The 57,671-nt window shown below is 72.2% G+C and carries 44 protein-coding genes, 1 tRNA gene and 1 pseudogene (2 of these 46 only partly in view); 23 read left to right on the top strand and 23 right to left on the bottom strand.

Going from position 1 to position 57,671, the window contains the following annotated elements:
• The 6 genes from ACIP89_RS01720 to ACIP89_RS01695 form a co-directional block, all read left to right on the top strand.
• Nucleotides 1-65, top strand: the end of a protein-coding gene (locus ACIP89_RS01720) for an FHA domain-containing protein (protein ID WP_402112392.1). Its footprint begins 1,285 nt before the window's first position; the window shows 65 of its 1,350 coding nt (coding positions 1,286-1,350); its start codon lies off the left edge, out of view; it ends in the stop codon at nt 63-65.
• A 109-nt stretch (nt 66-174) separates the two neighbouring features.
• Complete coding sequence (locus tag ACIP89_RS01715) at nt 175-579, top strand: globin (protein ID WP_024494326.1); 405 nt, start codon at nt 175-177, stop codon at nt 577-579.
• Nucleotides 580-747: 168 nt separating this feature from the next.
• The gene (locus tag ACIP89_RS01710) at nt 748-4,074 is read left to right on the top strand and encodes an FtsX-like permease family protein (RefSeq protein ID WP_402112390.1); all 3,327 of its coding nucleotides are present in this window, start codon (nt 748-750) and stop codon (nt 4,072-4,074) included.
• Nucleotides 4,075-4,090: 16 nt separating this feature from the next.
• Nucleotides 4,091-6,889 (top strand): ABC transporter permease, encoded by a 2,799-nt coding sequence (locus ACIP89_RS01705; protein ID WP_402112388.1) that lies wholly within the window; start codon nt 4,091-4,093, stop codon nt 6,887-6,889.
• The gene (locus tag ACIP89_RS01700; RefSeq protein WP_401921561.1) at nt 6,886-7,848 is read left to right on the top strand and encodes an ABC transporter ATP-binding protein; all 963 of its coding nucleotides are present in this window, start codon (nt 6,886-6,888) and stop codon (nt 7,846-7,848) included. The genes ACIP89_RS01705 and ACIP89_RS01700 overlap by 4 nt, the downstream gene beginning before the upstream one ends.
• 89 nt (nt 7,849-7,937) lie before the next feature.
• Nucleotides 7,938-8,987, top strand: a complete 1,050-nt coding sequence (locus ACIP89_RS01695) for a DUF2804 domain-containing protein (RefSeq protein WP_402112385.1) — start codon at nt 7,938-7,940, stop codon at nt 8,985-8,987.
• Nucleotides 8,988-9,082: 95 nt separating this feature from the next.
• Here the strand turns inward: ACIP89_RS01695 and ACIP89_RS01690 are convergent, their stop codons facing one another.
• The 7 genes and pseudogenes from ACIP89_RS01690 to ACIP89_RS01660 form a co-directional block, all read right to left on the bottom strand.
• A complete protein-coding gene (locus ACIP89_RS01690; RefSeq protein WP_401921564.1) occupies nt 9,083-9,772 on the bottom strand; it encodes a hypothetical protein in 690 nt (229 codons plus the stop codon).
• Nucleotides 9,769-10,191 carry an acyl-CoA thioesterase gene (locus ACIP89_RS01685; RefSeq protein WP_401922081.1) on the bottom strand — a complete coding sequence of 141 codons (423 nt, stop codon included), beginning with the start codon at nt 10,189-10,191 and terminating at the stop codon, nt 9,769-9,771. The genes ACIP89_RS01690 and ACIP89_RS01685 overlap by 4 nt, the downstream gene beginning before the upstream one ends.
• 5 nt (nt 10,192-10,196) lie before the next feature.
• Nucleotides 10,197-11,861 carry an energy-dependent translational throttle protein EttA gene (gene ettA / locus ACIP89_RS01680; RefSeq protein ID WP_401921565.1) on the bottom strand — a complete coding sequence of 555 codons (1,665 nt, stop codon included), beginning with the start codon at nt 11,859-11,861 and terminating at the stop codon, nt 10,197-10,199.
• A gap of 206 nt (nt 11,862-12,067) precedes the next feature.
• A complete protein-coding gene (locus ACIP89_RS01675; RefSeq protein WP_402112383.1) occupies nt 12,068-13,525 on the bottom strand; it encodes an LAETG motif-containing sortase-dependent surface protein in 1,458 nt (485 codons plus the stop codon).
• Nucleotides 13,526-14,029: 504 nt separating this feature from the next.
• A pseudogene (locus ACIP89_RS01670) lies at nt 14,030-14,434 on the bottom strand (single-stranded DNA-binding protein); the annotation flags it as partial.
• 103 nt (nt 14,435-14,537) lie between these two features.
• On the bottom strand, nt 14,538-16,697 hold the full coding sequence (locus ACIP89_RS01665) for a GTPase (RefSeq protein ID WP_402112380.1): 2,160 nt from the start codon (nt 16,695-16,697) through the stop codon (nt 14,538-14,540).
• On the bottom strand, nt 16,685-18,337 hold the full coding sequence (locus tag ACIP89_RS01660; RefSeq protein ID WP_401922346.1) for a dynamin family protein: 1,653 nt from the start codon (nt 18,335-18,337) through the stop codon (nt 16,685-16,687). Before ACIP89_RS01660 ends, ACIP89_RS01665 begins: the two co-directional genes overlap by 13 nt.
• A 316-nt stretch (nt 18,338-18,653) precedes the next feature.
• Between ACIP89_RS01660 and ACIP89_RS01655 the strand changes: the two genes are divergently transcribed.
• The 4 genes from ACIP89_RS01655 (at nt 18,654) to ACIP89_RS01640 (ending at nt 21,058) form a co-directional block, all read left to right on the top strand.
• Nucleotides 18,654-18,726 (top strand) — tRNA-Arg (locus ACIP89_RS01655).
• Nucleotides 18,727-18,931: 205 nt separating this feature from the next.
• A complete protein-coding gene (locus ACIP89_RS01650) occupies nt 18,932-19,387 on the top strand; it encodes a MarR family winged helix-turn-helix transcriptional regulator (protein ID WP_401921569.1) in 456 nt (151 codons plus the stop codon).
• On the top strand, nt 19,384-20,244 hold the full coding sequence (locus ACIP89_RS01645) for an ABC transporter ATP-binding protein (protein WP_401921571.1): 861 nt from the start codon (nt 19,384-19,386) through the stop codon (nt 20,242-20,244). Before ACIP89_RS01650 ends, ACIP89_RS01645 begins: the two co-directional genes overlap by 4 nt.
• Nucleotides 20,204-21,058, top strand: coding sequence for an ABC transporter permease (locus ACIP89_RS01640; RefSeq protein WP_401921572.1), 855 nt, complete (start codon nt 20,204-20,206; stop codon nt 21,056-21,058). The genes ACIP89_RS01645 and ACIP89_RS01640 overlap by 41 nt, the downstream gene beginning before the upstream one ends.
• Nucleotides 21,059-21,436: 378 nt before the next feature.
• On the opposite strand, the gene ACIP89_RS01635 is transcribed toward ACIP89_RS01640, so the two are convergent.
• Nucleotides 21,437-21,892 (bottom strand): hypothetical protein, encoded by a 456-nt coding sequence (locus ACIP89_RS01635; RefSeq protein WP_401921573.1) that lies wholly within the window; start codon nt 21,890-21,892, stop codon nt 21,437-21,439.
• Between the two features lie 279 nt (nt 21,893-22,171).
• Here ACIP89_RS01635 and ACIP89_RS01630 point away from each other — a divergent pair, with 279 nt between their 5' ends.
• The 7 genes from ACIP89_RS01630 (at nt 22,172) to ACIP89_RS01600 (ending at nt 32,895) form a co-directional block, all read left to right on the top strand.
• A complete protein-coding gene (locus tag ACIP89_RS01630) occupies nt 22,172-25,993 on the top strand; it encodes a DNA-binding protein (protein ID WP_402112377.1) in 3,822 nt (1,273 codons plus the stop codon).
• A gap of 435 nt (nt 25,994-26,428) precedes the next feature.
• Nucleotides 26,429-27,970 carry a sugar ABC transporter ATP-binding protein gene (locus ACIP89_RS01625; protein WP_402112375.1) on the top strand — a complete coding sequence of 514 codons (1,542 nt, stop codon included), beginning with the start codon at nt 26,429-26,431 and terminating at the stop codon, nt 27,968-27,970.
• The gene (locus tag ACIP89_RS01620; RefSeq protein ID WP_402112373.1) at nt 27,967-29,022 is read left to right on the top strand and encodes an ABC transporter permease; all 1,056 of its coding nucleotides are present in this window, start codon (nt 27,967-27,969) and stop codon (nt 29,020-29,022) included. Before ACIP89_RS01625 ends, ACIP89_RS01620 begins: the two co-directional genes overlap by 4 nt.
• Nucleotides 29,006-30,058 carry an ABC transporter permease gene (locus tag ACIP89_RS01615; protein WP_402112370.1) on the top strand — a complete coding sequence of 351 codons (1,053 nt, stop codon included), beginning with the start codon at nt 29,006-29,008 and terminating at the stop codon, nt 30,056-30,058. The genes ACIP89_RS01620 and ACIP89_RS01615 overlap by 17 nt, the downstream gene beginning before the upstream one ends.
• Before the next feature lie 40 nt (nt 30,059-30,098).
• The gene (gene rhaS, locus ACIP89_RS01610; RefSeq protein ID WP_402112367.1) at nt 30,099-31,184 is read left to right on the top strand and encodes a rhamnose ABC transporter substrate-binding protein; all 1,086 of its coding nucleotides are present in this window, start codon (nt 30,099-30,101) and stop codon (nt 31,182-31,184) included.
• A gap of 33 nt (nt 31,185-31,217) precedes the next feature.
• Entirely contained in the window at nt 31,218-31,532 is a 315-nt protein-coding gene (locus ACIP89_RS01605) for an L-rhamnose mutarotase (RefSeq protein ID WP_402112365.1), read from the top strand.
• 208 nt (nt 31,533-31,740) lie between these two features.
• Nucleotides 31,741-32,895, top strand: a complete 1,155-nt coding sequence (locus ACIP89_RS01600) for a hypothetical protein (RefSeq protein WP_402112363.1) — start codon at nt 31,741-31,743, stop codon at nt 32,893-32,895.
• Between the two features lie 74 nt (nt 32,896-32,969).
• On the opposite strand, the gene ACIP89_RS01595 is transcribed toward ACIP89_RS01600, so the two are convergent.
• The 5 genes from ACIP89_RS01595 to ACIP89_RS01575 form a co-directional block, all read right to left on the bottom strand.
• Entirely contained in the window at nt 32,970-33,524 is a 555-nt protein-coding gene (locus tag ACIP89_RS01595; RefSeq protein WP_402112360.1) for a DUF1772 domain-containing protein, read from the bottom strand.
• A 230-nt stretch (nt 33,525-33,754) separates the two neighbouring features.
• Entirely contained in the window at nt 33,755-34,633 is an 879-nt protein-coding gene (locus ACIP89_RS01590; RefSeq protein WP_401921583.1) for an ABC transporter permease, read from the bottom strand.
• Complete coding sequence (locus ACIP89_RS01585) at nt 34,630-37,290, bottom strand: alpha/beta fold hydrolase (RefSeq protein WP_401922068.1); 2,661 nt, start codon at nt 37,288-37,290, stop codon at nt 34,630-34,632. Before ACIP89_RS01585 ends, ACIP89_RS01590 begins: the two co-directional genes overlap by 4 nt.
• A gap of 131 nt (nt 37,291-37,421) precedes the next feature.
• Nucleotides 37,422-38,198: an alpha/beta fold hydrolase gene (locus ACIP89_RS01580; protein ID WP_402112357.1), complete on the bottom strand. Its 777-nt coding sequence runs from the start codon at nt 38,196-38,198 to the stop codon at nt 37,422-37,424.
• 50 nt (nt 38,199-38,248) lie between these two features.
• A complete protein-coding gene (locus ACIP89_RS01575; protein WP_402112355.1) occupies nt 38,249-38,854 on the bottom strand; it encodes a DUF4291 domain-containing protein in 606 nt (201 codons plus the stop codon).
• A gap of 219 nt (nt 38,855-39,073) precedes the next feature.
• On the opposite strand from ACIP89_RS01575, the gene ACIP89_RS01570 reads away from it, so the two are divergent.
• Complete coding sequence (locus ACIP89_RS01570; RefSeq protein WP_402112353.1) at nt 39,074-39,805, top strand: VC0807 family protein; 732 nt, start codon at nt 39,074-39,076, stop codon at nt 39,803-39,805.
• Between the two features lie 84 nt (nt 39,806-39,889).
• Here the strand turns inward: ACIP89_RS01570 and mmsA are convergent, their stop codons facing one another.
• The 5 genes from mmsA to iolC are packed head-to-tail and all read right to left on the bottom strand — an operon-like array spanning nt 39,890 to nt 46,327.
• Nucleotides 39,890-41,389, bottom strand: a complete 1,500-nt coding sequence (mmsA, locus tag ACIP89_RS01565) for a CoA-acylating methylmalonate-semialdehyde dehydrogenase (RefSeq protein WP_401921590.1) — start codon at nt 41,387-41,389, stop codon at nt 39,890-39,892.
• Nucleotides 41,390-41,401: 12 nt separating this feature from the next.
• Complete coding sequence (gene iolD / locus ACIP89_RS01560) at nt 41,402-43,285, bottom strand: 3D-(3,5/4)-trihydroxycyclohexane-1,2-dione acylhydrolase (decyclizing) (RefSeq protein ID WP_402112351.1); 1,884 nt, start codon at nt 43,283-43,285, stop codon at nt 41,402-41,404.
• The gene (gene iolB, locus ACIP89_RS01555) at nt 43,282-44,235 is read right to left on the bottom strand and encodes a 5-deoxy-glucuronate isomerase (RefSeq protein ID WP_402112348.1); all 954 of its coding nucleotides are present in this window, start codon (nt 44,233-44,235) and stop codon (nt 43,282-43,284) included. The genes iolD and iolB overlap by 4 nt, the downstream gene beginning before the upstream one ends.
• Nucleotides 44,232-45,149: a deoxyribose-phosphate aldolase gene (locus ACIP89_RS01550; protein WP_402112346.1), complete on the bottom strand. Its 918-nt coding sequence runs from the start codon at nt 45,147-45,149 to the stop codon at nt 44,232-44,234. The genes iolB and ACIP89_RS01550 overlap by 4 nt, the downstream gene beginning before the upstream one ends.
• Nucleotides 45,146-46,327 (bottom strand): 5-dehydro-2-deoxygluconokinase, encoded by a 1,182-nt coding sequence (gene iolC, locus ACIP89_RS01545; RefSeq protein WP_402112343.1) that lies wholly within the window; start codon nt 46,325-46,327, stop codon nt 45,146-45,148. Before iolC ends, ACIP89_RS01550 begins: the two co-directional genes overlap by 4 nt.
• 147 nt (nt 46,328-46,474) lie before the next feature.
• Here iolC and ACIP89_RS01540 point away from each other — a divergent pair, with 147 nt between their 5' ends.
• The gene (locus tag ACIP89_RS01540; RefSeq protein ID WP_401922060.1) at nt 46,475-47,410 is read left to right on the top strand and encodes a sugar phosphate isomerase/epimerase family protein; all 936 of its coding nucleotides are present in this window, start codon (nt 46,475-46,477) and stop codon (nt 47,408-47,410) included.
• Nucleotides 47,411-47,427: 17 nt separating this feature from the next.
• On the opposite strand, the gene ACIP89_RS01535 is transcribed toward ACIP89_RS01540, so the two are convergent.
• A complete protein-coding gene (locus tag ACIP89_RS01535; protein WP_402112341.1) occupies nt 47,428-48,246 on the bottom strand; it encodes a DUF3626 domain-containing protein in 819 nt (272 codons plus the stop codon).
• A 177-nt stretch (nt 48,247-48,423) separates the two neighbouring features.
• Nucleotides 48,424-48,786, bottom strand: coding sequence for a hypothetical protein (locus ACIP89_RS01530; protein WP_401921602.1), 363 nt, complete (start codon nt 48,784-48,786; stop codon nt 48,424-48,426).
• A 321-nt stretch (nt 48,787-49,107) separates the two neighbouring features.
• Here ACIP89_RS01530 and ACIP89_RS01525 point away from each other — a divergent pair, with 321 nt between their 5' ends.
• The gene (locus tag ACIP89_RS01525) at nt 49,108-49,305 is read left to right on the top strand and encodes a helix-turn-helix transcriptional regulator (RefSeq protein ID WP_402112340.1); all 198 of its coding nucleotides are present in this window, start codon (nt 49,108-49,110) and stop codon (nt 49,303-49,305) included.
• 118 nt (nt 49,306-49,423) lie between these two features.
• Here ACIP89_RS01525 and ACIP89_RS01520 read toward each other — a convergent pair whose 3' ends face one another.
• Nucleotides 49,424-51,652, bottom strand: coding sequence for an MMPL family transporter (locus ACIP89_RS01520; RefSeq protein WP_402112338.1), 2,229 nt, complete (start codon nt 51,650-51,652; stop codon nt 49,424-49,426).
• Nucleotides 51,653-51,835: 183 nt separating this feature from the next.
• Between ACIP89_RS01520 and ACIP89_RS01515 the strand changes: the two genes are divergently transcribed.
• The 3 genes from ACIP89_RS01515 (at nt 51,836) to ACIP89_RS01505 (ending at nt 55,519) form a co-directional block, all read left to right on the top strand.
• The gene (locus ACIP89_RS01515) at nt 51,836-52,459 is read left to right on the top strand and encodes a TetR family transcriptional regulator (RefSeq protein WP_401922055.1); all 624 of its coding nucleotides are present in this window, start codon (nt 51,836-51,838) and stop codon (nt 52,457-52,459) included.
• Between the two features lie 189 nt (nt 52,460-52,648).
• On the top strand, nt 52,649-52,957 hold the full coding sequence (locus ACIP89_RS01510; RefSeq protein WP_402112335.1) for a heavy-metal-associated domain-containing protein: 309 nt from the start codon (nt 52,649-52,651) through the stop codon (nt 52,955-52,957).
• Between the two features lie 111 nt (nt 52,958-53,068).
• Entirely contained in the window at nt 53,069-55,519 is a 2,451-nt protein-coding gene (locus ACIP89_RS01505; RefSeq protein WP_402112333.1) for a heavy metal translocating P-type ATPase, read from the top strand.
• A gap of 574 nt (nt 55,520-56,093) precedes the next feature.
• Here ACIP89_RS01505 and ACIP89_RS01500 read toward each other — a convergent pair.
• Together ACIP89_RS01500 and ACIP89_RS01495 are read right to left on the bottom strand one after the other, a co-directional pair.
• Nucleotides 56,094-57,392 carry a citrate synthase gene (locus tag ACIP89_RS01500; protein ID WP_024492119.1) on the bottom strand — a complete coding sequence of 433 codons (1,299 nt, stop codon included), beginning with the start codon at nt 57,390-57,392 and terminating at the stop codon, nt 56,094-56,096.
• Nucleotides 57,393-57,521: 129 nt separating this feature from the next.
• On the bottom strand, nt 57,522-57,671 hold the final stretch of the coding sequence (locus ACIP89_RS01495) for an ATP-dependent RecD-like DNA helicase (protein WP_402112331.1). Its footprint extends 2,172 nt past the window's final position; the window shows 150 of its 2,322 coding nt (coding positions 2,173-2,322); its start codon lies off the right edge, out of view; its stop codon occupies nt 57,522-57,524.

Raw genomic sequence — 57,671 nt, 5'->3', positions numbered from 1 at the left:
CGCTCCAGGACGGCGACCAGGTGCACGTCGGGGCGTGGACGACGATCACGATCCGCCGGGGCTGACGTCCCGGGCACGGCGCACGGCCGGTGAGGGGCACCCTCGCCGGCCGCTGTGATCATCAGGATCCACCGGGCCCCTGTCCCCCGCCGCGGCGTCTGCGACGATGGACAGGTGACTGAGAACCCGCGCGACACAGTGCAGGAGCTGACCTTCTACGAGCTGGTCGGCGGCGAGGAGACCTTCCGGCGCCTGGTCCACCGCTTCTACCAGGGCGTGGCCGGGGACCCGCTGCTGCGGCCGATGTACCCGGAGGAGGATCTGGGCCCGGCCGAGGAGCGGTTCACGCTGTTCCTGATCCAGTACTGGGGCGGCCCGCGCACCTACAGTGACCAGCGCGGACACCCCCGGCTGCGGATGCGGCACGTACCGTTCCGGGTGGACCGGGCCGCGCACGACGCCTGGCTGAGCCACATGCGGGTGGCGCTCGACGAGCTCGGACTGGCCCCGGAGCACGAGCGGCAGCTCTGGGACTACCTCACCTACGCGGCCGCCTCGATGGTGAACACCGAGGGCTGAGTCCCGGCCGGGACGCACCGGAACGTGTACGGAATCCGGTACTCCGCCGCCGGATAACGGTCACGATCCCATCAAGGTGTGGCCAAGGGCGGTATACCGCGGCAGCTCCACTCTGAAAGCATCCATGCAACGCCGGGGGGCGTGTTCATGCGATGAGAGTGGGGCAGGGTGACGGGGTTCGTTCTACTGCGGGTGAGGGCGCACCGGCTCCTCCTCGCCGCGGCCGTGCTGGCCGTGCTGCTCACCACCTCCGTCCTGGCCGCGCTCACCGCCTTCTCCGGCTCCATCGGCGACGCCGCGCTGCGCCACACCCTCACCCACCGGTCCGCCGCCGACGCGTCCCTCCTCATATCGGCGCAGGTCGCGCCCGATCAGCGGGACGCCCTCGACGCCTCGGCGCGCAAGGCCGCCCGCACCACGTTCGACGGCCTTCCGGTGACCGTGCGGAAGCTGGAGGCGTCGGGCCCGTACGCGCTGCCGCGCGGTCTCCAGACCCCGGCCGCCCGCCGCGGCGACCCCGACCTCACCCACTTCGCCTCGCTCGACCTCAGCCGTGTCCGGCTCACCGGGGGCCGGATGCCCGCGGCCGGGGCGGGGAAGCCCGGAGAGCCGGTCCAGGTCGCGCTGCCGGGCACCGCCGCGGAGGCCCTCGGGCTGAAGCCGGGCGCCCGGCTGACGCTCACCGACCGGATCGGCGGCAAGCTGCAGCAGATCCTCGTCACCGGTCTCTACGAGGCCTCGGACCAGGCCGATCCGTACTGGCAGCTGGACGCGGCCGGCGGGCGCGGCGTCCGCCGGGTCGTCTTCACGACGTACGGACCGCTGCTCACCGACCCCGCGGTGCTCGGCTCGGGCCGAACCAGTTCCGGCGAGGTCTCCTATCTGGCGTCGGCCGACTTCCGTACCCTCACCACGGACCGGATGGCCGCGCTGCGCGACGCGGCGACCGAGGGTCCCAGGCAGCTGCTCGCCGCACCCGAGCTCAAGAACGGGGCGAGCGCCCGGACCCAGCTGCCCACCGTTCTCGACCAGATCGACCGGGGGCTGCTCGTCTCCCGCTCGACGCTGATGATCGTGGCCGTGCAGCTGGTGCTGCTGGCCGGTTACACGCTGCTGCTGGTGGCCCGGCTGCTGAGCAGCGAGCGCGGCGGCGAGACGGAACTGCTGCGGGCGCGCGGCGGATCGCGCGCCCGGATCACCTCGTTCGCCGCGATCGAGGCGCTGCTGCTCGCGCTGCCCGCCGCCGTCGTCGCCCCGCTGCTCGCCGGACCGCTGACCCGGCTCCTGGCGGACCGCAGCGAGCTGTCCCGGATCGGGCTGCGGCTCGGCGGGACCGCCACCGGCACGGTGTGGCTGGTGGCCGCCGTCACCGCACTGGCCTGCGCGCTCGCCGTGGTGGCGCCGGCGCTCGCCGCGAGCGCCGGCGGACGCCGCTCCACCCGCGCCGCCGCCCTGCCCGCGCCGGTGCGCGCGGGGGCGGACATCGGGCTGCTGGCGGTCGCCGGGGTGGCGTACTGGCAGCTCGACCGGCAGACCGGGGGCGCGGGCAGCGGTGCGCTCAGCGGCGACCGGGCGGGCGGCCTCGGCATCGATCCGCTGCTGGTCGTCGCGCCCGCCCTGGCCCTGCTCGCGGGCACCGTGGTGACGCTGCGGCTACTGCCGCCCGCGGCCAGGCTCGCGGAGCGGTGGGCGGCCGGCGGCCGGGGGCTCGTCACGGCGCTGGCCGGCTGGCAGTTCAGCCGTCGGCCGCTGCGCGGCGCGGGTCCGGTGCTGCTGCTGGTGCTGTCGGTCGCGATGGGCATGCTGGCGATCGGCCAGAGCGCCTCGTGGGACCGTTCGCAGCGGGACCAGGCCGACTTCAGGTCCGGCGCCCCGGTCCGGGTGCTGGGCGGCGTCAACGCGGACCCGGCGCGCTCGGGCGCGTACGCGCGGCTGCCGGGGGTACGGCAGGCGGCGCCCGCGTTCCGGACGTCGGTGGAGCTCTCCGGCGGCCGCACGGCCGAGGTGCTGGCCCTGGACACCGCGCACGCCGACGAGCGGATGCTGATGCGCGACGACCTCGCCGACGGGGCCACGGGCCGTCTGTTCGGCTCCCTCGCACCGCCCCGCACCACACGGCCGGGACTGCTGCTGCCGCCCGGCAGCACCCGGCTCCGCCTCGATCTGCGCATAGCGTCCGGGCCGAAGACCGGGAACACCGCGCGTTCCGGCACGAGTCCGGTGGTCACCGTGCTGCTGGAGGACCGTTACGGCATCCCGTACCGGGTGGTCGCCGGTTCCGTACCGGTGGACGGGAAGGGGCATCCGCTCTCGCTGAAGGTGGACCCGGCCGGTGAGCTGTCGGTGACCGGGTTCGAGCTGGACAGCGCGCAGCCGGTCGGGCGGGGCGAATCGCACCGGCTCACCGTCAGCGGGCTGCGGACCGTGACCGGGGGCGGCGCCGAACGGCCGGTCCCGGTCCCCGGCGGATTCCGCTGGCGGGCGGCCCTGAGCACCGACGCGTTCGGGGAGGTCCAGCCGGGCCCCGCGCTGCATCCGGCCGGTTCAGCCGCGCAGCCGCTCACCCTCGACTACCCGACCGGCTCCGTCACGGCCGAGGAAGCGGTGCCGGCCCTCAATGTGCGGATCACCGCAGCGCGCCCCCGGGCGGCCACGCTGAACGGTGTGGCCACGGACGCCTATTTGAAGGCCTCCGGTGCCAGGACCGGGCAGAGCGTGGACGTGACGCTGGCCGGTGAGACGGTCCGGGTGAAGATCGTGCGGACCGTCCACGCGCTCCCGACGACCGGTCCGGGCTCCACCGCCTCCCTGTCCTCCACCTCCTTGTCCTCCGGACAGACACGGGCGGCCCGGGACGGCGGCGCGCTGCTCCTCGACCTCAGGGCCGTCAGCCAGGTCTTCGCGGAGCGGGGCGGCGCCGTGCTCACCGCCACCGAGTGGTGGCTCAGCACCGCTCCCGGCCGCAGTGCCGAGGTGGCGGCCGCGCTCCGGGCACGGGCCGACACCGATCCGGCGCAGGTCCAGGTACGGGACGAGGCCGCGGACGAGCTGGTGAGCGATCCGCTGGGGGCGGGCCCGCAGTCCGCGCTGCTGGCCGTGGCGGTCGTGGCGGCGGCGCTGGCCGGGGTCGGCTTCGCGGTGACGGCGGTCGGCTCGCGGCGTGAACGGTCCGCGGAGTTCGCGGTCCTGCGGGCGCTGGGGGCGCCACGGCGGCGGCTGGCCCGCATGATCGCCGCCGAACAGGGCGTACTGATCGCCATCGGGCTGCTGGTGGGGGCGGTCCTCGGGGCCCTGCTGACCCGGGCGGTGGTGCCGCTCGTCGTGCTGACCGGACAGGCCGCCCGGCCCGTACCTGACGTCTCTGTGCAACTGCCCGCCGGACAGGTCGCGGTGCTGCTCGCCGCCTTCGCCGCCCTGCCGTTGCTGATCGTCGCGGTCCTCGCGCTCCGGCGCACGGACCCGGCGGTCTCGCTGCGCCACCAGGGGGACAACTGAGATGAGCCCGCGTCCGATGTTCTCCCGCACGACCGCCGCCTGCGCGCCATGGGTACGGACCCGGCTGCGCACCGCCCCGGGGGCGGCCTGCGCGCTCGGGCTGCTGGTGCTGCTGACGGCGTTCCTGGCCGCCGCGTTCCCACGGGCCGTCGACCGGTACGAGGGCGAGGGACTGCGCCACGACCTCGACGCCGCCTCCCCCAGGCGCAGCGTCCTGGAGGTCAGCAGTCCGCCGCCGGGCCTCCAGCTGCCGGAGGCGGCGCGCGAGAAGGCGGTGCGGGACGAGTCGCTGGGCTCCGTGCACCGGGCGCTGCTGGCCGGGCTGCCAGGTCCGCTGCGGGCCGACGCCAGCCAGTCCGCGTACGGGCTCCGGACGACGGACCCGATCCCCGCAACCGAGCCCTGGCTCCCCCGCCCCTACGGCATCGACCCGGAGCTGACGTACACGACGCAGTCGGGACTGCCCGAGCACGCCACCCTGCGCGCGGGCACGTGGCCGACCGTCCGAGGCAAGGTCACCTCCGGCACCGCGGAGGTGGAGGCGGCGGTCACCGAGGAGACCGCGAAGGCACTGCGGATCAAGGTCGGCTCGGCCGTCTCCGTACCGGTCGCCAGGGGCGGGCGGTTCACGGTACGGATCACCGGCATCGTCACCCCGCTGCGCCCGAAGGCCGCCTACTGGTCGGCCGAGCAGTTGCTGCGCACCCCCTCGCTGGTGGCCAAGCCGTCGAAGACCGAGCCGCGCTACTACTGGACGGCGGCGCTGCTGCTGCCCCCGGACGCCGCGCCGGCGCTGCTCACGACCACCGGGCAGCCGGAGGCGTACTGGCGGATCATGCCGGACGTCGCGCGGCTGACCACCCTCGACACGGACCGGCTCCGCTCCTCCGTTGCCTCCCTGGAGGGCGGCCCCGGGCTGCTGAAGGTGCGCGCGTCCGCCGGTGCGACCGCGACGGTGACGACCGACCTGGACGAGATCGTCAGCACGTACGAGGGGACGCGGCAGGCGATCCGCCCCGTCGTCACTGTCGCCGCCGTCGGCATCGGGGCCGTCGCCGCCATCGTGCTGCTGATGACGGGCGGCCTGATCGCCGGCCGCCGCCACGACGAACTCGCGCTGCTCCGGGCCCGGGGCGGCTCCCTGCGGTCCATCGGGGGCCGGCTGCTCGCCGAGACCGCGGTGACGGCCGTGCCCGCCGCCGCGCTGGGCCTGCTGCTCGCGGTGCTGGTGACCGGCGGGGGCCGGCTGTGGCCCTCGGCCGCCGGGGCGGCGGCGGTAGGCGTACTGGTCTGCGCCGCGCTTCCGCTCCGTACCGTGCTGACGCACCGCAAACCACGACCGCACGGCGGCCGCGACGACCTGGTGAGCGTGCGGCCGTCCCGGCGGCGCACCGTCGCCGAGCTGACCCTGCTGGTGCTGGCCGTCGGCGCGGTCGTCGCCCTGCGCCGGCGCGGCACGGGCGGCGAGGGGGGCACCGACCTCCTGGCCAGCGCCGCCCCCGTGCTGGTCGCGCTGATCGCGGCGCTGGTGCTCGTCCGGCTCTACCCGCTGCCGCTGCGGCTCGCACTGCGCTCCGTGGCGCGGCTGCGCGGCGCCATCGGCTTCCTGGCGCTGGCCCGCGCCGGACGCTCCTCGGCCGCCGGCACGCTGCCGCTGCTGGCGCTGCTGGTCGCGCTGACGACGGCGGCGTTCGGCGGCTCGGTCCTCGCGGGGGTCGCGGCCGCCCGGGACACCGCGGCGGTCCTCGCGACCGGCGCGGACGCCCGGATCAGCGGCGAGGCCGACTCCGCGCCGCTGCCGGACAGCCTGGTCCGTACGGTGTCCGGGGCGGACGGCGTACGGGAGGTGGCGCCCGTGCAGATCGAGTACGGCGTCTCGCTGCCGCCGCCCGAGCGCGGCTTCGAGGACGCGCAGGGCACCACCCTGATCGGCGTCGACCCGGCCAGCTACGCCCGGCTGGCCCGGTCCACCGGCGTCGGCGGCTTCACCGCGGACCGGCTGAAGTACACCGGACCGCCGCCCCCGAAGGGCACGATGCCCTCCAAGGACCGGGTACTGCCGGTCCTCGCCTCGCCGGCCGTCGCCCAGCGGCTCGGGAACCGGCCGCGCGATCTCCAGTCGATGGCCGGGGACTTCAGGGTCCGGGTGGCGGGCACGGTCGCGCACACCCCCGCCGTCACCGACACCTCCTTCATGGTCGTCGACGCCTCGGCCCTCACCCACCGGCAGACCACCGCCCTGCTGCTCACCGGCGACCGGCTCGACGCCGAGACACTGCGCGCGACGGCCCACAAAGCGGGCAAGGGCCTCACCGTGCGGCTGCGCTCCGAGGCGCGCGCGGCCTACGTGGACACCCCCATGCAGGTCGGCGCAGAGCGGATCTACGCGGCGGCGATCGCGGCCGGCGCGGGCTACGCCCTGCTCGCCGTGCTCCTCTCCCTGCTCCGCACCGCCCCGGAGCGCACCACACTGCTGGCCCGGCTGCGCACCATGGGCATCGGCACCCGGCAGGGCGGACGCCTGCTGGGCTACGAGGCCATGCCCCAGGCGCTGCTCGCGGCCGTGGGCGGCCTGCTCGTCGGCCGGGCCACCATCGCGCTGCTGGCACCGGGCGTCGATCTGGTGCACCTCGCGCTCGCGACCGGGCCGGGCTCCGGTCTGCTCTACGACGCACCGCTGCGGGCGGATGCGTGGTCCATGGTCCTGCCGGCACTCGGCGTGGTCGTCCTCACCGCCGCGGTGGCCGGTGTACAGGCCTGGTGGACCGGCCGCCGCGGCTCGATCACCGAACTCAGGGCAGGAGACTCCCGATGACGACTCCGTCGACCGATGCCACGCTGGCGGAACTCGAACAGCGGGCCGCCGCACGCCGCGACCGGCCCTCGTACGGGCACGACGCGCTGATCTCCTGCGACCGGCTGGTGCGCATCTTCACCACGGACGGGGTGGAGGTGCAGGCCCTCCAGGGTCTGGATCTGCTGGTCGCCGAGGGCGAGTTGCTGGCGCTGGTCGGCGCGTCCGGCAGCGGCAAGTCGACGCTGATGAACATCCTGGCGGGTCTCGACGTGCCCACGGCGGGCGCGGCGAAGGTGGCGGGCTGCGATCTGCTGTCGATGGGGCAGAAGGAGCGGCTCCGCTACCGCCGGGACGTCGTCGGGTTCGTCTGGCAGCAGACCGCCCGCAATCTCCTGCCTTATCTGACGGCGATCCAGAACGTCACGCTGCCGATGCAGCTGCGCGGCGGCGGGCGCAACCGTGAACGGGCCGCGCGCGCCGAGTCGTTGCTGGCGATGCTGGAGGTGGCGGACTGCCGTGACCGGCGCCCGAGGCAGATGTCGGGCGGTCAGCAGCAGCGGGTGGCGATCGCGGTCTCGCTGGCCAACTCCCCCAAGGTGCTGCTCGCGGACGAGCCGACCGGGGAGCTGGACTCGGCCACCGGCGAACAGGTCTTCGCCGCCTTCCGCCGCGCCAACGAGGAGCTGGGCACGACGATCGTGATCGTCACGCACGACCAGGCGGTCGCGAACGAGGTCCGCCGCACGGTCGCCATCCGGGACGGCCGGACCTCCTTCGAGGTGCTGCGCCGCACCGAGGTCGACGCGGCGACGGGCCAGGAGTCCCAGGTGGCCCGCGAGTACGCGATGCTCGACCGGGCGGGCAGGCTGCAACTGCCCTCGGACTACACGGAGTCGCTGGGCATGGAGCACCGGGTGCTGCTGGAGCTGGAGCAGGACCACATCGGGGTGTGGCCGGACGCCCGCGAGCCGGAGTGAGCGGGCCTGCCCGGAGGCGTACCGCGGCCCGGAGACGTACCGCGGAGTGCGGACCGGGCGCGTCCCCCGGCCCGCTGTAGGCTCCCCGCATGGCGACGCACGAGCACGAGATCACCGAGCCCGTCGATCTCTGTCTGCCCGACGGCCGTCTCGATCCGGCGGCGGTCGGCTGGTCCCGGGTGCCGCTGCACCGCGCCAATCTGCGCGGCTGGGGCCGGACGAAGCGCTGGGAGTACTGGTGCGTGACGACGCCCACCCATCTGGTGGCGCTGACCGTCAGTGACCTCGACTTCCTCGCCCTGAACACGGTCTACCTGCTCGAATACGCCCCGGGCGGGCTGGAGTCGGAGCGCACCGCGATCGTCCCCGGCGGCTTCGGCACCGCGCTCCCCGAGACCGTGGCGGGCGCCTCCGGCTCGGAGGACGTGGTGGTCGGACCCGCGCGGCCGTCCGGTGGCAAGGTGCGGATCGAGATCCGCGACGAGGGCGCCGGGACCCGGCTGAGGGCCCGTTGTCTGACCGCGGACCGGGTGCCGCTGGAGGTGGACCTGCTGGTCGCCCGGGAGCCGGGACACGAATCGCTCTCCGTCGTGGTGCCGTGGAGCGACCGGCGCTTCCAGTACACCTCCAAGCACACCGCGCTCCCCGCGTCCGGCCGGGTCAGGATCGGCACGGAGTTCCTGGAGTTCGACGGGGACGACACCTGGGCCGTCCTGGACCACGGCCGGGGCCGCTGGCCGCGTACGGTCGACTGGAACTGGGGCGCCGCCTCCGGACGCACCGGCGGACACACGGTGGGCCTCCAGTTCGGCGGACGCTGGACGGCGGGCACCGGCTCCACCGAGAACGGGCTCTGCGTGGACGGCAGGCTCACCAAGATCGGCGAGGAGCTGGACTGGCGGTGGTCGACGGCCGACCCCCTCGCCCCGTGGACCATCCGTACGCCCTCGTCGGGCCAGGTCGACCTGACGTTCACCCCGTTCCACAACCGGTCGGCACGCACGGAGGCCGGTCTGATCGCCAACCGCACCGATCAGTGCTTCGGCCATTACGACGGCCGCATCCGCACCGACGACGGCGAAGAGATCGTGGTGGAACGGCTGCTGGGCTGGGCCGAGGACGTTCACATGCGCTGGTGAACCGGCTGTCCGATCCGCTCCTGGTCAGGGCCGAAGGGCCCTGGGTCCTGTCCGGTGGATCAGGCGCGCCCCGGCCGTGATCCGCCGGACCGGCCCTAGCCGCCCACGGAGACGCCGAGCGGGCCCAGTCCGGCACCGGCGCGGCGCAGGGCGATCGCGCCGAACGGGGTGCGCAGCCGCAGCCACGCCCCCGCCGCGAGCAGCGCGACGGGGAAGTCGGGCGCGGACCGGAGGAAGCCGAGGGCCTGTGCCGCGTGCACGGCGCGCAGCGGGAGCTCCGTGCCGCCGACGGTCCGGGACCAGATGTCGCGTCCGATGAGCTCACGCTCGGTCCGCGTACGCCGGTCCTCCGGCAGTGCCTCGTCGCGCGCCCGGAACTCCTTCACGGCGGCGCTCAGCGCCGTACCCAGGGCGACGGGGCCGGGCAGTGCCGGGCGGCACTCCTGCCAGCCGCCGCGCGGAGGCAGCACGCCCGTCCAGGGCGGTCCGGTCACCGGCTGGGGCAGCGCCCCGGCACCGGCGTCCGGTCCCTCGACGTCCAGGGATTCGAGGAGTTCGCCGGCCGACACCGTGACGTCGAAGTCATGCGTGTCCGCGAGGCGCACCGCCCGGATCGCCAGGACCTCGAACGACGGCGGCCGGCCGAACACGGCGAGCGCCCCGCCGCCCGCCTGGAGGCGTACGGCGGCGGCCCGGTCGTAGTGGAGCAGCCGGCCGAGGAAGGCCGCGAGATCCGCGGCCTCCCTCGCGTCGGCGAACAGCAGCGACTGCACGGGCACGGTCATGCCGCAGCGGGCTCCTCGGCCAGGTACTTCTGGAGGAAGAGCTTCTCCTCCGCGGAGATCCGCCGCGGGCGCTCCTCGGCCAGGTCGTACGGCACGACGATGGTCGACGCCCGTACGTACACCTGGTCGGGGTCCTTGACCTCGTAGGCGATCGTCAGCGACGCGGCACCGATCTTCGTGACCCAGGACTCGACGGTGACCGGCGTGTGCCGGTGGACCAGCGGCCGGACGTAGTCGATCTCGTGCCGGGCCACGACGGAGCCGCCCGCGAACGACGGCGAGCCGTCGCCCGGCGCCAGCCGGAACATGAAGTCGATGCGCGCCTCCTCCAGGTAGCGGAGGAAGACCACGTTGTTGACGTGGCCGAAGGCATCCATGTCCGACCAGCGCAGCGGGCAGCTGTAGATGTGACGTGCCAAGACGATCAGCCTCGCGTGAGCTTCTTGTACGTGGCGCGGTGCGGACGGGCCGCGTCCGCACCGAGGCGCTCGACCTTGTTCTTCTCGTACGACTCGAAGTTGCCCTCGAACCAGTACCACTTGGAGTCGCCCTCGTACGCCAGGATGTGCGTGGCGACGCGGTCCAGGAACCAGCGGTCGTGGGAGATGACCACGGCCGCGCCCGGGAACTCCAGGAGTGCGTTCTCCAGCGAGGACAGGGTCTCGACGTCGAGGTCGTTGGTGGGCTCGTCGAGGAGCAGCAGGTTGCCGCCCTCCTTGAGCGTCAGCGCCAGGTTGAGGCGGTTGCGCTCACCACCGGAGAGGACCCCGGCCGGCTTCTGCTGGTCCGGGCCCTTGAAGCCGAACGCGGAGACGTAGGCCCGCGAGGGCATCTCGACCTGGCCGACGTTGATGTAGTCCAGCTCGTCCGACACGACGGCCCAGAGGGTCTTCTTCGGATCGATGTTGGCGCGGGACTGGTCGACGTAGGAGATCTTGACCGTGTCGCCGACCTTGATGGCGCCGGAGTCCGGCGTCTCCAGGCCCTGGATCATCTTGAACAGCGTGGTCTTGCCCGCGCCGTTCGGGCCGATGATGCCGACGATGCCGTTGCGCGGCAGCGTGAACGACAGGTCGTCGATGAGGACCTTGTCACCGAAGGCCTTGGAGAGGTTCTCGACCTCGACGACGATGGAACCGAGCCGCGGGCCCGGCGGGATCTGGATCTCCTCGAAGTCCAGCTTCCGCATCTTGTCCGCCTCGGCCGCCATCTCCTCGTACCGGGCGAGACGTGCCTTGGACTTGGTCTGCCGGCCCTTGGCGTTGGAGCGGACCCACTCCAGCTCTTCCTTGAGCCGCTTCTGACGCTTCTCGTCCTTGCGGCCCTCGACCTTGAGGCGGGTGGCCTTCTTCTCCAGGTAGGTGGAGTAGTTGCCCTCGTAGGGGATGGCGCGGCCGCGGTCGAGCTCAAGGATCCACTCGGCGACGTTGTTCAGGAAGTACCGGTCGTGGGTCACGGCCACCACCGCGCCCGCGTACTTCGAGAGGTGCTGCTCCAGCCAGTTCACCGACTCGGCGTCGAGGTGGTTGGTGGGCTCGTCGAGCAGCAGCAGGTCCGGGGCCTCGATGAGCAGCTTGCAGAGCGCCACGCGGCGCTTCTCGCCACCGGAGAGCGTGGTGACCGGCCAGTCGCCGGGCGGGCAGCCCAGGGCGTCCATGGCCTGCTCCAGCTGAGCGTCCAGGTCCCACGCGTTGGCGTGGTCCAGGTCCTCCTGGAGCTTGCCCATCTCGTCCATGAGCGCGTCGGTGTAGTCGGTCGCCATTTCCTCGGCGACCTCGTTGAACCGCTTCAGCTTGCCCATGATCTCGGCGGCGCCGTCCTGGACGTTCTCCAGCACGGACTTCGACTCGTCGAGGTGGGGCTCCTGCATGAGGATGCCGACGCTGAACCCGGGCGACAGGAAGGCGTCGCCGTTGGACGGCTGCTCCAGGCCCGCCATGATCTTCAGCACCGTGGACTTACCGGCACCGTTGGGGCCCACCACACCGATCTTCGCGCCGGGCAGGAAGCTCAGCGTGACGTCGTCAAGGATGACCTTGTCGCCGTGCGCCTTGCGTGTCTTGCGCATCGTGTAGATGTACTCAGCCAAGAGAAACCGTCCGGCAATCGATGAGTGGGCAGATACACCCATCTTGCCTGACGTCCGTGCCCGGATGGAAACCAGTACTGCCCGCGGTACCCGCCTTCTTGCTCCCCGGAACGCCCCGGCCCTGGCCCGGGGTACGCGACAGCCCCGGTACGCGGTCGCGTACCGGGGCTGTCATCAGCACATCGTCACCGTGTGCCTACGGTTCATCACTGACCGGCGGTCTGGCCCTTGCGCCGGCGGAGGAAGAAGACCGCGCCGCCGCCGATGACGACGAGGGCGACCGCGATCCCCGCGATGATCGGGGTGGCGTTGGAGCTTCCGGTCTCGGCGAGGTCACCCTCGGCGCCCGTGGAGCCGCCGCCCGCGGTTGCGGTGGTCGTGCTGGGCTGGTCGGCGGTCTGGGTGTCGAGGCCGCCGGTGGTGCTGGAGGCGGGGCTGCTGGTCTTGCAGTCCAGCACGCCGCTGAACGTCTTCGTGAACCCGCCAGGACCGGTGACGGTGAAGTCGTACGCCTGGTCCTCAGCGACCGGCACGGTCACCGTCGCGGACTTGCCCGCCGCGACGGTGTGCTCCGTCCCGGCCAGCTCGAAGGTGAACGCCTCGTCGCCCTGGTTGCTCGCGGTGACGTCCACACCGCCCTTGGCGCAGTTCTTCTTGGCGGAGACCGCGGGCATCGCGCCCTTCTTGGCCCAGGTCGCGGTGGCGCTCGCGGAGACCGTGGACTCGCTGGAGCCGGCCAGGATCTGGGTCTGGCTCTTGGTCACACCGGCGAAGGCCCGGCCGACCGGTACCGAGGTGGTGGCCTGGACGGTCAGCGAGGCCGAGCCGTCGGCGGCGGCGGCCGGAACGTCGAAGTACAGCTCGGTGCCGTCGGCCGCCGCGGTGACGGCCGTGCCCTTCTTGTCGGTGACCTTGACGCCGCTGGCGGAGTCGGCGGGCGGGGCCACCGAGACCTGACCGGCGTTGGTGCGGACGGTGACCGGTCCCAGCCGCTCACCGGACCGGCCGGACACGGCGGGGGTTTCCAGCGAGAGGGACGCCTTGGGCTCCGCCGTGTCGGTGGCGGACTTCTGCAGCCAGTCGGCGAGCTTCTCCGCCTGGCTGTCCGACGCGTCGACGTCGGCGTTGTCCGAGAAGCGCCAGATGGCCACCTGGGTGCCCGCGGCCGCGGTCTTCTCGGTGAGCGGCCCGGTGCCCGCCGCCTCCGCGAGTGCCGAGAGGTCGTCCACCTGCGGGTAGGAGTGCTCAAGGATCCAGCGGATCCGTCCGGCGTCCTTGTTGCCGCCCAGCGAGGTCTGGGACCAGGGGGTCTCCAGGTACTTCGCCTGGTCCTGGGTGGGGTTGTGGATGTCGATGCAGTACGTCTTGAGCTTGCCGCCGCCGTCCACGGTCATCTCGAAGAGCCCGGCCGGCAGCTCCTGGTCCTTGCCGTCCGCGTGCAGTACCGCGACATCGTACGTCTTCAACCCGTCGAGTACCGCGCTCGCGCCGCCCTGGTGCTGCGGCGCCTCGTCGGCAGCCGCGCCGCCCGCGCCTGCGAGCGTGCCCGCGATGACCAGACCGGATGCCGCCACCGACGCCGCCAGGCGCGATATGCCCCGGATCCGTCGGGAATTGACCGTCGCCCTGGATGACGAAGCGGTCGCTGAAGAAGCAAAAAACACAGAATTCCCCTCCGGGCGAGACCCTCGCGCCTGGTGCGCGTGTGGGGATTGTCCCGCCTGCCGACTCAAGTGCCCTGTGAGTACTGGGGAATCCTAAGTACGAAGCGAAGCACAGTCCCCCGTCATACCTTCGGATAACCATTCCGACTCGGAATCGTTATCCCCGCCAGCGCCTGGAACGGCGGTGGTTGGTGCCGCCGGTCAGGGCGCGGACACGAGCTCGGGCCCGTTTTTCCGGCGAACCACCCGGCGCCTGGCCGCCGGACGCTCCACCCGGTCCGGCCGACCGGCCTGCCCTCCCCGCCGATCTTGCCGCTCCGCCTGGTCCGCCTGGTCCGCCTGGTCCAGCCGCTCCCCCTGATCCGGCTGATCCGGCTGATCCAGTTGTTCCAGTTGTTCCCCGGGGCTCAGCCGCTCCCGCTGCTCGGGCTGTTCGCCCCGCTCCCGCGGTGTCGTCGCCGGCCGGTCCCGCCCGGACACCTCGCGCACCGCCCACTCGTCCGGCTCGCCCGCGACCGCACCACCGGTCCGCGACACCAGCCCCGGGTCCGCCCTGACCACCCGTCGGAACGCTGACGTCCCCCTGGTCAGATCGTGGCCCACCGCCGTCGCCTCGATGTCCACGAACGTCCTTCGCTGCCCCTCCCGTTCCTCCTCACGCACCTTCAGCCTGCCGTGCACCACCAGGGGTTCACCGACTGAGACGGAACCCGTCAGATTGGACGCCAGGGTGCGCCATGCCCACACGGTGTAGAAGCTGGTGTGCCCGTCCGACCAGAGCTGTTTCTCCCGGTCCCACCGCCGCGGCGTCACCGCGAACCGGAATCGCGCCATTCCCCCGCTCCGGGTCTCCCGGAACTCCACACCGGTGGCCGCATTGCCCACCAGCGTCACCAAGGTCTCGTTCATGACTCCGCCTCCCCCTCGCACTGGATACAGTGACCCGCGCCCCTGCGGCCGGTCGCTGATCCCATGCTGAGGGGGAGGCGGAATTCCTGCTGGCGCCTGTGGACTAACGGCCCGTTGTGGAAAACTCCGTCACCGCCACAAAGCGCTCCCGCACCTCGCGATAGCGCACCAGTTCCGCGGAGACCGGATCGAGCACCCGGGCCCGCCCGCAGGCGGCCGCAGCCTCGCGCAGCCTGCGTTCGGCCTCCTGGCCGTACCGCCGTGCGGGCCCCCGGGCCGCCGCCGCGCACGACCACTCCACCAGCGGGCCGCCGACGATCCCCGCCAGCATCACCAGAGCGGGCGTCAGCAGCCCCGGTTCGAGCACACCGATGATCTGGCCGATCAGCCACAGGCCGCCGAAGATCTGCAGCAGCGTCATCGCCACCTGCGCCAGTACGGCCGCGGGCCACCAGGCCGGGCGCGGGGGCCTGGTGGAGGCCCGCCCCCGGTGCGCCCCGGTCCGCGCCCCGGTCCGCGCGCCGGGTTCCGCCGGCTCACCGGCGTCGTTCTCCGCGCCCCGCCCCGGCGCCGCAGCGGCGCGCCCGGCCAGTTCGTCGAGCGCCTCCGGCAGCCCCCGCGCGCCGTGCACCGCGGCCTCGCGCACCGCTTGCGCCCACGGCCCGGGCAGCCCGTCGACGGCGTCGTCCGCGACCGTGCGTACCGCCTGCTCAACCCGCTGACGTGCGGTGAGCTGCTCCTCCGGCGGGGCGGTGAACGCCGTCCGGTCCAGCAGCCGGGGATGCCGGGTGGACTCGTACCAGCGCCACAGCCGCAGCCACGGCGTCCCGCACGCCCGGCCCGCGTTGCGGCGCCATTCGCGCTCCGCCGCCTGACCGGCCGCGGCGGCGCCGACGGCCTCCGCGAGCCGGTCGGCGAACTCCTCCCTGGCCCGCTCCCCCAGCCCGGTCCGTCCCTCGGCCACGTACACCGGGCGGAGCCTGGCGGCGGCGGCGTCCACATCGGCGGAGAGCCGGCGCGTCGCGGCCGTGCGCTCCTGGACGAACCGGCCCAGGAGTTCGCGCAGTTCGCCCACCCCCTCGCCGGTGAGCGCGGACAGCGACAGCACGGTGGCGCCCGGGTCGCCGTGCTCGCCGAGGGCCATTCCGTCCTCGTCGAGCAGCCGGCGCAGGTCGTCCAGGACCTGGTCGGCGGCGTCTCCGGGCAGCCGGTCGATCTGGTTGAGGACGACGAAGGTGACCTCGGCGTGGCCGGCGAGCGGGCGCAGGTAGCGCTCGTGCAGCGCGGCGTCCGCGTACTTCTCCGGGTCCACGACCCAGACCACCGCGTCGACCAGCGCCAGCACCCGGTCCACCTGTTCACGGTGCCCGGCCGCCGCAGAGTCGTGGTCCGGCAGGTCGACCAGGACGAGCCCCTGGAGCGCCTCGTCGGCCGCCGCCCCGCCCTGCTGCGGCCGGCGCCTGAGCCGCCCCGGGATCGCCAGCCGGTCCAGCAGCCCCGCGGCGCCGTCCGTCCACGAGCAGGCGATGGGCGAGGCGGTGGTCGGCCTGCGCAGCCCGGCCTCGGAGATCTGCGCGCCCGCCAGGGAGTTGAAGAGCGTCGACTTGCCGCTGCCGCTCGCTCCGGCGATGGCGACGACGGTGTGCCGGGAGGAGAGCCGCTGCCGGGCGGCTGCCTCGTCGAGCACCCGGCCCGCCTCCGCGAGGTCGGTCCGGTCGAGCCGGGCCCTGGAGAGCCCGACGAGCTCACGCAGGGCGTCCAGGCGGGGGCCGAGCGGACTGCCGGAGGGAACGTACGCCTCGACCTGCGGCCGGCCGTCGTCCTCCGGGGCGGCGGCGGGCGTCTCCTGAGGGACGGCCACGGCGGCGGCGCGGCGGGCGATGAGACCGTCGTCCCAGCCACAGCCCGTCCCGCCCGGGTCCGTCCTCCTGCCCTTCGCCAGGCCCCGCGCCCCGTCCTCGGTGCCGTCCTCCGCAAGGCCCTTCGCCAGGTCCCGCGCCCCGTCCTCGGTACCGTCCTCCGCAAGGCCCTTCAGCAGGCCTCGCGCCTTGTCCTCGGTGCCGTCCTCCGCCAGGCCCTTCGGCCGGCCGTGCGCACCGTCCTCCGCCAGGCCCTCCGGCCGGTCCTCCGCGCGGTCCTCTCCGGGGGCGGAACCCCCGTCCGGGCCGCGCCCCGGCTCGGACCCCGGCTCGGACCGCGGCTCGGACCGCGGTTCTTGTCCCCGGCCCGGACCCTCGTCAGTGACGGCAGTCATCGCTGCCACCTCTCCTTCTGCAGTACGGACAGCGCGGCGATCAGTTCTGCTTGCGGCTCCGGTGCCACGTCGAGTGCGTCCAGCGGGGCGAGGCGCCGGTCGCGTTCGCCCCCGAGCACCTGGTCGAGATAGCTGGTGAGCAGTGCCCCGCCCTTGTCGCACAGCCTCAGGGCGCCCTGCGCGCCGATGCGTTCGGCCAGCTGTTCGCCGGCGGCACGGGCCCGTCGGCCGCCGAGCAGGGCGGCGGCCAGCAGGGCCGCGACGGTCTCCGCATCGGGCGCGGCGTTGCGTTCCATGAGGCGCACCTCTTCCTCCGCCAGCTCCTCCAGGACCCTGCGCCAGCGCCGTACGGTCATGGCGATCCGGCCCCGGATGTCCTCGGCCGGCCCCCATCCGCCCTCTTCCCGGCCCACCGCCTCGAAGCCGAAGACCGCGGCCGCCGGCTCCCGCCGCCAGGTCGTCCGGATCTGTTCGTCGGCGGCCGCCACCGCGCACTCCAGGAGTGCGGCGAGGCTCTCCACCAGGGCTTCGAGGACTTCTTCCGTGGTGCTGTACAGCGGGTAGCCGCGCCACCTGGTGCGGGCGTCGCCGGCGAGCGCGCCGCCGTTCCGCAGCCGCCGCCGCACCCGTGCGCCCTCCTTCCGGTACGCGTCCTCGACGACTCCGGTCAGCCGTACGGCGGCCGCGTACTGGGCCGCGACGGCTCCGGCGAGCGCGGGCAGCCGGACATCGAGCGAGTCGATCACCCCGGCCGCCGTACGCCCCACCGCCTGCTGCCGGGCCGCCGGGTCCTGCGCGCGGTGGGTGAGCCAGGCACGCAGCGGGGCGACCGCCGTGGTGGGAAGCAGTCCGCTGCCGCCGCCCGCCGACTCGGGCAGTTCGGGGATGGTGAAGCGGGGCACCTCGCCGAGACCGGCCTTGGTGAGGAGCGCCCCGTACTGCCGCGAGACCTCGGCGATCACCTGGTGCGGCACCCGGTCCAGGACGGTGACGAGCGAGGCGTCGTACTCCTTGGCGGTGCGCAGCAGGTGCCAGGGCACGGCGTCGGCGTACCGGGCGGCGGTGGTCACCATCACCCAGATGTCCGCCGCGCAGACGAGTTCGGCGGCCAGCACCCGGTTGCGCACGACGAGCGAGTCGATGTCGGGGGCGTCCAGCAGGGCGAGCCCGCGCGGCAGCCCGCCGGCGGTCTCGACGCGGAGCGCGGTCCCCTCCTCCGCGGCCTTCCCGCCGGCCCCGTCGAGGTGGTCGCACTGGCCGGGGTTCACGGACTCCTCGGGCGACAGCCAGACCCGGGTCAGCTGCGGGAGCACCCGGATGTCGGCGAACCAGTGGTGATCATCCGGATGGCAGACCAGCACCGGGGTGCGGGTGGTCGGCCGCAGCACCCCTGCCTCGCTGACCCGGCGCCCCACCAGGGAGTTGACGAGCGTCGACTTGCCCGCGCCGGTGGACCCGCCGATGACAACCAGCAGGGGGGCCTCGGGGTCCTTGAGCCGGGGCAGCAGGTAGTCGTCGAGCTGGGCGAGCAGCTCGATCCTGGTCTGCCTGGCGCGTGGAGCGCCCGGCAGCGGGAGTGGAAGACGCACGGCAGCGACACGGTCGCGCAGGGCGGAGAGTGCGTCGATGAGCTGAGGCCGTACGTCCAAGGTCACCACATGCGAAGAATGCCCAATTTTGGCGCCTTTTTGAAGCGTATAACCCCCTCTGCGCGGCGGTTCCTCCTCCGGACAGAGGGGACGAGTGGGGCGCAGGCATAACGAGTGCACAACGCCCGGGGCGTGAGGCGCCAAAAGCTATGCATGAATCGCACCTACCTGCGATTATCGTTTCGCTTCACCGAACCTCCACATCGTGCCACGCAGGTGAAGCAACCGGGTCCAGGCGTTCGGAGCCCTATCCTTGTCCCGGCAGGTCGCGGACCGCCCGGGTCCCAGGGCTCCAGGTCACCGAGGCCACCACCCGGCCCCCGTAGCTCAGTGGATAGAGCAGGCGCCTTCTAAGCGCTTGGCCGCAGGTTCGAGTCCTGCCGGGGGCGCTTCAGCCCAGCCGATGTCGGGCCCTCCCACGGGAGGGCCTTTTTGCTGGTCGGAGGGACGTTAGCGAGACCGGCGTAGTGACGGCGTAAGTCCGTCCGGAAGGACGGGGGCAAGGCCGGGCGCGCGGCGGTCGGGCGCGGATTCGGCTCCCCGGCGAGGTCGTGGGCCATGACATTAGTTCGTATGCAGAGCTAAAATGGCGTGATGAAGGTGGGCGAACTCTCCGACGAGCTCGCCGGGCTCCTGCCCCGTATCCAGCGGCTCGCCCGGCGCAGGCTGTGGAGCGGCTCTTCCGCTCCGAGGATGCGCGGGGCGCACGCCGAGCTGTTGCGGCTGGTGGTGACCGAGCCCGGCGTGCGCGTCTCGTCGGCCGCGCGGAGCCTCTCCCTGGCGGCCAACTCGGTGAGCACGCTGGTGAACCACCTGGCCGCGGAAGGGCTGCTGCGGCGGGAGAAGGATCCCGGGGACGGGCGCGCGGCGCTGCTGTACCCCACGCCCGCCGGAGTGGAGAGGCTGCATGAGTGGCATGCCCGCCGGGCGGCGCTCTTCCGCCGGCACCTGGCCGGGCTCGACGCCGGGGACCGCGCGGCGCTCACCGCCGCACTCCCGGCCCTGCACAGACTCGCCGCGTCGATGCGTGAGGGGGATGAGACCGCGTGACCACGTACACCGCGCCCGCTGTCCGCTGCACCGCCCTGAGCTACAGCTTCGGCGGCTCGAAGGCCGTCGACGGGCTGGACCTGCTGGTCCGGCCCGGGGAGGTGTTCGGGCTCCTCGGGCCGAACGGCGCGGGCAAGACCACCACCATGCGCGCCATCACCACCCTGCTGCCCGTCCCGGCCGGAGCCGTCGAGGTGTTCGGCCATGACGCCGCCCGGGAGCAGATGGCGGTGCGGCGCCTGCTCGGCTACGTGCCGCAGCAGTTGTCGGCCGACGCCGGGCTCACCGGCCTGGAGAACGTCCAGCTCTTCGCCCGGGTGTACGACGTGCCCCGCCGCCGGCGCGCGGCCCGGGTCGCCCAGGCGCTGGACGCCGTCGGCCTGGGCGATGTCGCCGGGCGGCTCGCCGCCACGTACTCCGGGGGCATGGTGCGCCGCCTCGAACTGGCCCAGGCCCTGGTCAGCGCCCCCCGCCTGCTGATCCTGGACGAGCCGACGATCGGCCTGGACCCGATCGCCCGCGACAGCGTCTGGGACCGGATCAACGAGATCCGGACCGGCACCGGGATGACCGTGCTGGTCACCACGCACTCCATGGACGAGGCCGACCGCCGCTGCGACCGGCTCGCCCTGATGCACCTCGGCAGGCTCCGCGCGCTCGGCACCCCCGTCGAGCTGAAGGGCGAACTGGTCGCCCACCGCCGGGAATCCGGCGAACCCGCCGCCCCGCCGCCGTCCCTGGAGGACGTCTTCCGGCACCACTCCGGAAGCGGACTGGACGACCCCGGGTCCGAGGCGGAGAAGGGAGCGTTCAACGATGTCCGACGTACCCGCCGCACCGCGACCCGGCGCGGCTGAGCCCGATCCGCGCTTCACCCTGCTGCTCACCCCGCCACCGCCGCGCACCGGCTGGCGGGTCGTACCGGCCCGGGTCGGCGCGATGTGCGCCGTCGAACTGCAGAAGCTGATGCACGACCGGACGGAGATCTACACCCGTGCCGTCCAGCCCGCGCTGTGGCTGCTGATCTTCGGTACGACGTTCTCCCGCATCCACGCCATCCCCACCGGCGGCGTCCCCTATCTCGACTTCCTGGCGCCCGGGATCATCGCCCAGTCGGCCATGTTCATCGCGATCTTCTACGGCATCATGATCATCTGGGAGCGGGACTCCGGCGTCCTCACCAAACTCATGGTCACACCGACCCCCCGGTCCGCCCTCGTGACCGGCAAGGCGTTCGCCGCCGGGGTGAAGGCCGTGATCCAGGCCGTCGTCGTCATCGTGATCGCCGCCCTGCTCGGCGTCGGCATGAGCTGGAACCCGCTGCATCTGCTCGGTGTGGCCGTGGTCGTCGTGCTCGCCTCGGCGTTCTTCTCGTGCCTGTCGATGACCATCGCCGGGATCGTGCTCACCCGTGACCGGCTGATGGGCATCGGACAGGCGATCACGATGCCGCTGTTCTTCGCCTCCAACGCGCTCTACCCCGTCGCCCTCATGCCCGGCTGGCTCCAGGCGGTCAGCAAGGTGAACCCGCTGAGCTACCAGGTGGACGCCCTGCGCGGCCTGCTGATCGGCGCCCCGTCCCATCTCGGCCTGGACTTCGGGGTGCTGGCCTTCGCCGCCGCCGTCGGCATCGTGGCCGCCGGTTCCCTGCTCGGCCGGCTCGCCCGCTGACGCCATGGGGGCAGCCGCTGCCGGTGCCCCGCGGCCGGGCGGCGGCCGGTACTCCGGCGGACCCGCCCTCTCCGGCGCGCCGTTCGACGCAGATCCGGCTCAACGAGCAGGACTCGATCACCATGATCACCGTCATCACCGTCCGGGGCCGGCCCGGCCCCGGTCCCTTCCCGGCCGCTGCCCTCCCGGAGGCCGTCCCATGATCACCACCGCGCCGGCGCCGGCGCCGCCCGGAGGGTGTCCGAGCGGCGCCGGCAGCACCGTGAGCGTGACCGGTCCGGCGGCACCGCGCGGGCGCGATCCCGGTGGCGGGCGGCCAGGGCCCGCCACCCGCCGGTCACGTCCCCCGACCTCACGGGGCCGTGCGGCTGGCCGGAGTCAGGACCACTTCTCCGTGCGGACGAAGGAGCCCTGCTTTCCGTCAAGGCGGATCTTGAGCCAGTCGTGGGTGCTGTTGGCCACCCCGCCGGCGATGACGCTGCCGTTGGGGTTGCAGCGCTTCCAGCCGCTGTCCGCGACCTTCCGGAGCTTCTTCCCGCCCGTCGCCTCGTAGAGCCGGACCCTCATCGAGGCCTTCGTGTTGTAGCACCGCAGGACGACACGGGTCTTACGGCTCGGCGACTTGTACGCCTTGGACTTCCACTGGCCGCTGCGCTGCCCGGGGACCCAGAAGTTGCTGTGGATCGGGTGCCAACCGGCCTGCGCCGACACGGTCCTCTCAGGAACGGCTGCCACGGTCCTCTCAGGAGCGGCTGCCACGGGGTTCGCCGTGGCCAGGCCGGATCCGAGCGCCAGGGCGGCGAGCGAAAGCGTGAGGCTCTTCCGGAGGTTCATGTCCGGGATTCCTTCCCCTAGTGGGTGGACGCCGCGGGAACGGCCCACGACGTCGGTACGGCGGCACTGCGATGCGGTGCCGCGCCGGCCCTGCGGATCGGGCCGACGACGACCAGTCCAGCCGCCCGCACCGTTGTTCAGCAGGCCCCCTCCGCCGCACCGAACAAAAAAACTCCGCCCGGTCGGGGAGGTCCGGATCGGCCCTTGCCCGGCTCCCCCGCGCCTTTCTACGGTGGCGGGAGACGGGGTGCGACGGGGACTCAGGGGGAGAACAGCGCGATGGGGCGTCGTGAGACACCGGTGGATCCGGCCGCGGGGCCGGTGCAGCGGTTCGCGTACGAGTTACGGAAACTGCGGCAGGAGGCGGGCGGTCTCACCTACCGGGAGATGGCGCGCCGCGCCCACTACTCGGTCACCTCGCTCTCGCAGGCCGCCGCCGGCGAGCAGTTGCCGTCGGCGGCCGTCACCCTCGCCTACGTGGAGGCATGCGGCGGCGACCTCGGTGCGTGGAAGCGGCGTTGGCGGGAGGTGGCTCAGGAGCTGGGTGAAGCGGTGCACGAGGACAAGGACGTCCCGTCGCCTTACCAGGGCCTGGCCCGGTTCGAACAGGGGGACCACGCACGGTTCTTCGGCCGCGCCGCCCTCGTGGAGGACGTCCGCGAGCTGGTGCTCTCGCACCGCTTCGCCGCGGTCTTCGGCCCCTCCGGAAGCGGCAAGTCCTCCCTGCTGCGGGCGGGGCTGATCCCCGCCCTGCGCGCCGAGTCCGGCACCCTGGCGAAGATCCGCGTCCTGACCCCGGGGGAGCATCCGCTGCGCGCCCACGAGCGGGCGCTGCGGCCCGAGGACGCCGCGGGCGACACCGTCCTCGTCGTGGACCAGTTCGAGGAGGTCTTCACGCTGTGCCGGGAGCCCGCCGAGCGCGCGGAGTTCCTCGAAGCCCTCCTCGCCGCCCGGGAGAGCGACCGGCTGCGCGTCGTGATCGCCGTACGGGCCGACTTCTACGGCCGCTGTGCCGAGCACCGGGGCCTCGCGGACGCTCTGCGTGACGCGAGCCTGCTGGTGGGGCCGATGAGCCCGGCCGAGCTGCGCGAGGCTGTCGTGAGACCCGCCCAGAGCGCGGGGCTGATCGTCGAGCGTGAGCTGACCGCCCTGCTGGTCGAGGAGGCCGCCCGCGAACCGGGCGGTCTGCCCCTGCTCTCCCACTGCCTGCGTGAGACGTGGCGCCGCCGCCGCGGCCGTGCGCTGACCATGGAGGCGTACGCGGCAGCGGGCGGCATGCAGGGCGCGATCGCGAAGACCGCGGAAGAGGTCTACAGCCGGTTCTCCGCCGGCGAAGCGGAACTGGCCCGGCTCGTACTGCTGCGGCTGATCACCCCTGGAGAAGGCTCTGCGGACACCCGCCGCCCGGTGGGACGTACGGAACTGGACTTCGCCCCCGCCGACACGGTGGCGCCGGTCCTCGACCGCCTGGCCCGAGCCCGCCTCCTCACCCTCGACGACCACACGGTCGACCTGGCCCACGAAGCCCTCATCACGTCCTGGCCCCGCCTGCACGCCTGGGTCGAGGAGACCCGCGAGCGCCTGCGCACCCACCGCCGCCTGACCGAGGCGGCCCGTACGTGGGAGGGCCTGGCCCGTGAGCCGGGAGCCCTCTACCGGGGCACGCGCCTGGCGATGGCGGAGGAGCACCTCGCGGATCAGCCCCTGACCCCGGTGGAACAGGCGTTCCTGACCGGCAGCCGGGCCGCCCGCACCAGGGAACTCCACCGGCGCCGCAGCCTGCTGACAGCCCTCGCCACCCTTCTCGTCCTCGCGCTCGTCGCGGGCCTCACCGCCTGGCAGCAGTCACGCGTCAGCGACCACCGCCACCGGGAGTCCGAAGCCCGCCGGATCGCCGCCGTGGCTGACAGCATGCGCGCCACCGACCCGGTCACCGCGGCCCGGCTGAGCGTCGCGTCCTGGCAGCTCGGCCACACCGTGGAGACCCGCTCGGCCCTGCTGTCCGCCCTGAACAGCCATGAGGGTGACGCATTCCGGGTCCCGGAGAGCGACGCCCGCTCCACCGTCCGCCGCCTCACCGGCGACGGGCGGACCCTGGTGTCGGTCTCCCGCGGCCACGTCCGCGTCTGGGATCTGCGAACCCACCGCCTCACCCACACCTACCCGGGGCCCGGCCGACGGCTTTCCGGCCCCGACAACGACGTGATCAGCCCGGACGGCCGGACGTTGGCGCTGTGCGGGGAGGAGTCCGTGGCGTTGTGGGACATCCGCTCCGGACGGCTGACGAAACAGCTGCGGGCGGAGCTTCCGGTATCCGCCGTCTTCAGCGGGGACGGACGCAGCCTCGTGATCCAGTCCGTCGACGGCGCGCAGGTATGGGACGTGAGGAGTCACCGGCTGCGGATGCGCATGGCGGAGGGCGAAGTGGCGGAAACCTCGGAAGCGGCCATCAGCGCGGACGGGCACCGGCTGGCGACGTGCGGCGCCCGGCACCACCTCCAGATCCGGGACATCGGCCGCCGCGCCCTGCTGAAACTGTCCTGGACGGCCGCGTACGGGCGGGACTTCTGCTCCCTGCCCCGTATCGCCTTCTCGCCGGACGGCACCGCCGTCGCGCTCGGCTCCCCCGCCGGAGTCCGGATCCGCGACATCGCCTCGGGGCGTGAACTCGCCCGGCTGGACACGGCGGCGGCCGACGTGCGCTTCAGCCCGGACGGGGCTTTCCTGGCCACGCTCGACGAGGAAGGCCGGCTCCTCCTGTGGCGCCTGACGTCACCCGGTGCTCCGGTGTTCCGTCACACCCTGGGCAGCGGGGCCGTCGACCACTACGAGGTCGATTTCGCCGCGGCCGGGCTCCGGTACCTCGACAGCTCGCGCACGGCGGTCCGGTCTCTGGCACTGGGCGGGGCGACCACGTCCGGCTGGCACCGGCAGGCCGTGACCGACGCCCTGCTGTCCCGGGACGGCCGGACGTTGGCCACCCTGCGTGCCCCGGCGGCCGGCAAGGGCGGCAGCGGTGTCAGCCTGTGGGACACCCGGACCGGCAAGGCGGTCATGACCACACCGGACGAGCCGTGCCCCGCGGAGGAGGACGGCGCCGGGGAGGAGGACGGCGCCGGGGAGGAGGACGGCGCCGGGGAGGAGGACGGCGCCGGGGAGGAGACGGGCTCGTCCTCGGGACCGCGCGCGGAGGAGGAGACGGCCACGGTCGACGGCGGGGAGATCCAGCACGCCTCGCAGGACCTCGACTGCCTCGACCTGATGGCGTTGAGCGCCGACGGCCGCACCTTCGCCCACGCCGGAGGCGGCACCTTCTCGGACGCTCCCGGCGGCCTGCGCATCACGGTCTGGGACGTACCCGAACACCGCAGGCGCGCAACCGTCACCGTCCGCCCCGACCGGGACGGGATGACCGGCGTCGACGGACTGGCCCTGAGCCCCGACGGTCGCACCCTGTACCTGTCCCGGACCACCACACGGCAGTTCCTGGAGGTCTGGGACGTACAGCGGAACAAGCGCCTGCGGACGCTGGACGACGTTCCCTCGGGCGGCGTGGTCGTCCGCGACGACCAGCGCCTCCTCGTCACGGCGCAGGAGCAGGTGGCCGACCTGCGTACGGGGCGCACCGCTTACCGCGCCCTCGGCGACGGCATGCCCGGTGTGGCGGCCTTCAGCCCGGACGGGGCGCACTTCGCGGCCGGCGACGCCCAGGGACGCGTCACCGTGTGGGACGGCGAGGTCCGCAACCGCGTCGGGGCGGCCGGCACGGGACCCGACGAGTCCATCGCCGCGCTCGCCTTCTCCCCGGACGGCGGCACCCTGGCGGTCGCGGGCAGCGGGGGCACTGTCCAACTCTGGGACGTGGCCTCCAGCCGCCCTCTCGGATCCGCCCTCCCCACCGCCGGCGACCGCCCCCTGGGGCTCGCCTTCAACCGGGACGGCACCACGTTGTACGTCGCCGGCACCCACGCCCGGCTCCGGACGTACGGCATCGCTCCCGCCCAGGTGGCTCACCAGGTCTGCGCCCGTACCGGCTCCGGGCTCTCCCCCGCGGACTGGCGGGCGTACCTGCCCGGCATCCCGTACCGCAGCACCTGCTGAGCGCTCCCGCACGCGCCCCGTGCGTGGTGGGACCGCCCGCCGGGCCGTGTGCGGAGGTCCGCGCGAGCCCCTGATCTCCGCGGTTCAGCGCGTTCGCGCCGATCGGCGTGGTCTCCGACTCGGGAGGATAGTGCCCCTCAGGCGTGCCGCGGATGCTCCTGCCCGATCCTCGCGTCCGCGCACGATATGCATGAATCGATTCATTGCACGCAAGACCGCTCCCCGCCGGCTCACCGCCGGGGACCCCCGCGATCGCACCCCGCCGCCGGCCCGCCTCCCTCACCGATCCCGCCGGCCTTCGCAATTTCCCCCGACCCACCCATTGACTACGCCCGCGCACCCCGTCTAGCTTCCGAGGAGCCCGATTGAAACCTTTCACGACGTGTGGGCCCCTACGGCCTCCCGCCGGCTCGGTCCACCGCTCAGGAGCCCCTCATGAACAAGTCCGCCAAGGGCCCGGACTCGGCCCCCGAGCCGGCCCCGGTGCTGGCGCTGAAGGGGGTGAGCAAATCCTTCGGTGCCGTACGGGCCCTGCAAGACGTGTCGCTCGGACTCTTCCCCGGTGAGGCGCACGCACTCGCCGGGGAGAACGGCGCGGGGAAGTCGACCCTCATCAAGACGCTCGCCGGGGTGCACCGCCCTGACAACGGTGTCGTACTGCTCGACGGGAAGCCCGTCACCTTCAACGGCCCCGCCGCCGCCCGTGACTCCGGTATCGCCGTCATCTACCAGGAGCCGACGCTCTTCCCCGATCTCTCGATCGCGGAGAACATCTTCATGGGCCGCCAGCCCCGGCGCTCCCTCGGCCGGATCGACCGCAGAGCGGTGCGCGACACGACCGAGGGTCTGATGCGCAGGCTCGGTGTCGATCTGGACCCCGACCGGCCGGCCCGCGGACTGTCCATCGCGGACCAGCAGATCGTCGAGATCGCCAAGGCGCTCTCCTTCGAGGCCCGCGTCCTGATCATGGACGAGCCGACCGCCGCGCTCACCGGCAGCGAGACCGCCCGGCTGTTCTCGGTCGTACGGGCGCTGCGTGCCGAGGGTGCGGCCGTGCTGTTCATCTCGCACCGGCTGGACGAGATGTTCGAGCTGTGCCAGCGCGTCACCACCCTCCGGGACGGCCGGTGGATATCGACGGAGCCGCTGGACGGCCTCACCCAGGACGGCCTCGTCCGGCTCATGGTCGGCCGCGATCTCGACGACCTCTACCCGAAGCAGGACGCCGCGGTCGGGGAAGTCGCCCTCTCCGTGCGGCGGCTGACCCGGGAGGGCGTCTTCCACGACGTGTCGTTCGAGGTGCGGCGGGGCGAGATCGTCGCACTGGCCGGGCTCGTCGGTGCCGGGCGCACCGAGGTGGCGCAGGCCGTCTTCGGCGTCGACCGCGCCGACGCGGGCGAGGTACGGGTGAACGGCACGGTGCTGCGCGCCGGTTCGCCCACCGCCGCGATGGCCGCCGGGCTCGCCCTCGTCCCCGAGGACCGCCGGCAGCGCGGGCTCGTCATGGAGATGTCCATCGAGCGCAACATCGGCCTCACCGGGCTCGGCCGGGTCCGCCGCCGCGGGCTGGTCAGCCGGGCCCTGGAGCACGACCGGGCCGCCGACTGGGCGCTGCGCCTCCAGCTCAAGTACAACCGGCTGGCCGACTCCGCCGGAGTCCTCTCCGGCGGCAACCAGCAGAAGGTCGTGCTGGCCAAGTGGCTGGCGACCGAACCCTGCGTACTCATCGTCGACGAGCCGACCCGCGGCATCGACGTCGGCACCAAGGCCGAGGTCCACCGGCTGCTGTCCGCACTGGCCGCCGAGGGGCTCGCGGTGCTGATGATCTCCTCCGATCTGCCCGAGGTGATCGGCATGGCCGACCGGGTGCTCGTCATGCACGAGGGCCGGCTCGCCGCCGAACTCCCGCGTGCGGACGCCACCGAGGAGACCGTCATGGCGGCGGCGACCGGACTCGGTGAAAGGACAGCGGCATGACCACCACCGTCGCAAGCCCGCCGGACAGCGGCCCGGAGGCGCCGGCCCGGAGCGCGGCCTCGCTCGTGGACACCGTCTTCCGGGCCCGCGAGATCTCCATCGCCGGGGCGCTGGTCCTGCTGATCCTCGGCACCTACCTGGCCAACCCGCGCTTCCTGTCCGACCAGGGCGTCAAGGACCTGCTGCTCAACTCCTCGATCCTGGTGCTGCTCGCGGTCGGCCAGTCGGCCGTCGTGATCACCCGCAACATCGACCTGTCGGTCGGCTCCGTCGCCGGGCTCTCCGCCTTCGCCTGCGGCAAGTTCGCCGCCGGTACCGATCACGGCGTACTCACCGTGATGCTGCTGGGCATCGTCATCGGGGTGGTCTGCGGGCTGGTCTCCGGCGCGCTCGTCAGCTTCGGCAGGGTGCCCGCGCTCGTCGTGACGCTCGGCATGCTCTACATCATCCAGGGCGTCGACTACTGGTGGGCGCAGGGCGACCAGATCGGCGCCGCCGAGGTCCCCGACCAGATCCTGGGCCTCGGCAGCGGATCCCTGCTGGGCGTGCCGTACCTCCCGCTGATCACCGTGGTGCTGCTCGCCGCGACCGCGTACTTCCTGCGCAGCTACCGCTCGGGGCGCGAGCTGTACGCGATCGGGTCGAGCCCGGAGGCCGCGGTGCTCGCCGGGGTGCCGATCCGGCGCCGCGTCCTGGCCGCGTACGCCTTCTCCGGGGCCGTCGCCGGTTTCGCCGGAACCCTGTGGCTCGCCAGGTTCGGCACGGTCGTCGCGGACAACGCGCACGGCTGGGAGCTGACCGTCGTGAGCGCCGTCGTCGTCGGCGGAGTCGCCATCACCGGCGGCACGGGCACGGTCTGGGGCGCCGCCCTGGGCGCCCTGCTGCTCACCACCATCGGCAGCGTGCTGGTGGTCCTGAAGGTCGACTCGTTCTGGCAGGGCGCCATCACCGGCGCGCTGCTGCTCCTGGCCATCAGCATCGACCGAATCGTGAACCTGCGGATGACCGCCGCACTGAGGAAGAGGAGCGCCCGGCATGGCAATGGCGCCTGAGACCGAGAAGGCGGTGCCCGCCGCCCCGAAGGCGCCCGCCGGGACGAAGGGTTCGCTGCGTGGCCTGGCGCTGCGCTGGGACACCGCGGTCGGGGCACTGCTGGTCGCGGTCGTCGTCGCGGGGCTCTCCACCACCGACGGCTTCGGCTCCGGCGAGAACCTCGCGTTCGCCTTCAACGACATCGTCGAGGTCGCCCTCATCGCGCTGCCCATGACCCTTCTGGTGGTCGCCGGTCAGGTCGACCTGTCGGTCGCCTCGATGCTCGGCCTGGGCAGCGCGCTGACCGGTGCGCTGTGGAACGCGGGGTGGGCGTTCGAGACGATCGTGCCGGTGGTGCTGCTGGTGGGCGTCGCCGGAGGGCTGCTCAACGGCTGGCTGGTCACCAAGGTCGGGCTGCCCTCGCTGGCCGTCACGATCGGCACACTCGCGCTCTACCGGGGCCTGGCCTCCGTGGCGCTCGGCAGCGACGCGGTGACGGACTTCCCGCAGACGTACGCCGACTGGGCCGTCGACACGACCACGGTGCCGGGCACCTTCCTCACGTATCCCGTCCTGCTGTTCATCGTGCTCGCCGTGGCCACCGCGATCGTGCTGCACGCGACCGGCCTGGGGCGTTCGCTGTTCGCGATCGGGGCGCAGGAGGAGGCCGCGTACTTCGCGGGCATCCGGGTCAAGCGGATCAAGCTGCTGCTGTTCGTCGTCACCGGGCTGTTCTCCGCCTTCGCGGGGATCGTCTTCACACTCCGCTACGGAAGTGCCCGCGCCGACAACGGGCTCGGCTTCGAGATGCTCGTGATCGCCTCGGTGCTGCTCGGCGGCATCGACTTCGACGGCGGAAAGGGCACGCTGTTCGGCGCGGTCGCCGGGGTGCTGCTCATCGGTGTCCTGAAGAACCTGCTGACCCTCAACGACATCGCCAACGAGGTGCAGGTCATCGTGACCGGTCTGTTGCTCGTGGCGTCCGTCCTCACCCCACGCGTCATCGCGGCCGTGGTCGAACGACGCCACCGGCGCGCCGCCGGCGCCCGCCCGTAACCCTTCCCGTCCCACCCTCCTCGAAAGGCACACCGCCGCCATGATGCTCCGCACCGCCGCCGGTCGTCGCGCCGTCGCCACCGCCACCGGCGCGCTCTCGCTCGCCCTCGCCCTCAGCGCCTGTTCCGGCACCACGAAGGACAGTTCCGACCAGGAGTCGACGAAGACCGGGGCCACGGCGAAGGCCGATCCCGGCGCGGCGCTGAAGAAGGGGCTGAAGCTCGCCTTCCTGCCCAAGCAGATCAACAACCCGTACGAGAAGATCGTCGACGACGCGGGGATCGAGGCGGCCAAGGAGTACGGCGGCACGGGCAAGGAGGTCGGCCCGTCCGACGCCAGCGCCTCCTCGCAGGTCAGCTACATCAACACGCTGATCCAGCAGCGCCAGGACGCGATCCTGGTCGCCGCCAACGACCCGAACGCGGTGTGCGGCCCGCTGAAGCAGGCCATGAAGAAGGACATCAAGGTCGTGGCGTACGACTCCGACACCGCGAAGGAGTGCCGCCAGCTCTTCATCAACCAGGCCAGCTCCGAGGAGATCGGCCGCAGCCTGGTGCAGCACCTCGGTGAGCAGATCGGCTACAAGGGCAAGATCGCGATCCTCTCGGCCACCCAGAACGCGACCAACCAGAACACCTGGATCGAGTTCATGAAGGACGAGCTGACGCTGCCCGAGTACAGGGACATGAAGCTGGTCAAGGTGGCGTACGGGGACGACGCCGACCAGAAGTCGTTCCAGCAGACCCAGGGCCTGATGCAGGCCTACCCCGACCTGAAGGGCATCATCTCGCCCACCACGGTCGGCATCGCGGCCGCCGCCCGCTATCTGAGCGACTCCTCGTACAAGGGCAAGGTCGTACTGAACGGCCTGGGCACGCCGAACCAGATGCGCAAGTACGTCAAGGACGACACCGTCGAGCAGTTCTCGCTGTGGAACCCGGAGGAGCTCGGGTACCTCGGTTCGTACGCCGCCGCGGCGCTGGCGTCCGGTCAGATCACCGGCGCCGAGGGCGAGAAGTTCAAGGCGGGCAAGCTCGGTGAGTACACGGTCGGCAAGGACGGCGAGGTCATCCTCGGCAAGCCGACCGTCTTCGACAAGAAGAACATCGACAAGTTCGACTTCTGAGCGGCGGCTCAACCGGCACCGGGAGGCCCTCCTGTGCAGCGTGTCCGCTTCCTGCTGAACGTACGCAATGACCGGATCGCGGCGTACCGCGAGCGCCACGCCGCGGTCTGGCCCGAGATGCTCGCCGCGCTGTCCGGGGCGGGCCGGCACAACTACTCGCTCTTCCTGCGCGAGGACGGGCTGCTCGTGGGCTATCTGGAGACGGAGGACTTCGACGCGGCGCGCGAGGCCATGGCCGCCACCGAGGTGAACGAGCGGTGGCAGCGGGACATGGCGGACTCCTTCGAGCAGCCGGAGCCGGCCGACGACGCGGTGGTGCCGCTCGTCGAGGTCTTCCACCTGACGTGAGGCAAGGCCGCGGGCCCGGATTCCCCAGGGGATCCGGGCCCGCCGTCTGTCCGGACAAACCGGGTCACCGATGTCCGTACATTCACCCTTCAGAACTCTGTCCGCCCATGACGGAAACCGGCGTAGGATCCGGGCGAATTGATCAGGGAAGCGCCGCAGCGGGACGGTGCGCGTCACCGGGCCGAGGGGCCCGAAGGGGGAACGGACAGTGGCACACAGAGACGGACCGGTACGGCTGAGACGGGCGACCTGGTGGTGCAGGACGACCGGTACCGCGGCACTGGTGACGTGCGCGGTCACCGCGCTGAGTCTGCTCTTCCCGGCGCCGGGGAACCGGGCCCTGGGCGACACCACCGTCATCTACGCCGTTCTGACCGCGCTGCTGACAGTCCTGTGGTGGATCGGCGCCCTGCTCGCTCCGCCCCTGACGGCCCCGCCGCTGCCGGCCGGGCCGGGCTCCGGCAGCGTCCCCGCGCGGTTGCCCCGGCTCCGGACGACACGGGCGACCATGCTGCCCGCACTGTTCCTGGCGGTGTTCCCGCTCGTCGTGGTGCGCACGATCGGTGCCCACGCCGGTCCGCTGGACCCCCTCATGCCGCTGCTCACCGGCGTGGCCGCACTGCTCTGCCTGCTGATGCTCCGCGGCTGGCTGGGTGCCCTCAACAGCGGCTCCGCCCACTCCGGCCCGGCCGAGCTGCGCCGCGACGCCGCCGCCGGGGAAGTCGCGGCCCGCCGGGTACGGGTGGGGCCGGCCGTGTGGGTCGGTGAGGGCGACGGACGCTGGAGTGCGTCGCGCCGGCTGATGGTGGTGGCGGAGGACCGGCAGATCGCGTTGCGCACCGCGCAGGAGGAGAGCGCGCGCTTCGGGTGGCTGGACCTGGAGTCGGCCGCTGTCCTGGAGGGTCGGGAGGGCTGGCTGTGCTGGGCGGCGGCCGGTGGCTCCTGGGGCGATCCGACGGAGCAGATGGGCGCCGCGCTGGTCACCGATGACGGCTACGTGGTCTGGGGGTCCACCGACCGTCACGTCGCCGAGTCGGCGTACGCGCCGGAGCACTCCTGCCCCACGGCACCCCGAAGCGTGCGCCGTGCGCCGCGCGCCTCCCTCTACCGCCCCGACGTGCACGGGTACGCGCTGGCCATGGCCGCGGTGACCCTCCTCGCACTCGTCCTGGCCGAACGCGGCGTGGGGCCGGACGCGTTGTCCTGGTGCCTGGCCCTGGCCGGTGCCTTCACCGGCGTCCGCGGGGTGTACGGCTACACCCAGCGGCTCGCCGACCGCCCGGGTCCCGGCTGGGCCCCCCGGAGCCGGGCCCTTCCGCGGAGCCCCCAGGGCGTGTTCCGGAAGTCCCGGCGCCGGGTGTGACGGCGACCAGGGCGGTCACGCCCTGGGGTCTGTCGTCCAACTGCCGTCGTCGCGCGGCAGTGTGACGACAGGTCCTAGTTGGCGGCGAAGATCAGCAGGACGAACGCGGCGAGCGAGAGCGCGGTCCGGACCTGGTGGAGGATGTTCCAGCGGGCCTCGAAAGCGGTACGGGCGGTACGGGCCGCGCTGTCGTCTCCGTCCCCGCCCCCGCCGCCGTCCTGTGCGGCGTCCCCGCCCGGTGAAGCCGCGACCGAGGCCGGCACGGCCGTCGGAGCCGGTACCGGGCCGGGTACCGATTCCGCCTCCGCGAGCGCCTTGTTGAGCGGGATGTTGCCCACGATCGTGACCACGTGGGAGACGACGGAACAGCCCAGCGCCGCGGCCGTCGGCGGCCATTCCCGGTCGTTGGTCCCGGCGACGAGTGTGACGGCGGGGAAGACGATCGCACCGAGGAAGACGATCAGGAACCCGGGTCCGGGGACCTTCTCGTTGATGCGGCGCATGGCGGCCGTGAATCCCTCGTCCGGCAGAGCCGCCAGGCCGGGCATGACGACGAACAGGAACGTCAGCAGGAATCCCGCGTACAGGCCGGTCGTGGTCACGGCGAGGGCGAGGATCAGGGAGGCCATGGGCTCATCATGGCGCAGCGGCCCCAGCCGCACAGCCGGAATTCGCATGCCTGTGCGACCGAAGGTCCTCTGCCGGTCCGCACCCCGGTGCGGACCGGCCGGCGTCAGTCCGTCTCGCCCTCTTCGGTATCCGTCTTCGGTATCCGCCGCCGTGTCGGTCCGGCCGCCCCTCGGAGGCGAGGGGCGTTCGGCGGAGCATCGGGTTCGGGGCGTTCAGCGGGATATCGGGTTCAGGACACGATGTCCTTACGGCTGAATCCCCGGAAGGCGAGCGCGAACAGGATCAGGGCGTACGCCACCGAGACCGAGGCGCCCTTCACCATGCCGCCCCACTCCAGCTCGGGCTGGAGCGCGTCCGCCCAGGCGAACTGCCAGTGCGCGGGCAGGAAGTCGCGCCAGGAGCCGAGCGCGGTGACGGCGTCCAGCACATTGCCGACGATGGTCAGCCCGACCGCGCCGCCGACCGCGCCGAGCGGGGCGTCCGTCCTGGTCGACAGCCAGAACGCCAGCCCGGCGGTGACGAGTTGCGAGACGAAGATGAACGCGACGACGAGCGCGAGCCGGGGCACGGTGTCCCCGGTCGCGAGCGCGCCCCCGGTGGGCAGTTCGAGCGGCCCCCAGCCGTACGCGGCGGCTCCGGCGGCCAGCGCGACGAGCGGCAGCAGCACCATCGCGGCCAGGCTGAAGCCGAGCGCCACGACGAGCTTGCTCCACAGCAGCCGGGCCCTGGGCACGGGCGCCGCCAGCAGATAGCGCAGCGAGGACCAGCTGGCCTCGGAGGCGACGGTGTCACCGCAGAACAGCGCGACCGGGACCACGAGCAGGAAGCCGGCCGAGACGAACAGGGAGGTCGCGGCGAAGTTCGCGGCGGACTGGGTCGCGGTGTCCATCAGGGTGAGCCGGCCACTGCCCCCGGGCCCGCCGTCCGGGGTGCCGCCGATCGCGAACGCGATGATCAGGATGAACGGCAGGGCGGCCAGCACCCCGCCCATCAGCAGGGTGCGCCGTCTGCGCAGCTGCCGGGCGGCCTCCACCCGCAGCGGGAGGGTGTGCCGGGCGCGGTATCCGGGCGCTTCCGGTGCTTCGGTGACTTCGGCTGCGGTACTCATGCGGAGCCTCCGGAGATCAGGGTGAGGAACGCGTCCTCCAGGCGGCGGTGCGGTCCGACGCCGGTCAACGGGACGTCGAGGCGGACCAGTTCCGCGATCAGCTGCGAGGACGTCGCCCCGTCGAGCCGGACCAGGAGTCCGTGTCCGTCGTCCGTGCGGACGGCGGAGCCGATGCCCGGGAGCGCGGCGATCTTCTCCACCAGGGGTTCGGTGAGCCGGTCCGCCGTGCTGACGAGCAGCATGTCGCCCGAGCCGGTGATCTCGGCGACCGGACCCGCCTGGACGAGCCGTCCCCGGTCCATGACCACCAGGTGGGTGCAGGACTGTTCGACCTCGGACAGGAGGTGGCTGGAGACGATGACGGTCCGGCCGCCGGCCGCGTACCGGATCATCACGTCCCGCATCTCGCGGATCTGGGGCGGGTCGAGGCCGTTGGTCGGTTCGTCGAGGATGAGGAGGTCCGGCATGCCCAGCATGGCCTGGGCGATGGCGAGCCGCTGCCGCATGCCCTGCGAGTACGTGCGGACCGCGCGGGCCAGCGCGTCACCGAGCCCGGCGATCTCCAGGGCCTCTTCGATGCGGGAGTCGGCGGCGGGGCGCCCGGTGGCCTGCCAGTACAGCTCCAGGTTGGCGCGCCCGGACAGGTGCGGCAGGAATCCTGCCCCCTCGACGAAGGCCCCGACCCGGGACAGGACGGGCGCTCCGGGCCGGATGGCCCGTCCGAAGACCCGGATCTCCCCTTCGTCGGGGGTGATGAGCCCCATCAGCATGCGCAGCGTGGTGGTCTTGCCCGCGCCGTTCGGGCCGAGGAGCCCGAGCACCTGGCCCTTCTCGACGCGGAAGGACAGCTCGCGGACGGCGTACCTGTCGGCGGACCTGGCGTACTTCTTCGACAGGCCGGTGATCTGGAGCGGTACGTCGGCGAGCGCGGGGTCCGGGGCGGGGGTGCTGGTCCGGCGCCGCGTGGTGAGCAGCAGGGCGGCGGCGATCAGTACGGCGGCGGCCGGGAGCGCCCAGGTCCACCGGGGCAGCCCGGCGGCGGCGGTCGTGAGGCCGGGCACGGTGGGGATGGTGAGCGGGCTGTCGAGGGAGACGGTGTACGTGGTCGGCGCGGCCGGGGAGGCGTAGCCGAGGTCGGTGGCGGCCAGTACGAGCCGCAGCCGGTGTCCGGAGTCGAATTCGTGGTCGACGGCGGGCAGGTCCAGCGTGAGGGGCTTGCCCTGCTGGTCCGGGGTGATCCGGTAGGGGGTGACGAGCTGGGAGGGCAGCGCCTGCTGCTTGCCGTCCGGCGATACGTCGTACACCTTGCCGAACAGCACCGCGTCGCCCTTGCCCGCCTTCACGTTCACGCGGACGGTCGGTGAGCCGGTGACGCGGCGCGCGGTCTTCAGCGGGGCGGATTCGAAGCGGGCGTTCTGTCCGGGGAAGTCGACGGAGAGCCCACCGCCGAAGTTGGACAGCTGGGCGAGGCCGCCGCCTAGGCCGGGAACGGCGGAGATGGCGGGCGGGCCGGCTCCGGCGGGGTTGTTGAACGTCTGGGTACCGCCGCGCAGTTCGACCGGTTCGCCGCCGCTGTGCAGTCCGGGGTAGCTGTCGCCGCTCGCGCCCCGGGTGAGGGCGGCGCCGTCGGTGGAGTCGATGCCTCCGGTCCGGGTGACGCGGAACGCCGGTCCGGTGTCGGCGCCCTTGTCGTCCTTGAGGTAGCGGTCGAACCAGCTGGTGACCCGTTGCCGTACCCGGTGAGCCTCCTTGTCGCCGCCGTCGTGGCCGCCGGCGACCCAGTCGACGGAGACGGGCGCGCCGTTCGCCTTGACGGCCTTCGCCATGGCGTCGGCCTCACCGAGCGGGAAGAGCGAGTCGGCCTGTCCCTGCATGATCAGCGCGGGCACCTTGATGCGGTCGGCCACGGCGCTCGGGGACCGCTCGGTGAGCAGGGCGCGGGCGGCGGCGTCCGGCTTCCCGCTGACGGCGACCCGCTGGTACATCGCGCAGAGCCGCTTCTCCAGGTTGTCGCAGCCGCCGCCGGTGGTCAGGAAGATCCCGGCCCAGAGCTTCTTGAAGACCCCGTCCGGGAACAGCGCGTCCGCGAGGTTCCAGTAGGTCATCTCCGGGGCGATGGCGTCGACCCGCCGGTCGTACCCGGCGGCCAGCAGCGAGATCGCGCCGCCGTAGGAAGCGCCGGTGACCCCGACCCTGGGGTCGCCGGAGGCGTCGAGCCGTACTTCGGGCTGCCGGGCCAGCCAGTCGATCAGCCGGGAGACGTCCTTCACCTCTGCGCCGGGTGCGTTGAGGGAGGTCTTCCCGCCGGACTTGCCGAAGCCCCGGGCGGACCAGGTCAGCACGGCGTACCCGTCGCGGGCCAGCTGCTGCGCCTGGGACCGGGAGTTGTCCTTGGAGCCGCCGAAGCCGTGGCCGATGAGCACGGCGGGCCTGCGCTCCGAGCCTCCGGTGGTGAAGTACGAGGTGTCGATGGACACCCCGTCGATGCGCATCATCCGGTCCTGGCGGTGCACGGCGGGCGCGCTGTCGTCGGCCACGGCGGTCCAGGTGCCCGCACCGGCCAGCACGACGAACGCGGCGATGCCGGCCGCCCACCGGCCTCGGGCACGGGGCAGCAGGCGTCGCCACCGGGACGCACGGGCGTGAGGGGTCTCCATGCGTCGAGCCTATGCGGGCCGCCACCGCGTCCGGGCAGCCGCCGGGGGGAGGTGACCGGCCTCCTCAGGGCGTACAGCGTTCCCCCGGCGTACTGCGCTCGCGGTACGCGCGTGACGCGCGCCCGTACCGGTCAGCCCCGGCCTCGGTCCGTGAGCGCCTCCGCGGTGGCGCTCGCGAAGGCCTCCGGATTGTCGAGCATGATGTTGTGCCCGCAGTCCGGGATCGCGACCACGGACACCCCGGCAGCGGTGAGAGCGCCGGCGCCCGGGAGCCGGTCGCCCTCCGGCAGCAGGAAGGTGCGGGGAATCGTCAGCCCCACCAGGAGCTCACGCATCGTGGGGACCGTGCCCTGGGCGAGGTGCACCGCGCTGCGGTACAGGGCCTCGCGGCCGGCCAGCCGCATCGTGGACCACCAGTGGGCACCGGCCCGGTCGCGGATCTCCTCCCAGCCGCCCGCCAGGAACTCCTGCTCGGAGTAGGAGGCGATGTCAGCGCTGCCTCCGGAGAAGCGGGTGGGCGGGGCCGGGTCGAGATTGGCGTCGACCAGGACCAGCCGGGAGACCAGCCGGGGGTGCCGGACGGCCAGGACGATGGCCACGGAGCCGCCCATGCTGTGCGCGATCAGCTCCGCCCCGGTGACACCCGCGCCGGTCAGCGCCTCGGCCAGCGCGTCCGCGTGTGCTTCCAGCGTGTAGCCGAAGCCGGTCGGCCGGTCGCTGATGCCGTGGCCCAGCAGGTCGATCAGCAGGGAACGGCGGCCGGCCAGCAGCGGATGGACGGCGGTCTCCGTGAAGTAGGCGGGGGAACTGGCCCCCAGCCCGTGCACATAGACGCGGGCCGGTTCCCGCCCCGGCAGCTCGACCCAGCGAATCCGGTCGCCTTCGGGCGTCACCACGGCGTTGCGCACGGTCTGCCCCCGTTCACGTCGAGATCAGTGGATGGACTGGCTCCGAGCCGTCACCGTAGCCGGGGCACCCGCCCGGCAGCGGTGTACGGCGTCTCCCCCGGCAGCAGCCGGGCCGCCTCCTCGTCCGCACCCTCCCGGACCAGCTCATGGATCCGGCGGGCCAGCGGGGTCACATCGCGGACGGACACCGTCCACTCGTCCGCGTAGCGCCGCGCGGCCTCACCCGAGAGACCGAGCTGGAGGGAGCGGTACGGGAGCCGGTTCAGGTGCAGATCGCGCTCCGGGTCCCACTGGACGCGTGCCGGGGCGCGGCGCAGGGTGCGCTGCCAGCTCGCGCGGTCGGGGGGCACGCCCCGTTCGTAGTGCGAGAGTTCGGCGTTCGCGAGCGCCCAGTCGAATCCCTCGCGGGTGATCTCGACGGCGAGTACCGTCTCCTGACCTTCCTTCAGGCCCCAGCCGCAGCGGTACATCATCCACAGAAAGCTGGGCTTTATCCATGTCATGCGATCGCGTTTCCAGGCCGGCGGGAAGCGTCCGTCACGGGCGGCGGGCAGGCCGAGGGACGGGGTGTACGCCTGGTAGACGGTGAGGGTGGTGTCGGTGTGGAGCGCGCGTATCCCGTGCTGCCGCGGGGTCGGTCCGGCCGGTCGGGTCATGCGGACATCCCAGCACGGTGGTGCGGGCGGGGCGAACGGGTTTTCCGGGACCGGGAGCGGCGCCGGACCGTGTTCCCGCGTCCGTGTCATCCACGGACCCTGACATTCGTCATACGGAGGCCAGTACTCCCGGCTCTGCCGCGCACCCGGGCCCGGACGCCAGTCTGTACGTATCGGAGCGGAGGCCGCGAGGGCGCCGCCGATACGGGAGGAACCCCCATGAGCAGCCCGGCCGTCACTGTCGCCGCACCCGCTGCCGGTGCCCGGTCCGGTGCCGTCGCGTTGTCGCCGCGCAGGGCGGTGCTGGAGAGCCTGGCGCCGCTGCTCGTGGACGTGGCGGTGCCGCTCGTCTCGTACTACGTGCTGAAGGCCGGGGGCCTGGGCACGTTCGGGGCGCTGGCCTGGAGCAGTGTGGTGCCGGCGGTGCGGACCGTGTGGGGAGTGGCGCGGGAGCGGCGGTTCAACGCTCTCGCCGCGCTGATGGTGACGGTCAACGCGGTCGGGCTGCTGCTGAGCCTGGCGGCGGGTGACCCCCGGCTGATGCTGCTCAAGGACAGCGGGGTGAGCAGCACGATCGGTCTGGTGGTCCTGGTGTCCGCGCTGCGGGGGCGGCCGATGATGTCGGCCGGGCTGCGGCCGTGGCTGACCCGGGGCGGGGCGGCCAGGTCCGCTGCCTGGGAGCGGCTTTCCACCGGTCCGGACGACGCGTTCCGGCGGGCGGAGGCGCGGTTCTCCGTGGTGTGGGGGGTGGCGCTGCTGGCTGAGTGCGCGGTGCGGGCCGTGGGCGCGTACACCGTGCCGGTCGGGACGATGGTGTGGGGCGGCCAGGTGGTCCTGATCGGCGCGATGCTGGTCGCGTTCGTCGTCTCGGGGCGGACGGCGGTCGTTCCGATGGAGCGACTGATCGAAGAGGCTGCGGAGGCCGAGGACGCGGCCGGCGCGGAGCGCTGAGGGCCGCTCAGGAACGACCGCAGGGCCGCCTCCCGGGGGAGCGGCCCTGCGGTTGCGTGCGGGTGCGGTTCAGGTGGGTGCGGTTCAGTGGTTGCTGGGGAAGCCCAGGTCGACGCCGGCGGGGGCGTCGGCCGGGTCCGGCCAGCGGGTGGTGGTGACCTTGCCCCGGGTGTAGAAGTGCACGCCGTCGTTGCCGTAGATGTGGTGGTCGCCGAAGAGCGAGTCCTTCCAGCCGCCGAAGGAGTGGTAGCCCACCGGGACCGGGATCGGGACGTTGATGCCGACCATGCCGGCCTCGATCTCCAGCTGGAAGCGGCGGGCGGCGCCGCCGTCGCGGGTGAAGATCGCGGTGCCGTTGCCGAACGGCGAGGCGTTCATCAGCGCGACGCCCTCCTCGTACGTGTCGACGCGCAGCACGCACAGGACCGGGCCGAAGATCTCGTCCTTGTAGGCGTCCGAGTCGGTGGAGACGTTGTCGAGGAGGGAGAGGCCGATCCAGTGGCCGTCCTCGAAGCCCTCGACCGTGTGGCCGGTGCCGTCCAGGACGACGTCGGCGCCCTGGGCTGCCGCGCCGGTCACGTAGGAGGCGACCTTGTCGCGGTGGGCGGCGGTGATCAGCGGGCCCATCTCGGACGCCGGGTCGTTGCCGGGACCGATCCTGATCTTCTCGGCGCGGTCCTTGATCCGGGCGACGAGGTCGTCCGCGACCGCGCCGACGGCGACGACGGCGGAGATCGCCATGCAGCGCTCACCGGCCGAGCCGTACGCGGCGGAGACGGCGGCGTCGGCGGCGGCGTCCAGGTCCGCGTCGGGCAGCACCAGCATGTGGTTCTTCGCGCCGCCGAGCGCCTGGACGCGCTTGCCGCCGGCCGTGGCGGTGGCGTGGATGTAGCGGGCGATCGGGGTGGACCCGACGAACGAGACGACGGAGACGTCCGGGTGGTTCAGCAGGCCGTCGACGGCGACCTTGTCACCGTGCAGGACGTTCAGGACGCCGTCCGGCAGACCGGCCTCCGAGGCCAGCTCGGCAAGGAGGTTGGCGGCCGACGGGTCCTTCTCGCTGGGCTTGAGCACGAACGTGTTGCCGCAGGCGATGGCGATCGGGAACATCCACATCGGCACCATGGCCGGGAAGTTGAACGGCGTGATGCCGGCGACGACACCGATCGACTGACGGATCGAGGAGACGTCGACGCGGCTGGACACCTGGGTCGACAGCTCGCCCTTGAGCTGCGTGGTGATGCCGCAGGCCAGCTCGACGATCTCCAGACCGCGGGCCACCTCGCCCAGCGCGTCGGAGTGCACCTTGCCGTGTTCCGCGGTGATCAGCGCGGCGATCTCGTCCCGGTGGGCGTCCAGCAGCGCGCGGTAGCGGAACAGGATCGCGGTGCGGGCGGACAGCGAGGAGGTGCCCCACGTCGCGTACGCGTCCTTCGCGGCGGCCACCGCGGCGTCGACCTCGTCCGGGGAGGCCAGCGCGACCTGGGTGGTGACGGCTCCGGTGGCCGGGTCGGTGACCGGGCCGTAGTTGCCCGACGCGCCCTCGACGGTCTTGCCACCGATCCAGTGGTTGACGGTCTTCATTCTGTGACTCCTTCAGAGGTGGCTGCGTCGGTCGGTGACGTGACGTTCGTACTCTTCCCGGGCTCTTGCCGCCGACGGGCGAGTGGCCGTCTCGGCCACGGGAACATCCCACCACGCCTGTGCCGGAGGGGGGCCCGACACTGTGTCTGCCGTTTCGGTCTCGACGTAGACACAAGTGGGACGGTCCTCCGCCCGCGCCACCGCGAGGGCTTCCCGCAGTTCACGGACGGTGCCGGCGCGCAGCACCCGCATCCCGAGCGAGGCCGCGTTCGCCGCGAGATCGACGGGGAGCGGCGGACCGGTGAAGCTGCCGTCCGCGGCGCGGTGGCGGTAGGCCGTGCCGAAGCGTTCGCCGCCGACGGACTCGGAGAGGCCGCCGATCGACGCGTACCCGTAATTCTGGAGGACGACCAGCTTGACGGGCAGGGCCTGCTGGACGGCGGTGACGATCTCGGTGGGGTTCATGAGGTACGTGCCGTCGCCGACGAGCGCCCAGACCGGGGAGCCGGGGGCGGCCAGCTGGACGCCGATCGCCGCGGGGATCTCGTATCCCATGCAGGAGTAGCCGTACTCGACGTGGTACTGGTGCGGTGACCGGGTCCGCCACAGTTTGTGCAGGTCACCGGGGAGCGAGCCGGCCGCGTTGATCAGGATGTCGTCGTCGGTGACCAGTTCGTCGAGGAGGCCGAGGACCTGGGCCTGGGTGGGGCGGGCGGCCGGGTCCGGGGTGGCGTAGGCGGCGTCGACGCGCTTTTCCCAGGCCGTCCTGGCTCCGGTGTACTCGCGCTCGTACGCGGCGTCCGCGCGGTGGGGTTCGCCGTCCGCCAGGGCCGCGGTGAGGGCTTCGAGTGCGGTGCGGGCGTCGGCGACGAGCGGGAGCGCGCCGAGCTTGTGGGCGTCGAAGCCGGTGATGTTGAGGTTGAGGAAGCGCACGTCCGGGTTGGCGAAGAGGGTGGCGGACGCGGTCGTGAAGTCGGAGTAGCGGGTGCCGACCCCGATCACCAGGTCTGCGGTGCGCGCCAGTTCGTCGGCGGTCGCGGTACCGGTGTGGCCGATGCCGCCGACGTCGGCGGGGTGGTCGTGGCGCAGGGAGCCCTTGCCCGCCTGGGTGGTGGCGACGGGGATCGCGGTGGCGGCGGCGAACGCGGCCAGGGCCTCCTCCGCGGCGCTGTGGTGGACCCCGCCGCCCGCCACGACCAGCGGCCTGCGGGCGGCGCGGACCGCCGCTGCCGCCCGGTCGAGCTCCTGCGGGTCGGGGGCCGGTCTGCGTACGTGCCAGACGCGGGCCGCGAAGAACTCCTCCGGCCAGTCGTACGCCTCGGCCTGGACGTCCTGCGGCAGCGCGAGCGTGACGGCACCGGTCTCCGCCGGGTCGGTGAGGACCCGCACGGCCCGGAGCGCGGCCGGAATCAGCGCCTCGGGGCGGTTGATCCGGTCGAAGTAGCGGGAGACGGGGCGCAGGCAGTCGTTGACCGAGATGTCGCCCTGGCCGGGGACCTCCAGCTGCTGGAGCACGGGCTCCGCGGGGCGGGTCGCGAAGGTGTCGCCGGGCAGCAGCAGGACCGGGAGGTGGTTGATGGTGGCGAGGGCCGCCCCGGTGACGAGGTTGGTGGCGCCCGGACCGATGGAGGTCGTGACGGCGTGCGCGGAGAGCCGGCCGGAGCGGCGGGCGTATCCGACGGCGGCGTGCACCATGGCCTGCTCGTTGCGGCCCTGGAGGTAGGGCATGGCGTCCCCGGCCTCCAGGAGTGCCTGGCCGACGCCTGCGACGTTGCCGTGGCCGAAGATGCCCCAGGTGGCGCCGATCAGCCGGTGGTGTGCGCCGTCCCGTTCGGTGTACTGGGCGGCGAGGAAGTCCACCAGCGCCTGGGCGGTGGTGAGGCGGCGGGTACTCACGTGTGATCCTCCGGTCCGTAGAACGGGAGCCTGGGGTCCATCGGCTGGGACGGCCAGGTGTCGCGGATCCAGCCGTGCTCCGGGTGGTCGCGGATCAGCCACTGCCGCTCGTCGCCGGGGCCCGCCATCACGTTCAGGTAGTACAGCGTGCGGCCGGGCGCGGCGATGGACGGGCCGTGCCAGCCGTCCGGGATCAGGACCGCGTCGCCGCTGCGGACCTCGGCCAGGACGTCCGTGCCGCCGGGGCTCGACGGGGACACCCGGTGGTAGCCGAGGCCGTCGTCCGCCACCTCGAAGTAGTAGATCTCTTCGAGCACGCACTCCTCGCCGGGGTGGTCCTCGTCGTGCTTGTGCGGCGGGTAGGAGGACCAGTTGCCGCCCGGGGTGAGGACCTCGACCGCGATCAGCCGGTCGCAGTCGAAGGTGTCGGCGGCGGCGAAGTTGTTGACCTGCCGGGAGCAGCTGCCGGAGCCGCGCAGCTCGACGGGTACCTCCGGCGCGGGGCCGTAGCGAGCGGGGAGTCGTCGCTCGCACTTCGCTCCTGCCAGGGCGAAGCGGCCCCCTGCGCCGGAGGCGATCTGTGCGTGGGCGTCACGCGGCACGTACGCGAAGTCGGATACCCCGCTGAACACGCTTTCCCGGCCCAGCAGTTCAAAGATCTCATCTGAGACGTGCACCGTACAGGCACCCGTCAACGGGAGCACGATCCACTCGCTCTCTCCGGTGACAAGTGAGTGAACACCTCCCGGTTCGAGCTCCACCACACGCAGGCTCGACCGCTCCCAGCCGGCCTGCTCAGGACTGATGTCCAGGGCGTAGGGTCCACGCGCCGCACTTCCGGCCGGCAGGTGGTACCCCGGTTCTCCGTGCGGTCCTTCGTACGGCCGCTCGTGCGGTTCCCCGCGCGGTCCTTCGTAGAATTCTCCGTGCGGTCCTTCGTGCATGGTCATGTTCCTTCCCTGCCCGTCGTGCCCGGTTCGAGCAGCGATACGGCCGTGTCGACCGCGGCGGCCACGTCCCCGTCGGACGGGTAGAGCAGCGACCGTCCCACCACCAGGCCCCGGACGGTCGGCAGCCGCAGTGCGGTGCGCCACCTCTCGTACGCGCCGTCCTGGTCCTCGCCCACCTCGCCGCCGAGCAGCACGGCGGGCAGCGTGGAGCTCTCCATGACCTGCGCCATGTCCTCCGGCTTCTCGGTGACGGGGACCTTGAGCCAGGTGTACGCGGAAGTGCCGGCGAGTCCGGAGGCGATGGCGATGGAGGTGCTCACCGCGGCGGCGCTCAGGTCGTTGCGGACCTTGCCGCCGGCGCGGCGGCAAAGGAACGGTTCGACGAAGACGGGCAGCCGGTACGCGGCCATGGCGTCGATCGCGCGGGCGGTGGTGTGCATCGTGTCGAGGGAGCCCGGGTCGTCGTAGTCGATCCGCAGCAGCAGCTTGCCCGCGTCGAAGCCGAGCCGGGCGAGGTCCTGCGGGCGGTGCCCGGTGAACCGGTCGTCCAGCTCGAAGGCGGCGCCGGCCAGGCCGCCCCGGTTCATCGAGCCGATGACGACCTTGTCCTCCAGCGCGCCCAGGAGCAGCAGGTCATCGAGGATGTCGGCGGTGGCGAGGACTCCGTCGACACCGGGTCTGGAGAGCGCGAGGCAGAGCCGGTCCAGCAGTTCGAACCGGTTGGCCATGGCGAGTTCCCGATCTCCGACCGCGAGCGAGCCACGGGCCGGATGGTCGGCGGCGATGATCATCAGCCGCCCGGCACTGCCGACGAGCGGCCGCCTGCGCCGCCGCGCGGCTGCCTCCCCGACTGCTTCCGGGTGGCGCATGCGCAGGTGGACGAGGTCGGAGACGGAAGCAGCCGGGGCCGTCACGACGCCGCTCCGGGTCCGGTGGGGGTGGGCGTGGTCGCGGCGGTGACTGCGGTGGTGGAGGTGGCGGGCGGGTTCGTCGCGGGCGGGTTCGTCGCGGTGGCCTTCGCCGTCGTTCTCGTCGCGGTCACGGAGCCTGCGGCGAGGGCCGCGTCGACCTCGTGCGGGAACGGCATCGCGGAGGAGCAGGCGAGCCTGGAGGCGACGATGGCGCCCGCCGCGTTGGCGTACCGCATGATGCGGGCGGTGTCCCAGCCGGCGAGCAGGCCGTGGCAGAGCGCGCCGCCGAACGCGTCCCCGGCGCCCAGGCCGTTGACCACCTCGACGGGAAGCGGCGGGACATCGGCCACCGTGCCGTCGCGGTGGACCGCGAGGACGCCGCCGGGGCCCTGCTTCACGACGGCCAGCTCGACCCCGGCGGCCAGGAGGGCGCGTGCCGCGGCGTACGGTTCGCGCTCGCCGGTCGCGATCTCGCACTCGTCGAGGTTGCCCACGGCGACGGTGGCGTGGGCGAGGGCCTCCCGGTAGCGGGCGGAGGCGGCGGGGTGGGGTGAGCCGCTGGGCGAGGTCTCAGGCGACACGCCTCCCTCGGCGTCCCGCGACGCGCCTCCCTCCGCGCTCGGCGACGCGCCTCCCTCGGCGTCCTGCGGGGCGTCCCAGAACATGGGGCGCCAGTCGAGGTCGAAGACCGTGATGCCCGAACGGCTCCTGGCCCGCAGCGCGGCGAGCGTCGCGGAGCAGCTGGGTTCGGCGCAGAGTCCGGTGCCGGTCATCCAGAAGACCCGGGCGGACGCGACGGCCTCCAGGTCCAGTTCCGACGGGTGGATCTCCAGGTCCGGGGCCTTGGGCATGCGGTAGAAGTAGAGCGGGAAGTCGTCGGGCGGGAAGATCTCACAGAAGGTGACCGGGGTCGGGTACTCCCCGACGGCCGTCACCCATCGGTCGTCCACCCCGAACTCCCTGAGCTGCTGGTGGAGGTACTCCCCGAACGCGTCCTGCCCCGTCCGGGTCACCACCGCGCTGCGCCTGCCCAGGCGCGCCGCCGCGACGGCGACGTTGGTGGGCGAACCGCCGAGGAACTTCCCGAAGGCGTCCACCCGGGCCAGCGGCAGACCCGTCTGCAGGGGGTAGAGATCCACTCCGATCCGGCCCATCGTGATCACGTCGTACGGCTCAGGCATCTGTATCCCTTCGACGACCCGTGCGGCAGCTGGCGGACGCAACTGTCGCCCCCGGTCTAACTCCTCCCCAGAACGCTGTCAATGATTGGTCCGGACATACGGACTAATGCTTGACACCCATCTCCCCGGGCGCCGAGGCTGGAGCGCATGACCACCTCCGCACCCCCTCCGGCCCGCATCCGCATCGGCTCCGCGCCCGATTCCTGGGGGGTGTGGTTCCCCGACGATCCGCAGCAGGTGCCCTGGCAGCGCTTCCTCGACGAGGTCTCCACCGCTGGGTACGAGTGGATCGAGCTCGGCCCGTACGGCTACCTCCCGACCGATCCGGCCCGGCTCACCGACGAGACCCGCAGCCGCGGGCTCAGCGTTTCCGCGGGCACCGTTTTCACCGGATTGCACCACGGCCCCGGCGTCTGGGAACGGACCTGGGCGCATGTCGCGGACATCGCGGAGCTCACCCGGGCGATGGGCGCCGACCATCTCGTGGTCATCCCGTCGTTCTGGCGCGACGACAAGACGGGCGAGGTGCTGGAGGACCGCACCCTCACCGCGGAGCAGTGGAGGGACCTCACCACCCAGACGGAGCGGCTGGGGCGCGAGGTGCGGGACCGCTTCGGTCTGCGCATCGTCGTCCACCCGCACGCCGACACCCATATCGACAGCGAGGAGAACGTCAGCCGCTTCCTCGACGCCACCGATCCCGCGCTGGTCTCGCTCTGCCTCGACACCGGGCACTACGCCTACTGCGGCGGCGACAGCGTCAAGCTGATCGAGACCTACGGTGAACGGATCGGCTATCTGCACCTCAAGCAGGTCGACCCGGAGATCCTGGCCGAAGTGGTGGCGAACGAGGTGCCGTTCGGGCCGGCAGTGGCGCGCGGGGTGATGTGCGAGCCGCCGCGCGGGGTGCCCGCCCTGGCGCCGGTGCTGGACGCCGCCCGCCGGCTGGACGTGGACCTGTTCGCGATCGTCGAGCAGGACATGTACCCGTGCCCGCCCGACGCGCCGTTCCCGATCGCCCGCCGCACCCGGGAGTTCCTGCGCTCCTGCGGCGGACCCGGGCTGGCCGCCCGACACGCCTGACGGCACGCTTCAGGCGGTCAGGCCGATCCGGTGCGGTCCGGAGCGCCGAAACGGGCCAGGCAGTGCCAGACCTTCTTCAGCGACTGTGCCGCGTAGCGGCCGGTGCGGGCGGCCTCCCCGATGATCCGGGGGTCGAGCAGTCCGCCCCGGGAGATCTCCACGCCGAGATCGGTGAACTCCTGCCCCCGGTAGTCCGCGTGGCGGCGCAGCTCCGCCACGGTCAGGCGGAACCCGCCGTGCCATTCCGTACGGCAGGGCAGCCGCCGCGCGGCCTCCTCGACGGCGGTGCCCCGGAAGCTCGGGTCGAGCACCAGCGCCTCCGGATGGCGGTCCAGCAGGACCGGGCCGTGCACCTGTGCCTCGATGTAGTCGTCGAGCGCGTCCCGGCTGTCGGACTCCGCGAGTTCGATGAGGCTCATCCGGCCGGCGACGCCGAAGTCCGAGGGCTCGGCGGCGCTGTCCGGGTAGCAGAAGGTGGCCCGCTCCAGCGTCTGCGCGGTCAGCCTGAAGTGCGCCGAACCGAACCGTGGCGCCGCCCCGGTCTCCTGCCGCCGGAAGTTCAACGCCCCGTACACCGGCCGCTGCTCGCCCGGCACACTGTCGTACGCGCCGCCGAAGATCCGGCTCTCCCAGCGCCACCGGTCACCGCCCGGACGGGCCGTCAGCCCGCCGTTGCTGGTGCCGGTGACGAACTGCGAACGGTAGACGCCGTCCTGGGCGAGCGCGGCCAGGATCGGGCGGCCGCCCGCCATCCGGTCCGGGTGGAAGTTCAGCGTGAGCGGTACGGAGCGGTACGGAGCGGTCCAGCGGCGGCCCCGAGGAGAGAGAGGCCACATGGCTCAGGGCACGCGCCTGCGCCGAGCCCGCCGCAGAGGAGCCGAGGGAGAAAGAGGAGGAGAGGGATGGGGACGGGGATGGGGATGGGAGTGGGAGTGGGGATGGGTACGAGGTTGGGGAGGAGTCGGCGGTCACCGGCGCAGTCTCCCGCAACGCGGCCCATCCCTGCCTCCGGATTACCTGGCCTCCGGCTCCGCGGACCGGACGTCCTGCGCCGCCGCGACAGCCTCCGCGTCCTTCGACAGGTTCACCGCCTGGAGCAGGCTCAGGCTCCGCTCGGCCGTGCGCAGTGCCTTGATCGCGGCCACGGTGCGGGGCGGGCCCTCGTACCCGGTCGATGCCATCCTGCGCAGCGCCCAGCGGCCGCGCAGCTCCGCGTCCGGAACCGCACCGGCCTCGGCGGCGAGGGCCATGGCCCTTTCCAGGCCGGGGCGTTCCTCGGCGGGTGCGGTGTCCAGAGCCTGCCGGAGCGCGGTGGTGATGTCGTCCGCCTCGCGCAGCACGAGAAGGTCCATGTTCTGCTTCCCAAAACCAGTCATAAAACGATCGTGCCCGGAGTAGGTCTCGGTATCACCGCAGTTGAGGCACATCTGAGGTGCAGTAATCGGGTCGCGTGGTCCCGCAGGCGCGCAGGGAGCCTTTACTCCAGTTCGCCCCGGTTCGCTCCTTCCATCACGGAGATCACTCCCTCGTCACACATATCTCCATTTCGCAGGTGTTTCGTCACAGATGCTCGACAGCCCCTCCCCGCCTCTCATCGTGCTCGTTCACCCGGACACAGGCTGAGTGATCGTCGGCGTCGGTGCGCAGCTCCTCCGACGACTCCCAGGCTGCCGCTGCGGCAGAGAGAGGTGTCACCCATGACGGACAGGAAGCTCTGGTCCTACAAGGACATTGCCGCTCACATCCGGGTGCAGCCGGACAGTGTCCGCTCCTACCGGAAACAAGGTCTCCTTCCGCCACCGGATCATGTGGAGGGCGGCAAGCCGTACTGGTACGCGGACACCATCCGCACCTGGGTCACCACCCGCCCCGGCAACCGGCGCCGCCGCGACTGACCCGCCCCCGCCCCGCGCCTCCCTGCCAGGTCGCCTCCCCCGGATCACCACACCGCCACCAGCCGAATCCACCCTCCGCCCGTCCGTCCCCGGCCCCGCCCGGATCTTCCGCCTGTGGCTATGTCCCGCTGGTGACTCTGTCCCGCCCGGCGGCGGGCCGGGGTATCTCCTCGGCCGCCGACGGTGCGGGCTCTCCTTCGCTCAGGCCGAATCGCCGGTGGAACGCCCGCAGCGGTGCCGGAGCCCACCAGGTGACCCGGCCCATCAGCTTCATCACGGACGGGACCAGCAGGCTGCGCACGACCATGGCGTCCATCAGCACGGCCAGTGCGATGCCCAGGCCCAGCATCTTGGTGTTGGTCACCCGTGAGGTGCCGATCGCGACCATCACCACCGCGAGGATCACGGCCGCCGCGGTGATCAGACCACCGGTGTGCCGCAGTCCGAACGCGACCGAGTGCTCGTGGTCGCCGGTCCTGTCGTACTCCTCCTTGATCCTCGAGAGCAGGAACACCCCGTAGTCCATGGAGAGTCCGAAGGCGACGCAGAACATCAGCACCGGCAGTGTCGTCTCTATGTCCCCGGTGCTGGTGAAGGCGAGCGGCCCGGACAGATGCCCGTCCTGGAACACCCAGACGACGGCTCCGAACATCGCCGTGAGGCTCAGGGCGTTGAGCACGACGGCCTGGAGGGGGATCAGCACGCTCCCGGTGAGCAGGAAGACCAGCAGCAGGGTCACCACCACGATGATGCCCACCGCCCAGGGCAGCCGGTCCGCGATGGCGGCCTTCGAATCGACCAGTACGGCGGCGGTGCCGGTCACCGAGGTGTCGAAGGGGGCTGGCTCGGCCCGGAGATCCTTCACGAGCGCCTGCGACTCCTCCCCCACCGACGCCTCCTTCGGCAGCACGCTGAAGTAGGCAGACTCTCCCTCGACGACCGGCCCTTCGACCCGCAGGGCGCCCGGGAGCGCCGCGATCCGGCTGCGGTACTCGGCGTACTGGGCCGGTGTCGCGGCCCCTTCCGCGAGGACTTCGAGGCCTCCGCCGGGGCTGCCGGGGAACCCGTCCCTGATGTGCTCCTGGACCACGCGCGACTCGGCGGAGGCCGGCAGCTGGCGGTCGTCCGCGGTACCGAACCTCACCCCCAGGAACGGCAGTCCGAGCAGCACGAGCCCCACGCTCGTGACGACGGCGAAGAGCGGCGCCCGGCGCAGCACGAGTGCGGCGAACCGCCCCCACCCCTTCCCCGCGCCGGTCGCGGTGGACGGCGGCTCCGCGCGTCCCCGGCGCAGCGTCTTCCGCAGGTCCAGGGAGTTGATCCGAGGGCCGAGCAGCATCAGCGCGGCGGGCAGGAGGATCAGCGCGGCAGCGGCGGCCAGCACCACGACGGCGATGCCCGCGTAGGCGAACGAACGCAGGAAGTACTGCGGGAAGACCAGCATCGCGGCGAGCGAGACCGCGACAGTCAGCGCGGAGAACAGGACGGTCCGCCCCGCCGTGCGCAAGGCCGCACCCACCGCCTCGCGCGTCGGCGCACCGGCCGCGAGCTCCTCGCGGAACCGGCGCACGATGAACAGGGCGTAGTCAATGGCCAGCCCCAGGCCGAGTGCGGTGGTGAGGTTCTGGGCGAAGACCGAGACATCGGTGAGTTCGGTGATGCCGCGCAGCACGGCGTTGGTGCCCAGGATCGCGACGATGCCGACCCCCAGCGGCAGCAGGGCGGCAACCGCGCTGCCGAAGACCATGACGAGCAGTACGAGCGTGACCGGCAGGGCGATCATCTCGGCCCGCAGCAGATCGTCCTGGATGATCGTCTGCATCTCGTGGCGCACGGCGACGGGCCCGCCGACCGAGACCTCCACCGGTCCGTGCGCGCCCCGGTACTCCGGGGCCAGCCGGTCCAGGACCTCCCCCGCCGTCTTCTCGTCGCCCTCGATCCTGGCCGCTATCAGCGCCTCCCGCCCGTCCTCGGCACGCAGGGCGGGTGCCTTGCGCTGCCAGTACGAGCCGACGCCCGTGACGTCCTTCTCGCCGGCCAGCCGCTCGGTGAGGCGCGCCGCCTCGGCGGCGACGGCGGGATCGTCGACGGAGACGCCGCCGCTGTCGAGGAGCAGCAGCAGATTCGGCTGGGACGCCGGGAACTCGCGCTCCAGGGCCTTGGTCGCATTGGTCGATTCGGCGTTCGGGGACTCCCAGCCGCCGCTGCCCATCCGGTCCGCGACCCCACTGCCGGCGAAGACCGCGAGCGCCGTGATCACGAGGGCCGCCAGCAGTGCGAGCCGTGGCCGCGCGGTGACGAAGCGCGTCCAGCCCCCGATGCGCTCCGAGCCATTGACCTGAGGCATGGTGCCGTGTCCCCTTTTCCCCCGGATCCAGGCACCCGGGCGGCAGCGCGAGGCGGCTGCGCAGGGCAGCATGGATCAGTCGTTGCCACATACACTGGCAAACACGAGTCATCGCTCGCGTTCCACAAGAATGCGAGCGGCCACTCGTGTTTGTCAACCGCACACGAAAGCTGGGGATACACCGTGTCGGAGTCCGGACCCGCCACCGCCCGCCCACGCCGCCGCCAGGCCCGCGGCGAGGCCCGCATCGCCCAGCTCCTCAAGGCCGCCTCCAGCGTGTTCTGCGCGAGCGGCTACACCGCGGCGAGCACCAACGCCATCGCCCGGGAGGCCGGGGTCTCGCCGGGCACGCTCTACCAGTTCTTCCCCAACAAGGAAGCCATCGCGGTCGAGCTGGGCGACCAGCTCCTGAGCCGCTGGCAGGAGACGTACGGAGCCGCGTTCCTCCCGAACCACTTCGAACTCCCGCTGGACCGGCTGCTCGACGCCATCCTCGACCCGCTCATCGAGTTCAACTGCGAGAACCCGGCCTTCATGGTCCTGATGCACGGCTCCGAGATCCCCGGCACGATCACGCAGGACCACGACGCCATCCACACGGCGATGCTCACCCGGGTCGAGACGATCCTCGCCGGCTACCTCCCGAGCGCCCCTCCCGCCGAGCTCACGCGCGTCGCCACGATGCTCTTCGCCCTCTTCAAGGCGGGACTGGACGTGATCATGGCGCACGAGGGAGCGGAGCGGGAGGCGTACACCAAGGAGCTCAAGACGGCCCTCTTCCGCTATCTCGAACCGATGGTCTGCTAGACCGAACCCAGCACCGGACCCACCGCCGCACCGCCGCCTCCCCGAACGGCCGCCGAGGACTCGCGCCGCTCGCATTCATACCCCCTAGGGGTATAGTGTGGTGAGTGTGGAGGCGCACCGGCCTTCCCGGAACCCTCCCGGGCGCCTGTCTCCACACCCATCATGTGCCCGTCGAAGAGGAGAAAAACGATGACCGCCGAGACCCAGCTCCCCCAGGCGACCGGCTCCTGCTGCTCCCCCAGCGGCTCCTGCCACGACGGCGCGAGCGCCGACGCGAAGCAGGGCGGTGTGACCACGGTCTACCAGGTCACCGGCATGACCTGCGGTCACTGCGAGGGCGCCGTTTCCGAGGAGATCTCCGGAATCGACGGCGTCACCTCGGTGAAGGCGGTGGCGTCCACCGGCCAGGTGACGGTGACCTCCCGGGCCCCGCTGGACGAGGAGGCCGTACGCGCCGCCGTCGACGAGGCCGGTTACGAGCTCACCGGCCAGGCCTGACCGCCGGAACCCCCAGGATCCACTCCATCCGCGTCACCCTTCGCCGCCGGGCCGGACCGACCAGCAGATACTGGTGGGGTACGGCCCGGTCGGCGTTTCAGGAGTTCGGACATGCACAGCGCGACAGAGACCGAAGCCCCGGCAGCGGAGGGTTCGGAGGCCGAGTTCGTGATCGGCGGGATGACCTGCGCCTCCTGCGCGGCCCGCGTCGAGAAGAAGCTGAACCGGATGGACGGGGTCACCGCCACCGTCAACTACGCCACCGAGAAGGCCCGGGTCTTCTACGGCCCGGAGACCGGCGTCGCGGATCTGATCGCGACCGTCCGGAAGACGGGCTACACGGCGGAACCGGTCCACCCCCCCGCTCCGACCCCAGCCCCGGCGCCGAAAACGGCACCTACAACAGCCACGACACCCACGCCCTCCTCCTCTTCCTCCTCCGACACAGCAGCCACAGAGGCCCCCAGCTCCACGAACGCGCCAGCCAACTCCACCGACCCCGACCCCGACCCGGAACCCGACCCCGACCCGGGCACCGACCCGGACACCGATCCCGGCCCCACCCCCGCCCCGGACTCCGACCGCCCGGACACCGCCCTCGCCTCGCTGCGTCAACGGCTCACCGTGTCGGCCGTCCTCGCCGTCCCCGTCGTCCTGCTCGCGATGATCCCGGCCCTCCAGTTCGACAACTGGCAGTGGCTCTCGCTCACCCTGGCCGCCCCGGTCGTCGTCTGGGGCGGACTGCCCTTCCACCGGGCGACCTGGACCAACCTCCGGCACGGCGCGGCCACCATGGACACCCTCGTCTCGGTCGGCACCCTCGCGGCCTTCGGCTGGTCGCTCTGGGCGCTGTTCCTGGGTGACGCCGGGATGCCCGGCATGCGGCACGGCTTCGACTTCACGGTCTCGCGCACGGAAGGCTCCTCCACGATCTATCTGGAGGTGGCCGCCGGAGTCGTCACGTTCATCCTGCTGGGCCGTTACCTGGAGGCGAGGTCCAAGCGGAAGGCGGGCTCCGCCCTGCGGGCCCTGATGCACCTGGGCGCCAAGGACGTCGCGGTGCTGCGCGACGGCACCGAGGTACGCGTCCCGGTCGCCCGGCTCGGCGTGGGGGACCGCTTCGTGGTCCGGCCCGGCGAGAAGGTCGCCACCGACGGCACGGTGGTCGAGGGCATCTCCGCGGTGGACGCGTCCATGCTCACCGGCGAGTCCGTCCCGGTCGACGTGGCGGCCGGGGACTCCGTGGCCGGCGCGACCGTGAACGTCTCCGGCCGACTCGTCGTCGAGGCCACCCGGGTCGGCGCCGACACCCAGCTGGCCCGGATGGCGAGGCTCGTCGAGGACGCGCAGAACGGCAAGGCCGAGGCGCAGCGGCTCGCGGACCGGATCTCCGCGGTGTTCGTACCCGTGGTCATGCTGATCGCCCTGGTCACCCTGATCGCCTGGCTGCTGGCCACGGACGACGTGACGGCCGCCTTCACCGCCGCCGTCGCCGTACTGATCATCGCCTGCCCCTGCGCCCTCGGCCTCGCCACCCCCACCGCCCTCATGGTCGGCACCGGACGCGGCGCCCAGCTCGGCATCCTCATCAAGGGACCCGAAGTCCTGGAGACCACCCGCCGCGTCGACACCATCGTCCTCGACAAGACCGGCACCGTCACAACCGGAAAAATGACCCTCCAGGCCGTCCACACCACCCCCGGCACCACAGAGACCGACGCCCTGCGCCTCGCCGGAGCACTGGAACACGCCTCCGAACACCCCATCGCCCAGGCCGTCGCCACCGGAGCCACCGAACGCACCACCAGCCCACTCCCCACCCCCGAGAACTTCAGCAACATCCCCGGCCTCGGCGTCCAGGGCGTCGTCGAGGGGGTCAAGGTGCTCGTAGGCCGCCCGCGGCTGCTCACCGAAGCCGGAATCGACCTTCCGGATGTGCTGATCGCGGCTCTGACGGAAGCGGCCGCGCAGGGACGCACGGCGGTCACCGTCGCCTGGGACGGTGCGGCGCGGGGCGTCCTCGAAGTCGCCGACGCGGTCAAGGAGTCCAGCGCGGCGGCCGTCGCGGACCTTCGCGCACTCGGTCTGACACCCATCCTGCTGACCGGCGACAACCGCGCGGTGGCTGACTCGGTGGCCCGCGCGGTCGGGATCGACGAGGTGCGGGCCGAGGTGCTTCCCGAGGAAAAAGCGCACGTCATCGAACGTTTGCAAGCCGAGGGACGTGCGGTCGCGATGGTCGGGGACGGGGTCAACGACGCCGCCGCACTGGCCACCGCCGATCTCGGTCTGGCGATGGGAACCGGCACGGACGCGGCGATCGAGGCGAGTGATCTGACGCTGGTTCGTGGAGATCTCAAGGTGGCCGCCGATGCCATCCGGCTCTCCCGGCGTACCCTGGCCACCATCAGGGGCAACCTTTTCTGGGCATTCGGTTACAACGTTGCTGCTCTACCCCTTGCGGCATTTGGCCTGCTCAACCCTATGATTGCAGGAGCGGCGATGGCGTTCTCATCGGTCTTCGTCGTAACGAACAGCCTGCGCTTGAGGTCCTTCACGTAACGTCCACAAAGAGATCTAGATCACACCGATTCGGGGGTAACCATTCGGTGGGTTCGCGAGTCTAAGAGTGCGATGCCAAAGGATGTCTTGGGGGACGTCCGACGGAGAGTCTTGGGGGACGCTCCGGGCAAGCGTTGGCCGGGGCACGTGCACCGGGGAGCTTTGAGCGGCCCTCCCGTCGGTACGTACCCCGGCAGACCGCCGGCAGGAAGGCTGTACGAGAGGTAAGCGCAGGACACGCAGTACCCGAGGAACCCAGGAGCTTCGGCTCCCACTGAACGCCCGGCCGGATCCCGTGGGGGGAATCCGCTCCGGGATATGGGAAGCGCCTCGCTGTCGGCCCGTGGGGGGATCGACGGCGGGGCGCTTCTCGCATGTACGGACCGGACCCGGCGAGACAAGTCCGGCCCGGACCCGGCGAGACCAGTCCAGCCCGGACCCGGCGAGAAATCTCCGGCCCGGACCCGGCGGGACAAGCAAATCGCCCCGGACACCGCGCTCTGTGCGAAAGCGCGGCAGTCGGGGCGAAGGCAACCGGCCGGGGGGCCGGGGTGAGGCAGGGGTGGTCCGGGGCTCAGCGGCCCTCGACCGGGACGAAGTCGCGCAGGACCTCGCCGGTGTAGATCTGGCGCGGGCGGCCGATGCGGGAGCCCGGCTCCTTGATCATCTCGTGCCACTGGGCGATCCAGCCCGGAAGCCGGCCGATCGCGAAGAGCACGGTGAACATCTCGCTCGGGAAGCCCATGGCCCGGTAGATGAGACCGGTGTAGAAGTCCACGTTGGGGTAGAGGTTGCGCGAGACGAAGTACTCGTCGGAGAGCGCGTGCTCCTCCAGCTTGAGCGCGATGTCGAGCAGCTCGTCGGACTTGCCGAGCGAGGACAGCACATCGTGGGCCGCGGCCTTGATGATCTTGGCGCGCGGGTCGAAGGACTTGTACACCCGGTGGCCGAAGCCCATCAGGCGGACGCCGTCCTCCTTGTTCTTCACCTTGCTGATGAAGGAGTCGACGTCACCGCCGTTGGCCTGGATGCCCTCAAGCATCTCCAGCACCGACTGGTTGGCGCCGCCGTGCAGGGGACCCCACAGCGCCGAGATACCGGCGGAGATCGAGGCGAACATGTTCGCCTGCGAGGAGCCGACCAGGCGCACGGTGGAGGTCGAACAGTTCTGCTCGTGGTCCGCGTGCAGGATGAGCAGCTTCTCCAGCGCCGAGACGACGACCGGGTCCGGCACGTACTCCTGGGCGGGGACCGAGAAGGTCATGCGCAGGAAGTTCTCGACGTAACCGAGGTCGTTGCGCGGGTAGACGAACGGGTGACCGATCGACTTCTTGTACGCGTACGCCGCGATGGTCGGCAGCTTGGCCAGCAGCCGGATCGTCGAGAGGTGACGCTGCTCCTCGTCGAACGGGTTGTGGCTGTCCTGGTAGAACGTGGACAGCGCGCTGACGACCGAGGACAGCATGGCCATAGGGTGGGCGTCGCGCGGGAAGCCGTCGAAGAACCGCTTGACGTCCTCGTGCAGCAGCGTGTGCTGGGTGATCTCGTTCTTGAAGGTCGACAGCTCGTCGACCTTCGGAAGCTCACCGTTGATGAGCGTGTACGCGACTTCGAGGAACGTCGATTGCTCGGCGAGCTGCTCGATCGGGTAGCCGCGGTACCGCAGGATGCCCTGCTCGCCATCGAGGTAGGTGATGGCGGACTTATACGCAGCGGTGTTGCCGTATCCGCTGTCCAGCGTCACCAGGCCGGTGTTCGCCCGGAGCTTCCCGATGTCGAAGCCCTTGTCGCCGACGGTGCTGTCGATCACCGGGTAGGTGTACTCGTCATCGCCGTACCGCAGTACTACAGCGTTGTTGGTGTGCTCGCTCACGTCATCCCTCACCGACGTAGTGCCTCTTCTTCGAGGTTCCCTGACTGTCTCCACCCTCCCCCATTTGGCTCAGGAGAGTGCACTCGGGGTCGTCCATTGGACCTACTCGCGGCACTGAGTGCCGCGAACTTATTCATCCTGCCCCCTTGACTGCGGTTCCGGAAGACCTCCGTGATGTTTCCCACCGATTTGATCGATCATTTTTTCGGCAGATCCTCCTTCCACACCTCCCCGCAGCCGGTAATCCAGCGCCGTGCAACGTCTGCCTGCGGAAACCGT

Source organism: Streptomyces sp. NPDC088730, from assembly GCF_044751215.1.
GTDB lineage: Bacteria > Actinomycetota > Actinomycetes > Streptomycetales > Streptomycetaceae > Streptomyces.
This window is presented reverse-complemented; position numbering and strand designations above follow the sequence as displayed.

Bases quoted from the DNA above. Each gene is read 5' to 3' on its own strand.
- ACIP89_RS01505 (WP_402112333.1), top strand. From the start codon at position 53,069: ATGCACAGCGCGACAGAGACCGAAGCCCCGGCAGCGGAGGGTTCGGAG.
- ACIP89_RS01625 (WP_402112375.1), top strand. From the start codon at position 26,429: ATGAACAAGTCCGCCAAGGGCCCGGACTCGGCCCCCGAGCCGGCCCCG.
- ACIP89_RS01705 (WP_402112388.1), top strand. From the start codon at position 4,091: ATGTTCTCCCGCACGACCGCCGCCTGCGCGCCATGGGTACGGACCCGG.
- ACIP89_RS01650 (WP_401921569.1), top strand. From the start codon at position 18,932: ATGAAGGTGGGCGAACTCTCCGACGAGCTCGCCGGGCTCCTGCCCCGT.
- ACIP89_RS01575 (WP_402112355.1), bottom strand. From the start codon at position 38,854: ATGACCCGACCGGCCGGACCGACCCCGCGGCAGCACGGGATACGCGCG.
- iolB (WP_402112348.1), bottom strand. From the start codon at position 44,235: ATGACCATGCACGAAGGACCGCACGGAGAATTCTACGAAGGACCGCGC.
- ACIP89_RS01520 (WP_402112338.1), bottom strand. From the start codon at position 51,652: ATGCCTCAGGTCAATGGCTCGGAGCGCATCGGGGGCTGGACGCGCTTC.
- ACIP89_RS01510 (WP_402112335.1), top strand. From the start codon at position 52,649: ATGACCGCCGAGACCCAGCTCCCCCAGGCGACCGGCTCCTGCTGCTCC.
- ACIP89_RS01585 (WP_401922068.1), bottom strand. From the start codon at position 37,290: ATGGAGACCCCTCACGCCCGTGCGTCCCGGTGGCGACGCCTGCTGCCC.
- ACIP89_RS01530 (WP_401921602.1), bottom strand. From the start codon at position 48,786: ATGACTGGTTTTGGGAAGCAGAACATGGACCTTCTCGTGCTGCGCGAG.
- ACIP89_RS01570 (WP_402112353.1), top strand. From the start codon at position 39,074: ATGAGCAGCCCGGCCGTCACTGTCGCCGCACCCGCTGCCGGTGCCCGG.
- ACIP89_RS01525 (WP_402112340.1), top strand. From the start codon at position 49,108: ATGACGGACAGGAAGCTCTGGTCCTACAAGGACATTGCCGCTCACATC.
- rhaS (WP_402112367.1), top strand. From the start codon at position 30,099: ATGATGCTCCGCACCGCCGCCGGTCGTCGCGCCGTCGCCACCGCCACC.
- iolC (WP_402112343.1), bottom strand. From the start codon at position 46,327: ATGCCTGAGCCGTACGACGTGATCACGATGGGCCGGATCGGAGTGGAT.
- ACIP89_RS01635 (WP_401921573.1), bottom strand. From the start codon at position 21,892: ATGAACCTCCGGAAGAGCCTCACGCTTTCGCTCGCCGCCCTGGCGCTC.
- ACIP89_RS01630 (WP_402112377.1), top strand. From the start codon at position 22,172: ATGGGGCGTCGTGAGACACCGGTGGATCCGGCCGCGGGGCCGGTGCAG.
- ACIP89_RS01620 (WP_402112373.1), top strand. From the start codon at position 27,967: ATGACCACCACCGTCGCAAGCCCGCCGGACAGCGGCCCGGAGGCGCCG.
- ACIP89_RS01615 (WP_402112370.1), top strand. From the start codon at position 29,006: ATGGCAATGGCGCCTGAGACCGAGAAGGCGGTGCCCGCCGCCCCGAAG.
- ACIP89_RS01695 (WP_402112385.1), top strand. From the start codon at position 7,938: ATGGCGACGCACGAGCACGAGATCACCGAGCCCGTCGATCTCTGTCTG.
- ACIP89_RS01535 (WP_402112341.1), bottom strand. From the start codon at position 48,246: ATGTGGCCTCTCTCTCCTCGGGGCCGCCGCTGGACCGCTCCGTACCGC.
- ACIP89_RS01540 (WP_401922060.1), top strand. From the start codon at position 46,475: ATGACCACCTCCGCACCCCCTCCGGCCCGCATCCGCATCGGCTCCGCG.
- ACIP89_RS01590 (WP_401921583.1), bottom strand. From the start codon at position 34,633: ATGAGTACCGCAGCCGAAGTCACCGAAGCACCGGAAGCGCCCGGATAC.
- ACIP89_RS01700 (WP_401921561.1), top strand. From the start codon at position 6,886: ATGACGACTCCGTCGACCGATGCCACGCTGGCGGAACTCGAACAGCGG.
- mmsA (WP_401921590.1), bottom strand. From the start codon at position 41,389: ATGAAGACCGTCAACCACTGGATCGGTGGCAAGACCGTCGAGGGCGCG.
- ACIP89_RS01595 (WP_402112360.1), bottom strand. From the start codon at position 33,524: ATGGCCTCCCTGATCCTCGCCCTCGCCGTGACCACGACCGGCCTGTAC.
- ACIP89_RS01690 (WP_401921564.1), bottom strand. From the start codon at position 9,772: ATGACCGTGCCCGTGCAGTCGCTGCTGTTCGCCGACGCGAGGGAGGCC.
- ACIP89_RS01640 (WP_401921572.1), top strand. From the start codon at position 20,204: ATGTCCGACGTACCCGCCGCACCGCGACCCGGCGCGGCTGAGCCCGAT.